Genomic DNA, 40910 nt, shown 5'->3' with positions numbered 1-40910 from the left:
GTTTTTTATAAAAATTGTCTGCACCACCCCCCCGCCCCGCTCCCCCACCTCTCATAAAAACCCGCCCCCCCCCCCCCCCCCCCCCCCGTGGGCCGCCCCCCGGACTGGTCGGTCATCGCACCGGTCCGAAAGTCGTGGTCGATTTTCGGCAAGCCCGGTGCGAAGATTTGGCGCCGGAGCGTGGCAATGCGTCCGCATGGACGTATGTCGCTCTGGCCGAAGCGGGGCGCCGATGCTGCGATACATCTTACGGCGGCTTCTGACCGCCATTCCGACGCTGTTCGTCATCGTGACCATGGCGTTCTTCCTGATACGCGTCGCACCGGGCGGCCCCTTCAATCAGGAGCGGGGCCTCAGTCCCGAGATCAGGGCCAATCTGGAAGCACAGTTCGGCCTCGACGATCCGCTCTGGCTGCAATATGCCCACTATCTCGGCAATCTTCTGCGCGGCAATTTCGGGCCGAGCTACAATTTGCCTGACTTCACCGTCACCGAACTGTTTGCCAAGGGGCTGCCGATATCGGTCCAGCTCGGCACCTCGGCGCTGATCCTGGCGCTGCTGCTTGGTTCGGTGCTCGGCACCATCGCCGCGCTCAACCAGAACAAGCTTGGCGACTATACGGTGATTGCGCTGGCGACCGCCGGCAGCACTATCCCCACCTTCGTCATCGCTCCTGTGATTCAGCTGGTGTTCGGATTGACCTGGAAGCTGTTGCCGATCGGCGGCTGGGGTGATGGCGCATTAATCAACAAGATCGGCCCGGTGCTGACGCTGGCCTTGCCGCAGATCGCCATCGTTGCCCGCCTGATGCGCGGGTCGATGATCGAGAGCTTGCGTTCGCATCATATCCGAACGGCGCGTGCGCTCGGCCTCTCCGACTGGTCGGTGGTGGTCAAGCACGCGCTGCGCGGCGCCATCCTGCCGATCGTTTCCTTCACCGGCCCCGCAGCCGCGGCGCTGCTCACCGGTTCGGTCATCGTCGAGACCATCTTCTCCATTCCCGGTGTCGGCCGCTATTTCGTCGATGCCGCGCTCAACCGCGACTACACGCTGGTGATGGGGACCGTGGTGGTGATCGCGCTCTTCACCATCGTCTTCAACCTGATCGTCGACGTCATGTACGCGGTCGTCGACCCGAGGGTACGCTATGACTGAGGGTGCGCTATGACTGACATCACAGCCGCCGCCGCTCCGCCGGCCGTCGTCGGCCGCTCGCTCTGGGGCGACGCATGGGCGCGCCTCAAAGCCAACCGCGCCGCCATGTTCAGCCTCTATTACCTGGCCTTCATTGGCGTCATCAGCATCTTCGGCCCCTGGTTCGTGCCGCTTCAGTACACCACCATCTATGCCGACTATGTGCGCACGCCGCCAAGCTTTTCAGCCTATCCGAAGCCCGACATGATCGAGACGGCGCTCAAGGATGCCATCAAGCGCATGCGCGTCGACATCAAGGAGTGGAAACTGGACGGCAGTCGCGTCACCGTCACCGTCACCTCGACCAAACCGATCGACGACCGCAACATCCGCTATCTTGACCGCTCCGATGCCTTCGACGATACCAAGATAGAGAGCAAATCGGCCGACGGGCTCGAATTGACTATGACTGCGTCGGTCAAACAGCAGTACTTCCTGTTCGGCACCGACAACACCGGTCGCGATCTTCTCTCGCGAACGCTGATGGCAGGGCGCATCTCGCTGGCCATCGGCCTGCTTGCCGGCATTGTCGCGGTGGTCATCGGCGTCCTCTACGGGGCGGCGGCCGGCTTTTCCGGCGGCAAGATCGACGAGGTGATGATGCGCATCGTCGACGTGCTCTATTCTTTGCCCTTCATTTTCTTTGTCATCATGCTGGTGGTGTTCTTCGGCCGCAACTTCGTGCTGATGTTCCTGGCGGTGGGAGCGGTGCTGTGGCTCGACATGGCGCGCATCGTGCGCGGCCAGGCGCTGTCGATCCGGCGGCAGGAGTATGTCCAGGCGGCCGAAGCCATGGGCGTCGGCCAGCGCGGCATCCTGCTGCGCCATGTCATCCCCAATCTGCTCGGACCAGTGGTGATCTACATGACGCTGCTGGTGCCGCAGGTCATCATCCTGGAAAGCTTTCTGTCCTTCCTCGGCCTTGGCGTGCAGGAACCGATGACCAGCTGGGGCGTGCTCATCTCCGTCGGCGCCAAGAACATCGGCACCGCCAACTGGCTGCTTTTGTTCCCCGCCTTCTTCCTCGTGTCGACGCTGTTTGCGCTGAACTTCGTCGGCGACGGCCTGCGCGATGCGCTCGATCCGAGAGACCGATAATATGGGGACCAAATAAAATGGGGACCGTTGCGATGGAAACGCCCGAAACGATCCTCAGCGTCAAGGACCTTCGCGTCCGCTTCCGCACGCTCGACGGCGCGGTCGAAGCGGTCAAGGGCATCAACATCCACGTCAAGGCAGGGGAAACCGTAGCCGTGGTCGGCGAATCCGGCTCCGGCAAGAGCCAGACCATGATGGCGGCGATGAGCCTGCTGGCGTCCAATGGCGAGGCGACGGGTCACGTCGATTATCGCGGCCGCAACCTTTTGACCATGAGCAAGCCCGACCTCAACAAGGTGCGCGGCGCCAAGATCAGCATGATCTTCCAGGAGCCGATGACCTCGCTCGATCCACTCTATTCGATCGGCAACCAGCTTATCGAACCGATTCGCAAGCACCGCGGGCTGAACGCAGCCGAGGCACGGAACGAGGCGCTCAAGCTGCTGCGGCTTGTGCATATTCCCGATCCCGAGCGGCGGATGAAATCCTATCCGCACGAAATGTCGGGTGGCCAGCGCCAGCGCGTCATGATCGCCATGGCATTGGCCAACGACCCCGACATCCTGATCGCCGACGAGCCGACGACGGCGCTCGACGTCACCATCCAGGCGCAGATCCTGGTGCTGCTCGCCGAACTGCAGCGCAAGCTCGGCATGGCCATCGTCTTTATCACCCACGATCTCGGCATCGTCCGGCGCTTTGCCGACCGCGTCTATGTCATGCGCTATGGCGAGGTGGTCGAGGAAGGCGAGGCGGAAGCACTTTTCGCCAACCCGCAGCATGCCTATACCAAAATGCTGCTGGCCGCCGAACCGACCGGCACCAAGGCGGCGCCGCCGTCCAGCGCTCCTGTGCTGCTGGAGGGCCGCAATGTCGAAGTGACCTTCAAGATCGGCGGCGGCTTCCTTGCCGGCGAACCGCTGCTGCTACGCGCCGTCGATCACATTTCGATCCGGCTGAAGCGCAACCAGACCATCGGTATAGTCGGCGAATCCGGTTCGGGAAAATCGACGCTCGGCCGCGCACTTCTGCGCCTGTTGCCCAGCGACGGTGTCATCCGCTTCGGCGACCGCGACATCTCCACCGCCGACCGCCAGGCGATGCGGCCGCTGCGGCGGGAGATGCAACTCGTCTTCCAGGATCCGTTCGGCTCGCTGTCGCCGCGCATGACCGTCGGCCAGATCATCACCGAAGGCCTTCTGGTGCATGAGCCGAACCTGTCAGGCAAGCAACGCGATCAGCGCGCCGTCGAGGCCTTGCTCGAGGTCGGCCTCGATCCCAACGCACGCAACCGCTACCCGCACGAATTCTCCGGCGGCCAGCGCCAGCGCATCGCCATCGCGCGTGCCGTGATCCTGAAGCCCAAACTGGTGGTGCTGGACGAGCCGACTTCGGCGCTCGACCGCTCGGTGCAGAAGCAGATCGTCGAATTGCTGCGCAAGCTGCAGGCCGACCACGAACTGTCCTACCTCTTCATCAGCCACGATCTCTCCGTGGTGCGCGCCATGGCCGACTACATCATCGTCATGAGGCAGGGCAAGATCGTCGAGGAAGGCCCGACGGAAGAGATCTTCAGCAACCCGCAGGCCGCCTACACCCAGACGCTGATGGCTGCGGCGATCGATGTCACGGGCTTCAGGCTGAGTGCTTAAGGCGTGACGTTCAGCAGATAGTCAGGGTAGGGCCAGTTCGCTTAGCCCGCTGACCTGGGGCATCTGTTGGCCATTGTCGCGACAATGGCCTCTTGCCGCTGCTTCAGCAGTTCGATTCTGGCCGTCTCACGCTTGGCCACTGCGCTCTTCACGCGCGTGCCGCCGAGCAGCCAGTTCGGCACGCTGGTGTTGGCGACCTTGCCGCGGGTGATGGCGGTCTGCGAGATTTCGCGCGAGGTATCGCCCACCGCATTGTTGAGCTCGGCGCATGTCATGCGGTCGTATTTCGCCGGGTTGACCGCGCTGCCCAGCGATGAGCAGCCTGCCATCAGGAAAAGAACAAGCATCGCTGACAGCCGGCCTGCACTTGAAATCAATAAATTCATCTTCCGCAAACCTCGTTCCGGCCGCTGTCTCGGCGGCATTCCTATTATCGAGGTAGCGCGGATGGTTGTCGCGTCAAAACACCATGCTGACAGCGAACGCCGACGCGGCCGGTTTGCACCAAGCTATCTTGTGGGGAGTCGGGAGAAACAAACACCTAAGTGTCTGTTTTTTCTGGTCGGAGTGGCAGGATTTGAACCTGCGACCCCCTCGTCCCGAACGAGGTGCGCTACCAGGCTGCGCTACACTCCGTGACCAGACCGCGGGCTTATAGCTGCCGCATACCGTTCCTGCAAGCGGCAATGGCAGCGCTTCTGTCGCATTTCGTTGGCTTTCGTTGGGCATTGCCGCAAAGCTTGGCTTTCCCTCCCGGGATAAACCCGGCTTAAAGCCTTGTGTGCTAAGTCGCAGCCTCGATAGATCGTGTTTTCGCCATCTGGAGCTTTGCTGCCTTGCCCCTGAAAATCGTAGGCGACGCCCGGCCCAACAGCTTCGAATTCGAAACCGAAGCGCTGATCAAGGCGTCCGGCTTTCGCGAATACGACGCGCGCTGGTGGTTTGGCCATGCCGGTTCGACGCAACCGCCGGACCTGAACCTGATCGGCGTCCAAGCGTTGGGCATGGGCCTGGGCACTTTGATCCGCCGTCTTGGCGCGGGTCCCGACATCGTCACCGGGCATGATTTCCGTTCCTATTCGCTTGCCATCAAGCTGGCGCTGGTTTCCGGCCTGATGGCTGCGGGCGCAAAGGTGAAAGACATTGGCCTGGCGCTGTCGCCCATGGCCTATTTCGCCCAGTTCGCGCTCGACGCACCATCCGTCGCCATGGTCACGGCGTCGCACAACGAGAATGGCTGGACCGGAGTCAAGATGGGTGCGGCGAGGCCGCTCACCTTCGGACCAGAGGAGATGAGCGCACTGAAACACATCGTGCTGTCGAGCGACTTCGATCTCGCCGGCGGCGGCTCCTACGAATTCGTCTCCGGTTTTCGCGAGACCTATCTCGACGATCTGGTGAGCGACAAGCGCATCGCGCGAAAGCTGAAAGTCGTGGCGGCTTGCGGCAACGGCACTGCCGGCGCCTTCGCGCCACAGGCGCTGGAGCGCATCGGCTGCGAGGTGATCCCGCTCGATGTCGAGCTCGACCACAGTTTTCCGCGCTATAACCCGAACCCGGAAGACATGCAGATGCTGCATGCCATCAGGGACAAAGTGCTGGAAACAGGTGCTGATATCGGGCTGGGCTTCGACGGCGACGGCGACCGTTGCGGCGTGGTCGACAATGAGGGCAACGAGATTTTTGCCGACAAGGTCGGCGTCATGCTGGCGCGGGACATATCAACCCAATATCCCGGCTCGACCTTCGTCGTCGATGTCAAGTCGACCGGCCTGTTCAACACCGACAGCGTCCTGCGCGCCAACGGCGCGAAGACAGATTACTGGAAGACCGGCCATTCCTACATCAAGCGCCGCGTCGCCGAGCTTGGCGCCGTCGCCGGCTTCGAGAAGTCGGGCCATTTCTTCTTCAATCCGCCGATCGGCCGCGGCTATGATGACGGTCTCATCACGGCAATAGCCATTTGTGAGATGCTCGTCCGCAACCCCACAAGTTCGATGGCCGATCTCTATCGCGCGCTGCCGCTGACCTTCGGCACGCCGACCATGTCGCCGCATTGCGCCGATGACGTGAAATACGGCGTGGCCGATCGGGTGGTGGCGGACTTCCAGGCGATGCAGCGCGCCGGCAAGGCTTTTGCCGGCCAGAAGATCGCCGAGCTGATCACCGTCAACGGCGTGCGCATCGTGGCCGAAGATGGCACCTGGGGCTTGGTACGGGCGTCGTCGAACAAGCCGGAGCTTGTCGTGGTTGTCGAAAGCCCGGTATCGTCCGACCGCCGCCGGCAGATGTTCGAGGCGGTCGACGCCGTGCTGCGCCGCAGCCCCGAAGTCGGCGCTTACAACCAGACGTTCTGATTGGACCTTTCATGACCGAGCGCATCGTCAGTTTTGTCATGAGCGGCGGTGTCGGTTCGCGGCTGTGGCCGCTGTCGCGCGAGGACAACCCGAAACAGTTCCACGATCTTTCCGGCGACGGCTCGATGCTGGCCAAGACACTGCGCCGGCTGACGGCGCGGCCGGAGGGCGAAACGCCGATCTTCCTGATCGCCGCCGAGCGCCATGCCGAGCGCGTGCATGCCGACCTTGCCGGCCTCGACCTCGCCGGCGGTGGCCCGCTGTTCGAGCCGACCGGGCGCAACACGGCTGCCGCCGTGGCGCTGGCCGCGTTGCGCACATTGTCGGAGTTCGGCGACAGCCTGGTGCTGGTGGTGCCGTCAGACCATGAAATCGCCACGCCCAAGCAGTTCTGGCAGAGCGTCGAGGCTGGCAGCCAGGCAGCCCTTTCCGGCCGTCTGGTGGTGTTCGGCATCAAGCCGACGCAGCCCGAGACCGGCTATGGGTATATCGAAGTCGCAGCCGAAAGCGGCGGCGTCTTCGACGTGTCGCGCTTCGTCGAAAAGCCCGACCTCGCCACCGCGCAGAGCTATCTCAGTGCGGGCACCTTCTACTGGAACACCGGCATTTTCCTGTTTCGCGCCAGCGCCATGCGCGATGCATTTGCGGCCTTCCAGCCCGACATCTGGCAGGCCACCCAAGCGGCCTACAAGGCAGCGACTTCGGATCTGTCCGGCCTCTATATGCCGCTCGACCTCTACGCCGCCATCCCGTCGAACTCGATCGACTACGCCATCATGGAACGGGCCAAGGACATCGCCATGGTGCCGGCCGGCTTCCGCTGGAACGACCTCGGCTCCTGGCAGTCGCTGCTCGATGTCGGCCCTGCTGATGCCAATGGCAATGTCGTCGTCGGCGATGTTGTCGCCATCGATTGCGAGAACTCCTACATCAGAAGCGACGGCCGGCTTTTGTCGGCGATCGGCATGAAGGACGTCGCGATCGTCTCGACGGCGGATGCCACCTTCGTCGCGCCGGTCAGTCACAGCCAGCACGTCAAGAAGATCGTCGAGCAGCTGGAAAAATCGGGCCGTCTGGAAACCAGGTTCACCCCGGCGCATGACCGCGTCATCGAAAGCGGTGCCTGGCGGCGGCGCGTGCATCACTGGCTGTTCGAGGAGACCTTGCCGCTGTGGTCGACTTCAGGCGTCGATGAGCGTCATGGCGGCTTCCACGAGGCGCTCGGCTTCGACGGCGAGGCGCTGTTGAAGCCCAAGCGCATGCGCACGACGGCGAGGCAAGTCTACGCCTTCGCCGTTGCCAAGGCCCGCGGCTGGGACGGTCCAGCCGATCGCCTGATCTCCCATGGCATCGCCTTCATGGCCGGCAAGGGCCGCACGGACCGGGGCGGCTGGGTGCGCACGCTCAATGTCGACGGCTCCGTCGCCGACCCAACCGAGGATGCCTACGACCATTCCTGCGTGCTGCTGGCGCTGGCGCATGCGCATATGTGCGGCAATCCGGATGCGCTGCGGCTGGGCCAGGAGACCTTCGTGTTCCTCGACGCGCATCTCGAGGACAGCCGCATGACCGGCTTCCTCGAGACGTCGGACGGCGAGGGCGAGCGGCGCTCCAACCCGCATATGCATCTGCTCGAGGCCTTCCTCGCCTGGTATGAGGCGACCGGCGACCGCACCTATCTGCGCCGCGCCGCGCGCATCATCGACCTTTTCCGCAGTCATTTCTTCGATGCCGAGAGCTGGACGCTGGGCGAATATTTCGACGCCGGGTGGAAGCCGACCGCCGGCGAGAAGGGCACATGGACCGAGCCCGGCCATCATTTCGAATGGGCCTCGCTGCTGACCGATTTCGTCGCCCACAGCGGTCAGGGCGAGTTGAGCAATTTTGCCCGCAAGCTCTACGCCTCGGCCATCGCCAACGGCCTCAACCGCGCCACCGGCCTTGCCTACGGCGCGGTCTCCAGACAGGGCCTGCCGCTCGACCTTGTGTCGCGGAGCTGGCCACAGGCCGAAGCGATCAAGGCGGCGATTGCGCTGGATGGCTCGGGTGGTCCCGACCTCAAGCCCGAAATCGAGGCGCGCGTCGGCCGGCTATTCCGCTGGCACATCGACCCGGCGCCGCTCGGCCTGTGGATCGACCGCATCGACGAACGCGGCCGCTCCTTGGCATCGGACGTGCCGGCCAGCATCTTCTATCATCTGGTCTGCGCGCTGACGCAGTATCTTGATGGGACAGCGCAGAAGGGGTGAGGTTGTTGAGAGGCCGGTGCGAGGCACCCCCCTCTGCCGTGCAGGGCAGAGGGGGGTGCCTCGCGCCAACCCCTCAGTACGGGCTCGCTACATCCCCGGTCTCGACATACACCGCCTTCAGCTGCGAATAGAGCGCTAAAGCCGCCAGCGAGTTCTCGCGCCCGATGCCGGATTGCTTCACCCCGCCAAACGGAATTTCCACCGGCGTCAGATTGTAGGCGTTTATCCAGCAGGTGCCGGCCTGCAGTTCGGCGATCACCCTATGAGCGCGCTGCAGGTCGCGGGTGAAGACGCCGGCGGCGAGGCCGAATTCGGTGTCGTTGGCGCGGTCGATCACCTCGTCCTCGCCGTCGAACTTCAGCACGCTCATCACCGGCCCGAAAATCTCCTCGCGCGCAATGCGCATCTTATCGGTGACACCGGTGAACACGGTTGGCTCTACAAAGAAGCCGCCATCGAACCCTTGCAGCGACGGCACGTTGCCACCGCAGGCGAGCGTTGCTCCATCCTGCCTGCCGGCCGCGATGTAGGAAACGACCTTCTCCTGCTGCGCCTTGTTGACCAGCGGCCCCATCTGCGTCTCAGGATCGAGCGGATCGCCGATGCGGATCTTTTTCGTCCGCTCGACCAGCCGGTCGACGAAGCGGTCATGGATGCCGCTTTGTACGAAAACACGCGTGCCGTTGGAGCAGATCTGCCCGCTCGAATAGAAATTGCCGAGCATGGCGCCGCCGATGGCGTTTTCGAGATCGGCATCGTCGAACACGATCAGCGGCGACTTGCCGCCGAGTTCCATCGTCGCATGCTTCATCTTCGAGCCGGCGAGCGACAGCACCTTGCGGCCGGTCGGCACCGAGCCGGTCACCGAAACCTTGGCAACGACATCATGGCCGACCAGGCCGGCGCCGACATCGCCATAGCCTTGCACGACGTTGAACAGCCCGTCGGGCAGGCCCGCCTCTGAGTAGATCTCGGCCAGCGCCAGCGCCGACAGCGGCGTGTTCTCCGAGGGCTTGAACACCATGGCGTTGCCCATGGCGAGCGCGGGGGCGGATTTCCAGCCGGCGATCTGGATCGGATAGTTCCAGGCGCCGATGCCGACGCACACACCGAGCGCCTCGCGGCGCGTATAGGCAAAAGGTCCACCAAGATCGATCGCATCGCCGTTGAAGGCGGCAACCGCGCCGCCGAAATATTCGAGGCAGTCGGCGGCCGATAGTGCATCCGCCACCAGCGTCTCCTGGATCGCTTTGCCGGTGTCAAGCGTCTCGATCCGCGCCAGATCGGCGTTGCGCGCGCGCAAAATGTCGGCGGCGCGGCGCAGGATGCGGCCACGCTCGACCGGCTTCATCCGCGCCCAGGCCGGTTGTGCGGCCCGCGCGGCTTCGATGGCGAGCTCCAGCACGTTCGGAGTCGCCGAATGCAAAGTGGCGATGACCTCACCGGTCGCCGGATAGATCACCGGCAGCGGCGCGCCGCCTTCGTCCTCGATGTAGCGGCCGTTGACATAGTGCGATGCCGTTGGCTGGGCGCGCATGCTGTTCTCCAGATGTATTCGCTATTGCGGAGCAGTCCGCCGGACAATGCCCTATCGATCCGCCACCTGCCAGCGCGGATTGATCCAGGGTTCCTGGTTGGACGGCGCCAGTGGCGTGCGGCCGAGAATGTGGTCGGAGGCCTTCTCGCCGGTCATGATCGACGGCGCGTTGAGGTTGCCGTTGGTCACCCGCGGGAAGATCGAGGAGTCGGCGACGCGCAGGCCGTCGACGCCGATGACCCGGCACTCCGGATCGACCACGCTCATGATGTCGTCGGCGCGGCCCATCTTGCAGGTGCCGCACGGGTGGTAGGCACTCTCGGCATGATCGCGGATGAAGGCGTCGAGATCCTCGTCCGACTGGACGTGCGAACCCGGCGAGATTTCCTTGCCGCGAAAGCCGTCAAAAGCCTTCTGGCCGAAGATCTCGCGGGTCAGCCGGATGCAGTGGCGGAACTCGGTCCAGTCGTCTGGATGCGACATGTAGTTGAAGCGGATGACCGGCGTCGCTTTCGGGTCGGGCGAGCGCAGCGTCACCGAACCGCGCGACTTCGACCGCATCGGCCCGACATGCGCCTGGAAGCCATGCGCCTTCGCCGCCGCCTTGCCGTCATAGCGCACCGCCGCCGGGATGAAGTGGTACTGGATATCGGGGTAGTCGACACCGGCCTGCGAGCGTACGAAGGCCGCGGCCTCGAAATGGTTGGTGGCGCCGAGGCCGGTCTTGAAGAACAGCCACTGCGCCCCGATCAGCGTCTTGGAGAATGGGTTGAGAACCGAATTCAGCGTGATCGGCTGGGTCGATTCCTGCTGGATGTAGAGCTCCATATGATCCTGCAGATTGCGGCCGACACCGGGCCGGTCGGCCACGACCTGGATGCCGTTCTCCGTGAGATGCGCGGCCGGGCCGATACCGGATAGCATCAGGATCTTGGGCGAATTGATCGACGATGCGGCGACGATCACCTCACGTCGTGCCTTAACGACCTGAATCTGTTTGTGAGCTTCCATCTCGACTCCGACGGCACGCTGATTCTCGATGATCACCCGGCGGGCGAAGCCTCTGATCACGCTGACATTTTGCCGCTTGAGCGCCGGCTTCAGATAGGCTGACGCCGCCGACCAGCGGCGGCCGCCGCGTATGGTCTGCTCCATCGGCCCGAAGCCTTCCTGCTTCGAACCATTGTAGTCGTCGGTCAGTTCGAACCCGGCTTGGCGGCCGGCCTCGACAAAGGCGCCGTAGAGCGGATTCTTGCGCGGGCCACGCTGGACGTGCAGCGGGCCGCCGTGGCCGCGCCAGCCGTCCTCGCCCCCGTCACTGTCCTCCATGCGCTTGAAATAGGGCAGCACGTCGGCGAAGCCCCAGCCGGCTGCCCCCTGTTCGGCCCAGTGGTCGAAGTCGCGTGCGTGGCCCCTGACATAGACCATGCCGTTGATCGAGGACGAGCCGCCGATCACCTTGCCGCGTGGCGTCGCCAGCACGCGGCCGCCGAGATGCGGCTCTGGTTCGCTGGCAAAGCCCCAGTCGTAAAGGCTCATATTGAGCGGGATCGACAGCGCCGACGGCATCTGGATCAGCGGCCCGATATCGGTACCGCCGAACTCGATGACGATCACCGAATGCTTGCCGTCTTCCGACAGTCGGTAGGCCATGGCCGAGCCGGCCGAGCCGGAGCCGATGATGACGAAGTCTGCTTCAAGCATGGTTCACATGCGCCCATCGTTCATATGCGAAATAAAATCGGCGAGCGAGACATTGCCGCCGGTAGCCATGACCAGGACCGTTTTACCCGTCACATCCACCTTGCCGCCGAGGAGCGCCGCCAGAGAGGCGGCGCCCGATGGCTCGAGCACCAGCTTCATCCGTTCGAAGGCGATCTTCATTGCCCGCCGCACGGAGGCATCATCGACGGTGATGCCGCGCACGCCGGCGGTCTTGACCGCCGCAAACGGCGCGTCGCCCGGCCGCCGCGACATCAGCCCGTCGCAAATCGATTTCGGCGCGATCGGCATGGTCTCGATGGCGCCATGCGCTAGCGATGCACCCATGCCGTTGAAGCCTTCCGGCTCGACGCCGATGATCTCGGTTGCCGGCGACAGATAGTGGAAGGCGAGCGACATGCCGCCGATCAGTCCGCCGCCGCCGACCGAGCAGAACAGAAGTTCGGCACTGGCGTCCTTTGCCTCGAATTGTTCGAGCGCTTCGAGCCCGGCGCCGGCCTGGCCGGCAACGATCTCCGGATCGTCGAATGGATGCAGCAACGCCAGCCCTTCGGTCTCGGCAATCTCGCGGGCCTTGGCGGCTGCGACCTCTTCACGGGCGCGCTCGCCATGATCGGTCAGCACGACGCGCGCGCCATAGCCTGCGGTCGCATCGCGCTTGGCGGCCGGCGCGTCGATCGGCATGACGATGGTGACGGGAATGCCGAGCGCCTGGCCGGCAGCCGCCAACCCTTGCGCGAAATTGCCGGAGGAGTAGGCGACGACGCCTTTTATGGCCTCATCCGGCGACAGCCGCTTCAACCGCCAATAGGCCCCGCGCACCTTGAACGATCCCGCCCATTGCAGCGATTCCGGTTTGATGAAGACGCGGGCCGCACCCGTCTCCTTGGCCAAGGCTGTCGATTCCAGCAAAGGCGTGATCTGCGTCGCCTTCGACGTCACGGCATAGGCCTGTCTGAGGTGCTCGAGGGAGGGGACAATTGTCATCATTCGCCTCGCGGAAAGCGTTTCTGTTCCTCGAGATTGTCGAGGTTCATGTGGTTGCGCATGTAGCGTTCCGACGCCTTCTGCAGCGGCTGGAACTCCCAGGGGTAATGCGTGCCGTTGCGCAGCGCGGGATAAACCACCCAGCGCCGCGCCTGGCTGACGCGCACCGCGGCATCGAATGCCGCCATGTCCCAGCGCGCTCGCACGGCTCCCGTGAAGGCCGCCACCAGATCGGCATGCGCCGGATCGGTGGCACGATTGGTGCGTTCTTGCGGATCGGCTTCGAGATCGAACAGAAGCGGCGGGTCGATCTCGCAATGGATGAATTTGTAGCGGCCGTCGCGGATCGCCACCAACGGCGCGTTGGAGCCCTCGGCGGCATATTCCATCAGCACCGGCGCGGTGCGCTGTCCGCCATCAAGCAACGGCAGCAGCGACTGCCCGTCGGTCCACGGTGCGATCGCGGAGATGTCGATGCCGGCGAGATCGCACAGCGTCGGCGTCACGTCGAGGTTGGAGACCGGCGCCTCGATCAGCCCTGCAGGAATGCCTTTGCCGGCGATCATCAAAGGTACTCGCGCCGAGCCCTCGAAAAAATTCATCTTGAACCACAGGCCGCGCTCGCCAAGCATGTCGCCATGGTCGGAGCAGAACAGGATGATGGTGTCGTCCAGCATGCGCGTTCGCTCCAGCACTGACATCAACTCGCCGACCTTGTCGTCGAGATAGGAGATGTTGGCGTAGTAGCCGCGCCGCGAGCGGCGGATCTGCTCCGGCGTGATGTTGAAACTGTCGTAGTCGCTGGCCCGGTAAAGCCGTTGCGAATGCGGGTCCTGATGGGCATAGGGGATGAATCCCACCTCCGGCTCAAGCGCCGGACAGTCTTCATAGAGATCCCAATATTGCCGCCGTGCGACATAGGGGTCGTGCGGGTGGGTGAAGGAAACCGTCAGGCACCAGGGCCGGCTGGCCTCGTCCTCGGAGGTGCGGGCAAGATCGTAGAGTTTTTGCACCGCGTGGAAGGCGACCTCGTCGTCATACTCCATCTGGTTGGTGATCTCGGCAACGCCGGCGCCGGTGACCGAGCCCAGATTGTGATACCACCAGTCGATGCGCTCGCCGGGCTTGCGGTAATCCGGCGTCCAGCCGAAATCGGCGGGATAGATGTCGGTGGTCAGCCGCTCCTCGAAACCGTGCAACTGGTCCGGCCCGACGAAATGCATCTTGCCCGACAGGCAGGTGTAGTAGCCGGCGCTGCGCAGATGATGCGCATAGGTCGGGATCGAGGAAGCGAATTCGGCGGCGTTGTCATAGACCTGGGTGCGCGACGGCAATTGCCCGCTCATGAAAGCGGCGCGGCCCGGCGCGCAAAGCGGCGAGGCCGTGTAGTTGTTGCCGAAGCGCGCCGAGCGTGCGGCCAGCGCCTTGAGATGCGGCACATGCAGGAAGTCCGCCGGCCCGTCCGCAAACAGCGTGCCGTTGAGCTGATCGACCATGACGATCAGGATGTTGGGTCGCCTTGATATCACTGAGGCTGTCACTGTGTCTGTCGCCCGCCGAGTTTGATTTCGAGATAATCTTCGACCAGCGCGATCGCGGTTTGAGCATCCGGCACGCCGTCCTTCAGCGCGCGCCTGATGTACAGCCCGTCGATCATCGCCGCGACCGCTTCCGCCGCGCGGTCGGCTTCGTTGCGCGGCAGTATGCCGATCAGTCCGCTCATCAGGTTGGAATGCAGCCGCCGCGCATAGACCCTGAGCAGCCGGCGCAGGGCCGATGATTTCTGTGCATCGACATAAAAGGCGAGCCAGGCCGCGATGGTTTCCGGCCGGAACTGGATGTCGGAGAAGTTGACGGCGACCACCGCCGAAACGCGTTCGCGCGGCGAGCCGGCGGATTGCAGCGCGCGCCGCATGTCGATCGTCAGCTCGGCCAGAATATGCCTCATCGTCGCCAGCAGCAGCTCATCCTTGGCGCCGAAATAGTGGTGAGCCAATGCTGACGACACACCGGCGCGCCCCGCTATCTCCGACATGGTCACGTCAAGCGAGCCGCGCTCGCCGATCGCCGAGATCGTCGCGTCGATGAGCGCCTTGCGGCGCAACGGTTCCATTCCGACTTTAGGCATGATGTTCCCGGCTTTTGCGGCGGAGATTATTTTTTATTGACGCGTCAATCAACAAAAAATTGATCCGATTGGAACCTGCACCAAGCGATTGTCGGCTTGCGGCCCTTTTCGATGCGGGCGGGATTGTTTATATTTGAACAATAAAGGCGAAGTGCGCCGTTTGCCCACATGTTAGGCTGGCGCCAAGGATGGAGACCGCCATGACCGCATGCATCGTTGGCTGGGCGCATTCGCGCTTCGGCAAGCTTGAAGCCGAGACGCTCGAGGGCCTGATCACAAAGGTCGCGGTCGACGCGCTCGACCATGCCGGCATTGGCCCGGACGAGGTCGACGAGATCGTGCTCGGCCATTTCAACGCCGGCTTCTCCCCTCAGGATTTTACCGCCAGCCTGGTGCTGCAGGCCGATGACCGGCTGCGCTTCAAGCCGGCGACGCGGGTGGAGAACGCCTGCGCCACGGGTTCGGCAGCGGTCCGCCAAGGCATCCGCGCCATCGACGCCAATGCCGCCCGCATCGTGCTGGTGGTCGGTGCCGAGCAGATGACGACGACCCCCGGCCCCGAGATCGGCAAGAACCTGCTCAAGGCTTCCTATCTGCCGGAGGAGGGCGACACGCCGGCCGGTTTCGCCGGCGTCTTCGGCAAGATCGCGCAGGCCTATTTCCAGCGTTATGGCGACCAGTCGGACGCGCTGGCGATGATCGCCGCCAAGAACCACAAGAACGGCGTCGACAATCCGTACGCGCAGATCCGCAAGGATTTCGGTTACGAATTCTGCCGCCAGGAAAGCGAGAAGAACCCCTTCGTCGCCGGTCCGCTGAAGCGCACCGATTGCTCCCTGGTTTCCGATGGCGCCGCCGCTCTTGTGCTCACCGACACCTCGACGGCGCTGAAGATGCGCCGCGCCGTCGCCTTCCGCGCCAACGAGCATGTCCAGGATTTCCTGCCGATGTCGAAGCGTGACATCCTGTCTTTCGAAGGCTGCGAGCAGGCCTGGAACCAGGCTTTGAAGAAGGCCGGCGTGACGCTCGACGACCTCTCCTTCGTCGAGACGCATGACTGCTTCACCATTGCCGAACTCATCGAATATGAGGCGATGGGCCTGGCCAAGCCGGGCGAGGGCGCCAGGCTGGCGCTGGACGGCACGACGGCAAAAGACGGCAGGCTCCCGGTCAATCCTTCGGGCGGGCTGAAGGCCAAGGGCCATCCGATCGGCGCCACCGGTGTGTCGATGCATGTGCTGACCGCCATGCAGTTGACCGGCGAAGCAGACGGCATCCAGGTGCCGGACGCAAAGCTTGGCGGCATCTTCAACATGGGTGGCGCTGCCGTCGCCAACTACGTTTCCATCCTCGACCGGATCAGGTAGAAGCGGCCCGTATATTTCGGGGTGGTGATGACAAATCCGGTTCTGGTCGAAGTCTTGCGCGGCGCGATCGTCGAGAGCGCCCATCGCGGCGCTGTCGCAATCTTCGACGGTGACGGCAAGCCTGTCCTGGAGATCGGCGATACGGCGCGGCCGGTGTTTCCTCGCTCGGCGGTCAAGGCGATCCAGGCGCTGCCGCTGGTTGAAACGGGTGCTGCCGATGCGTACGGCTTGGGCGACCGCGAACTGGCGCTGGCCTGCGCTTCGCATTCGGGCGAACCCGCGCATGTCGAACTGGCGCAGGCGATGCTGGCCAAGGCCGGGCTCGACAAGTCGGCGCTGGAATGCGGCGCGCATTGGCCGTCGAGCCACGACGCGACGATCGCACTGGCCCGCACAGGCGTCTCGCCGAACGCACTGCACAACAATTGCTCGGGCAAGCATTCCGGATTTCTCTGCACCTGCGTGCACTCAGGGATTGCCCACCAAGGCTACGTCAAGGCAGGCCATGGTTTGCAGGAGATGGTGCGCGACGCCATGCAGGCGGTGACCGGCGCTGCCCACGATGCGGATCACCGGGCAACCGATGGCTGCTCGATTCCCACCTATGCCGTGCCGCTGAAAAGTTTTGCCCTTGGCTTTGCCCGCATGGCGACGGGCAGGAGCTTTGGCCCTGAGCGCGCCAAGGCGGCCAAACGCCTGCTGTCTGCCTGTATGGCCGAGCCTTTCCTGGTCGCCGGCACCGGCAAAGTGGATGTGGCGCTGATGCAGGCCGCGCCCGGCCGCATATTCGTCAAGACGGGCGCCGAGGGTGTCTATTGCGCCGCCGTTCCGGAGCTTGGCCTCGGCATCGCGCTAAAATGCGATGACGGCGCCGGCCGCGCCGCCGAGGTGATGATTGCCACTGTGCTGGCAAAACTTCTCAGCGCCGACGGCGCACTGGCGGCGAACCTTCTGGAGCGGGCCAATCCTCCGATCGAAAGCCGCATCGGCGCCAAGGTCGGCTCGCTGCGGCCGACGACGACGCTCAGCTGACCCTGTTTCGCTCGACCGTCAGGTGCGCATAGCCGCTATCGCTCGACCGCGCGAGGTCGCCGGTCGCCGGTTCGGCCCAGCGCTGGCCGATGATGGCGCCGTTCTTGGCGCCGTCGATGACGTTGTCGGAAATGATGGCGTTTCCAGCGCCTTCTACCACAGTGACGGCGATGCCGGTTCCGGCCTGACGGATGATGTTTCCCGTCGCCACAACATTGCGCATATAAGCGCCCCAGCCGATCTGCATGCCGTAGAGCGGCGCGTTCTCGATGACATTGCCCGAGACGGTGGTGTCGGCCTCGACGCTGATACCGACGCCGAAGCCCGGCGCGTCGGCGGGGTAGGGGCCGGTGGTCGAGAGGTTGCGCATGATGTTGTTCGAGCAGACACCCATACGGCCGCCGTCGTTGAAATTGACGATCGAGATGCCGTTAGCGGCACCATCGACGATGTTGTTGCCGATGATGGCGCCTTCGAAGGAGAATTCGGAATAGAGCGCGGTTTCGCCCGACCGCGAGCAGGTGTTGCCGGTCATCTGCAGATTGCTGGAACTGTTGGCGCGGATCGCCGAGAAGGCGCAGTCCGAGACGATGTTGCCGGTGACGGAGACATTGCCGGCACGGAAGGCGTTGATGCCATTGCCGTTCTGCCCGGTGCCGCCGCCGCGCGCGCGCCGATCCGCTGCACGCGGTTGCCGCTGACGATCGTGCCGTCCTCGGCCTGCTGCCAGCGATGCACAAGAATGCCGCCATTGCCACAGTCGGATACGGTGTTGTCGGATATCGCCAGGCCAGCGGCCTCGACGGAGTAGATGCCGGCGTCCGCAGCCCCCGAAATCTCGGAGCGCTCGATGCGGCCCGACGCATGCTCCAGCGCCAGCCCATGCTTGCCGCTGCCGGTGATCGTGCAATTGTCGATGACGAGATGGGCGACGCGGCGCAGGTCGAGCAGGCCTTGGGCATCGTCGGCCAACTCGCCGTTGGCGCCGTCGAGGACCAATGCGGTGAACTCTATATGCTCGGCCTGTTCGGCCGTCAGCAAATGGCCATTGCCGCCATAGAGGATGCGCGAGGCGCCCGGCACGCCCGAAAGCCTGACGCGGGCGGGCAGGGTCAGGTTGGACACGACATAGGTGCCCGGCGGCAGGAACACCGGCGCGTTGCGGTCGCTGGCCTCGGCTAGCATCCTGGCGAAGGCCTTGCTCTGGTCGTCCGGTGCGTCCGGCTCCACGCCAAGCTCGGCGGCGTTGATCGAGCCGCGCACCGCCGTTTTCGCCAAGGCGTTGCCCACCGAAAGGCCGAGCACGGCAAAGCCGGCCGTCCCCTTCAGAAGCGTTCGTCTGTTCAACATCGGCACATCCCTTGCGATCATCCGGCTGATCGCAGGAATTGGGCCAGCCGCATCGGTCTCCGCTCGGCCATAGTCCGGCCAATGACCGGGTCCGGCAAGTGGCTTGTGCAGTCACGGAAGCGGGCCTAAGTTTATCCGATGAGCAGAGCTTTTACCCGCGAGGAAGACAGCGAAAACGCCATTGCCGGCATCGGCGAGCGGCCGATCAGCCAACACCGCAATCTGGTGACGGAGCGCGGCCTGGCGATGATCGAGGACAATCTGGCCGATCTGCGCGACATTTTGGCGAAAGCCGAGCGAAAAGCCGATCGCGAGCGCATTGCCGTTGTCTCGCGCGACCTGCGCTACTGGACAGCGCGCCGCGAAAGCGCCGAGCTTTCCGTGCCGGAACCGGGCAGCGACCAGGTGCGCTTCGGCATGGGTGTCACGCTGGAAGGCGATGACGGCAAGAGAGTGCACTGGAAGATAGTCGGCGAGGACGAGGCCGACCCCTCAAAGGGCAGCATCTCACACGTCTCGCCAATGGCCGTGGCGCTGTTCGGCAAGAAGGTCGGCGACGTCGCAAGCGTCAACGGCAAAGAATGGGAAATCCTCAAGCTGTCGGACGCCTGACGCCAGCTCACCCTATTTGCACAGCCAGCTTTCGCAACGCGGGCTCATACTTGGCCATGACATCGCGAGCAGCACGTATTTGCCGTTCGACGTCGTCACACGGCACCGGCCTTAGGATGATGCCGTCGTCGGTTTCGATGATCTGGAGTTCATCGCCCACTTGCAGGCTCAAGCTGTCGAGCGTTTCCCGCGGCAGGATTACAACGCCCGATCCGTCCTCAAGTCCGTGAATGATGGTGTTCATAGCTATACCATAGGTTGCGCCCGATATTGCAACGCAACTTTGATAAGCAGTGCAACTGTTTCAATCAGCCCGCCAGCAGCCGGTCCAGCAACCGATCCGCAGCCTCCGGGATAACCGTCCCTGGCGGGAAGATTTCCGCGGCACCCGCTTCCAGCACTGCGCCGTAATCCTGCGGCGGGATGACGCCGCCGGCGACGATCAGCATGTCGCTGCGGCCGAGCTTCTTCAGCGCGTCGCGTAGTTCGGGGATCAGCGTCAGGTGCCCCGCCGCCAGCGATGAGGCGCCGATGACATGGACGTCCTGCGCCACCGCCAGCCTGGCGATCTCGTCGGGTGTCTGGAACATCGCGCCGACCGTCACGTCGAAGCCGAGATCGGCGAAGGCCGTGGCGATCACCTTCTGGCCACGGTCGTGGCCGTCCTGTCCCATCTTTGCGACCAGGATGCGCGGCTTGCCGCCGGACTTCTTCTCGAAAGCTTCGAGCTTCTCCAGCAATCGGTCGACCGTCAGATTGTCGCCAAGCGCATTGCGATAAACGCCGGAGATCGTTTGCACCGAGGCGACGTGACGGCCAAAGACCTTTTCGAGCGCCAGCGAGATCTCGCCGACCGTGGCATTGGCGCGCGCGGCGCGGATGGCAAATTCCAGCAGGTTTTCGTTACCCTGCGCAGCGCGGGTCAGCGCATCGAGCGCGCTCTCGACCGCGCCGACATTGCGCGTGCCTTTCAGGTTCTGCAGCTTCGACAATTGCCGGGCCTTGACCTCGGCATTGTCGATCTTCAGCACGTCGACGTCGATTTCGTTCTCGGGGCGATGCGCGTTTACGCCAACCAGTATCTGCTCGCCGGAATCGATACGCGCCTGCGTGCGCGCCGCCGCTTCCTCGATGCGAAGTTTTGGAATGCCCTGTTCGGTTGCTGCCGCCATGCCGCCAAGCGCCTCGACCTCTTCGATATGGGCGAGCGCACGCGCCGCCAGATCGTGCGTCAGCCGTTCGATATAGGCCGAGCCGCCCCACGGATCGATGATGCAGGTGGTGCCGGATTCCTTCTGCAGGATCAACTGCGTGTTGCGGGCGATGCGCGCCGAGTGGTCGGTCGGCAGCGCCATCGCCTCGTCGAAGGAGTTGGTGTGCAGCGACTGGGTATGTCCCTGCGTCGCCGCCATCGCCTCGATCATGGTGCGGGTGATGTTGTTGTAGGGGTCCTGCGCCGTCAGCGACCAGCCGGAGGTCTGGCAATGGGTGCGCAGCGACAGCGAGCGTTCGTCGTTCGGTGCAAAATTCTTCTGCATCAGGGTCGCCCACAACAGGCGCGCCGCGCGGAGCTTGGCGATCTCCATGAAGAAGTTCATGCCGATCGCCCAGAAGAAGGAAAGCCGCGGGGCGAAACGGTCGATGTCGAGCCCGGCGGCGACGCCGGCGCGGGCATATTCGATGCCGTCGGCGATGGTGTAGGCGAGCTCCAGGTCCGCGGTCGCGCCGGCCTCCTGCATGTGATAGCCGGAGATCGAGATCGAATTGAACTTCGGCATGTGCTGGGAGGTATAGGAGAAGATGTCAGACACGATCCGCATCGAGGGCTTCGGCGGATAGATGTAGGTGTTGCGGACCATGAACTCCTTCAGAATGTCGTTCTGAATGGTGCCGGCGAGATCCTTCTGAGCAACGCCCTGTTCTTCGGCCGCGACGATATAGAGCGCCATGATCGGCAGCACCGCGCCGTTCATGGTCATCGACACCGTCATCTCGCCCAGCGGAATGCCGTCGAACAATTGCCGCATGTCGAGGATGGAATCGATGGCCACGCCCGCCATGCCGACATCGCCGGCAACGCGCGGATGGTCGCTGTCATAGCCGCGATGGGTGGGCAGATCGAAAGCGACCGAAAGGCCCTTTTGGCCGGCGGCGAGATTGCGCCGGTAGAAGGCGTTGGATTCCTCGGCCGTCGAGAAGCCGGCATATTGCCGGATCGTCCACGGCTGCTGGACATACATGGTCGGGTAGGGACCGCGCACGAAGGGCGGCATTCCCGGATAGGTGTCGAGATGCGGCAGCCCCTTGAGATCGCCCTGGCTGTAGAGATGCTTGACGGCAATACCTTCCGGCGTCAGCCGCTGGCCCTTGACCTCGACCGGCGCGCGCCGTGGCGCCGACCAGCCAATGTGGCTGAAATCCGGGATCACTGTGCGGCTCCGATTGCCTGGTCGATGCGGACCGGAAACAGCGCCTCGCACACCGCCACGCCCTCTGTGAAAGGCGGCCGCCGCTCAGCCGCCAGCGTCTCGACCGGGGCATCGTTTTTCAGCGGGTAAAGCGTGGTGCCGATGATTGCCCGTTCACCCGACCGGTAGGCCTCGGCGCGGCGCTCGGATGCTGCCTTGACGCGCTTCTGGATATGCCCTTGCTGCAGGCTTGCCAGAACGCCGCCTTCCGCTTCGATCCGCTGGAACTCTTCCCACGCCGCTTCGCACAGGCCCAGGGTCAGCGCCTCGACTGCGCCCGACCCAAATGCTGGGTCGGCGACATGGTCGATATGGCTTTCATTGGCCATGATCAACTGCGCATTGCGGGCGATGCGGCGGGCAAAGCCGGCCGGCAGCCCGAGGGCGACGGTGTGTGGCAGGATGGAGATCGAGTCCGCGCCGCCTGCTGCCGCTGCAAAGCTGGCGATGGTGGTGCGCAGGATGTTGGTTTCGGGATCCGCCGCCGTCATCATGCGGAACGACGTCTCGGCATGGATGTTGGCTGTCGATGCCGGGATGGAACAGGTTTCCTGGATGCGCGCCCACAGCCTGCGCAAGGCCCGGACCTTGGCCATCGACAGGAACTGGTCCTGGTCGACGCTCAGCGCAAAGCCGATATGGGGAGCGGCATAGACAAGCGGCTGGCGCGCATCCTCGAACATCCTGAGGTATGACACGGCGGAAGCGAGCATGGTGCCGAGTTCCTGCGCTTCCGTGGCGCCGGCATTGTGGAACACCCGCCCGTCGGCCTCCAGCAGCACACCCGGCACGCCCAGCGAGAAGAAATGCGCCAGCGATTGCGGCATCGATGCCTGCAACGCCTCGATCGACATGCGCAGCCGGCCGGTTCCGGCAAAGATTGCCGCCGGGTCGATGCCGAAGGAGAGGTTCAGCTTTGCCGGGTCGGAGCGGCGCTTGCTCAGGAACGCCACCAGCCAGTCGGCGACGGCACGGCTCCAGGGATGGGCGTCGATGCGGATCTGCGTGCGGTTGAGCGGTACGCCATCCAGCACCGTTTCCAGCGCCTGCGCCGTCCTTGGCAGGCCATAGCCGAACGCATTCGGAGCACCCTCGAAGACAAGCGACAATCCCGTCGCGCCTTGTGCCACATCGTCCAGGGCCTGCGCCTTGGCGCGGCCGATATCGGGATCGTCAATGCGCTGGCTGACGATCCAGGGCAATTTGGGGTTGGCGCGCACAAGCGGCTCGGCGCCGGCGGCGCGATCGTAGAGCGGTTCGATGCGAATCTGATCGTCGGTATGCGAGACCAGTTTTTCCTCGAAGGAGGCGCCGGCGAGCGCCTTTTCGGCCAAGGCCAGCCAACGCTGGCGCTCGACGTCAGCGGGTTCGATGCTCCTGGTCAAGGATCCGGCGCCCATCCATGTTCCTCGTTTTTATGCGGCCGCACCAGCGTCAGCCGTCCAGTCTACGGTTCCCTGCCAGATATCGCAATGCAATGCGCTTGCGCGGTTGGGATTCGCTTCCCTGACATAGGGCAGCCTGCGTGGACGAACCATGGAACGATTGCCAAACAGCGGCAAAATCCGCAAGTTCCAAAAACCGATTTGGAGGATTGGTTCAATTTAGACGATTGGCCCAATCTGGATGAATAGCCAACTGGATGGATAGCCCAATTGGAGAATAGCATTGTCGCTGCGCAATGGCCTGACTATACCCTGCGGCACGGCCACAGGCTTTTAACACATCAGTTTGCGGAGACATGGTCATATGGCTGACGACACCAGCATTTTCCTCGGCGCCAGCCGCAAGCCCGACGACAGCTATCAGCGCGCCGAACAGCTCTTGCTGCAATATGGGAACCGCCATGGCCTGATCACCGGCGCCACCGGCACCGGCAAGACAGTCAGCCTGCAGATCCTGGCCGAGGGGTTTTCCAATGCCGGCGTGCCTGTGTTCTGCGCCGATATCAAGGGCGACCTGTCCGGCATTGCCATGATGGGCAAGGCGCAGGATTTCCTGGTCAAGCGGGCCGAGCAGGTCAAGCTCGACCCTTACGACTTCCAGGAATTCCCGGTCATCTTCTGGGACCTGTTCGGCGAGCAGGGCCATCCGATCCGCGCCACCGTCTCGGAAATGGGGCCGCTGCTTCTGTCGCGGCTGATGAACCTCTCCGAAGCGCAGGAAGGCATCATGAACATCGCCTTCCGCATCGCCGATGAGGATGGCCTGCTGCTGCTCGACATGAAGGATCTGCAAGCACTGCTGGCCAACATCGCAGCGCGCGCCGACGAGATCAGCTCGCGCTACGGCAATGTCACCAAGCCGTCGGTCGGCGCAATCCAGCGCACGCTTCTGGTGCTGGAACAGCAGGGCGCGGCGCATTTCTTCGGCGAACCGGCTTTGCGCATCGCCGACATCATGCGCACCACCCGCGACGGCCGCGGCGCCATCAGCGTGCTCGCTGCCGACAGATTGATGATGAACCCCAGGCTCTACGCCACCTTCCTGCTCTGGCTGATGTCGGAGCTGTTCGAGGAATTGCCCGAGGTCGGCGATCCCGAAAGGCCGAAGCTGGTGTTCTTCTTCGACGAGGCGCATCTGCTTTTCGACGATGCGCCGAAGGTGCTGATCGACCGCGTCGAGCAGGTGGTTCGCTTGATCCGTTCGAAAGGCGTCGGTGTCTATTTCGTCACGCAGAACCCTTTGGACATCCCTGAAAAGGTTCTCGCCCAGCTCGGCAACCGTGTGCAGCACGCGCTGCGCGCCTATACGCCGCGTGAGCAGCAGGCGGTCAAGACCGCCGCCGACACCTTCCGGCCCAATCCCGATTTCGACTGCGCCACCGCCATCACCCAGCTCGGCACCGGCGAGGCGCTGGTCTCGACGCTGGAGGTCAAGGGCGTGCCGTCCATGGTGCAGCGGACATTGATCCGGCCGCCATCGTCTAGGCTTGGCCCGATCACAGCGGACGAGCGCCGCAAGCTGATCGACCAGAGCCCGGTCGCCGGCCAGTACGACCAGACCATCGACCGCGAATCGGCCTTCGAGATGCTGCAGAAGAAAGCCAGGGATGCGCAGGACGAGCAGGCGCAGCAGGCCGACAGCGGGCGCTCGCGCTGGACCATTCCGGGCTTCGGCAATGACGATCCGCCGCCGCAGCAATCAGGCGGTCGCCGCGCCCCTGCACCACGGCCGTCCAACCGCCAGACGGTGGCCGAAGCCGCGATCAAAGCGGTGGTGCGCTCGGTCGGCTCGTCGGTCGGCCGCGCGATCGTGCGCGGGATTCTGGGCAGCCTGTCCAGGGGGCGGTGAAAAGTGTCAGCCAGCCCGCCTCGGACATGATCAGCGGCCAAAATATCGCTATTGACGGCGGTTGGTAGGGATGGCCGGCCTCCTGGAACTGCGCGACGACCGCGCCCGTCTGGTCCTGGCGCCGCAAAAGGGCGCAGCGATCGCCCGCTTCGACGCACTGGTCTGCGGCGCAACGGTGTCGCTGCTCCGCCCCGACGATGGCACCGGCGCCTCCGGCTGCCAGCTTCTGGTTCCCTGGTCGAACCGCATCTCAGGCGGCGGTTTCGCCTTCGACGGCCGCTTCCATGCGATCGAGCCGAACGTGCCGGGGGAGGCCTTTCCAATCCATGGCGACGGCTTCCAGAGGGAGTGGCGGATTGCCAGCCACAGCGCCACCGAGGCAGAACTGGTCCTCGACGCCGGTGAAATCGGCCCCTACCGATATACGGCGCGGGTCGCCTATGCGCTGCATGACGGGGCCTTGGATGCCACGCTCACGGTGGAGAATCGCACCGGCATTCGCCTGCCTTACGGGCTCGGCTTTCATCCGTGGTTCCCGCGCAGCGCCGGAACGACGCTCGAGGCGAAGGCGGCGCGGGTCTGGCTGGAGGACAAGCATCATCTGCCGGTCGGCGTGGCGCCGGTGGCCGATTACCCCGCGTGGAATTTCTCGAACGCCTCCCTGTTGCCGCGAAGCTGGGTCAACAACGCCTTCGACGGCTGGGACCGCCGCGCCAGGATCACCCGGCCCGAGGACAGGATCGCCATCTCGCTCACCGCCTCGCCATTGCTCGACGTCTTCATCCTCTATTCGCCGTCGCAGGATGCCGATTTCTTCTGCTTCGAGCCGGTGTCGCATACCGTCGATGCGCATCACGGCAAAGGGCTGACCCCGCTTGAGCACGGCGCTACGCTGAGTGCAAACATGCGCCTCGATTGGCGTTCCGCTGCTTCGCTCTGATGCGTCATGTGCACACCCACTCGCGGATCTTGCATTTTTGTCCGTTCCGCTCGCACGCCTGCAGTGTCAGGTCTTCGGCATCCCGGCGTGTTTGCGCCGTCTCGGCGCCCCAACTGGTCAGCCGCCCTTCCGGCTTCTCGCCTACGGCGAGGGCGCCGCAATGCTTGTAGGGAAAGCCGGTATTGTCGTCATCGTCCCAATGGCGATGATTGCGGAATACGCTGACCACGGCGCAGCTGCCGCCGCCGGCGTTCTGGCAATGCTTCAGCGCGATGTCCATCGCCTCCTGCCGCTTGTCGGCGCCCCAAAAGAAGCCGTGCTTCTCGTCGGGGCTCGAATAGGCGATCGCCGCCCAGATGCCTCTCTCCTCCTGGGCCGGCGGCTCGGGCACGTCCGCCGCCGGGGCTAGGTCCGCCGCGCCCAGCCGCCCGGCGCAAAGCAACAGCATGCCGATCGCCGCAATGGCGGAATTCACCCTCATTGTACGCCTCCTTGTTTACCTGCTGCCGAGGCCACGGAAATGACGACGCAGCTGTTGCCGGTTGGCAGCAGCATCGCGTTGCCCCCTCCATTGGCCAGTTCATAGACGCTGATTTGTCCAAGATTGTTGGCGAGCTTGCTGTCTTTCGGAAGCAGGGCCGGAACATCGGCGCAATTGGCCGCGAATGGCGCCACCCTGACCATCGTACCTTCGCAAACGGATGCGGTGGGTGCCGCGAACACCAGACCTGCCGCCGGGCCGCTGTAGCCCTGTGTAGCGTAGTTCATGCCGACCAAGGCTTCCACGAGGTGTTTGTCGGGGGCCTCGTTGTTCCAGATCGACTGGACGCTGTACGTCGTGCCGGTCGTCAGCATCTGCCCAAGGGCTGGGAAAATGTTGGAACAAGACTGCAAGCCTGCCTCTTTGGCGTGTTGCAGAAATGGCGTCTCGGCCAGGGCCGGATTGGGCTGGTTGGTCTCCGCGACCGCCGGCTGCGGCAGTAAATTGTGGAGCAGGTCGTAGCGCATGGCCGCGAAGCCGGCCGTGGCGACGACGGCAATGGCGAGCAACGAGAAGACAGCGGTCCTCGCGCGGTTTCGTTGCGGTCTGCTCCGGTCTTCGATGCCGACCCGGACAGCATCCTTTCCCTGGTTGCGGGACATTATCCGGTCATGGATCGATTGCTGGTTCATCGCGATTGCCTCGTCAATTGATCGCCGCAACGGCCGCGGCCAAGCCCTTGAGGGTCGCGGTTACGTTGATCGTCCTGCCATCCGTGGTCGGGAAGGAGATGACGGATGCCGCGGCCTTCGAAATCTGTTCGCGCATGATCGGACCAACCGGCAGCATGCCGACGCAGACGGCCTGATTGCATCCGTCGAGTTGAATTTTTATCGGCTCCTTGCGCCCCTCGAATGTCAGCGAGACAGGAGCGTCGCTCTTGGCGATCGGCGGGGCGCGCAAGATCATGTAGGGGTTGCCTTCCTTGGTGGCGGCAAGCGACCAGCTGAACGCAACCTGTCCTGCCTGGTCCTCGATGATCTGGGTGACATTGCAGACCTTTTGGCGCGCCTTCAGGTTCTCGTCGCAGATCAGCGTCCAGTTCTCGAACGGACGGGTGGTCCGTTGATATTCGCCAAGCTTCGCATCCGCAGGGATCGCTACGTCGGAAGGTTTTACCCTGTAGCCGGAAGGGATTGCTTCCTGCCCGGCCGCTAACGGGCCGGACAGGAGCATTGACGTCATGGATATCGCGACAGCAAGGACTGCCTGCCTGATCATGGCCGGGCTCTAGTTCAGCGTAAGGCTGACGCCCGCGCCGACGCCCCAGTGCCCGCCTGCCGTTGTGCCGGACAGGTTCGCTCGAACACGTCCCTCCTCGCTCGTGTAGCCGGCGCCGAAGGCCAGGGCGCCTTCACCGCGCCAATAGCCTCCGCCGGCGGCCACGCTCAGCTTGCCGGGACGATCGTCGTAGCGCAGCGAGCCGGCCGCCAAGCCGATTGCCGCAGCCTGGCGCGCCTCGCCCCTGACCTCTCCCATGTCCATGTTGAGCTGGCTGAGTTTGGAGTCCGCATACGCATTGGCTTGCTGCAGCGTGGTGGCCGCCACCTGGTTGGTGTAGTTCTTCGAATTGTCTAGGTTGAGTGCTAACCCGCTGTTGAACTGCTGAACATTGACCGCATCGGTGTTGGCAACGCCCGGCCCGACATTGTGGATGACCACCGGCGTGTTCGGGTCGCCGCCGGCAAGGGTAATCGAGTTGGACTTGTTGCCGTTCCCGTCCTTGTCGTACTGGACGGCGAACTGATTCAGGTCGCCGACGCTACCCTGCATGGCTTCGACCGCCTGGTTGGTGGCGAAGAGCTGGCTGCCGTTGATGGCGTCGGTGGAGGTGCCGCTGATCCGGCCCGCCGCGACATTGGTGACGGTGCGCTCGTTGCCGACGGTGCCGACGCTGACCGTGCTGGTCGGAGCTGTTCCGGCGAAGGTATAGGCAACGCCGTTGATCGTGGTGCCGGTGGTGGCGACCGCCGCCGCCGTCGTCGAGCCCGCGCCGAGCGCGACGCTGCCCGGCTCGTTGGCCTTTGCGCCGGCGCCGAGCGCCACCGCCTGCGCTCCGTTGGTGGTCGCGTTGGTGCCGAGGGCGATGCTGTCGGCCTGGTTGACCGTCGAATTCTGGCCGATCGCGATGCCTCCCGGCGCCGTCTGCTGCACGATGGCGCCGTTGCCGATGCCGATGCCATTGTCGCCATTGACGGTGGTGCGCGGACCGACCGCAACCGAATCGACGCCGACCGCGAGCGAATCCGCTGCCGTCGAATTGGCATGGAAGTACAGGCTCCCCGTCACCGCGAACGAGCTCAGCGCGCCCTTCAACTGGCGAAGCGTGACCGCGTCCTGGTCCTGCGTGCCGTCGGCCACGTTGATGATCTGGCGATAGGAGGTGGAGGTGCCGACCGAGACGGCGCCGAGCAGGCTCATGTCCGCGGTGTTGTAGGGAATGAGGCCGGTGCCGGAGAGGATCGACCCCGATACGGGCGCGACCGCCCGATCCGAAACCGAGCCGGCGCCAAGCGCCACGCCGCCGATGACGCTGGCCTGGGTGTCGCGGCCGAGCGCCAGCGCATTGTCGGCGCTCGCGGTCGCCTGGTAGCCCAGGGCGGAAGAGCCGATCCCTTGCGCGAAGGAGTCCGCGACGGCAAGCGTCCTGTCGTTGGTGCGCACATAGCGGATGCCGTCGCCATTGGCGTCGGTGTAGGCCAGCGAGGTGTCGCCGGCAATATTGCTGATCGAATTGCCGAGATTGGTGATGTCAGCAGTATTGGCGGCGATATCGGTGGTGTTCTGCGTCACCTGCTGGTTGGTCGCAAACAGCTGCGAGCCGTTGACCGCATCGGTCGAGGAGTTGCTCAACTGCCCGGCCGCGACGTTCTGGATCTGGCGTTCGGCGCCCACCGAGCCGACCGAGAATGCACCCGCGGGCGTCGCGCCGGCGAAGGTGTAGGCAACGCCGCCGATCGTGGTGCCGCCGACCGCCGTGGTCACGGTCGACACCGCATTCGCGCCGATCGCAACGTCGCCGGCATTGTTGGCCACGGCATTCGGGCCGACCGCAACGGAATCCGTCCCCAGGGCCTGGGAATCCGCCAGCGTCGAATTGGCATGGAAATACTTGATGCCGCCGCCGGTGCTGATGCTGTTGATTGTGTTGCCGAGATTGGTGATGTCGGCGGTGTTGGCGGCGATGTCGGTCGTATTCTGCGTCACCTGCTGGTTGGTGGCGAAGAGCTGCGAGCCGTTGATCGCGTCGGTCGACGAATTGCTGAGCCGGCCCGCCGCGACATTGGTGATGGTGCGTTCCGCGCCGACCGCGCCGACGCTGACGGTGCTTGCCGGCGTCGTGCCGGCGAAGTTGTAGGCGACGCCGCCGATCGTCGTGCCGGCGGTGCCGACCGCCGCGGCGGTTACCGAGCCCGAGCCGAGCGCCACGTCGCCGGCGTTGCTGGCGTTGGCGAGGGCGCCCAGCGCGATTGCATTCTGGGCGCCGGCATTCGCTCCTACGCCGAGAGCGGTCGCTTGAAAGGCGGTTGCAAACGCGTTCTGGCCGATCGCGGTGCTGGACGTGGCTGTGGCATTGGCGTTGGCACCGACGGCGGTGCTGTATTGGCCCGAGGCCTTGGAGATGTATCCCATCGCCGTTGCGTCAAGCGCCGATGCGACGGCGCCGCTGCCGAAGGCCGAGGCGTTGGCGTCGGAGGCGCTCGAATTGGTGCCGGCCGCGATGGCGTTTGTCCCCGTCGCGGTCGCGGCTGGTCCGATAGCAACGGAGTCCGTGCCCGTTGCGGACGAGTCCGCCGCCGTCGAATTGGCGTGGAAATACTTGATGCCGCCACCGGTGCTGATGCTGTTGATCGTGTTGCCGAGATTGGTGATGTCGGCGGTGTTGGCGGCGATGGCCGTCGTGTTCTGCGTCACCTGCTGGTTGGTGGCGAAGAGCTGCGAGCCATTGATGGCGTCGGTCGACGAATTGCTGAGCCGGCCCGCCGCGACATTGGTGATGGTCCGCTCCGCGCCGAGCGCGCCGACGCTGACAGTGCTCGTCGGCGTCGTGCCGGCGAAGCTGTAGGCCGTGCCGCCGATCGTCGCGCCGCTGGTGCCGACCGCCGTCGCGGTCACCGAGCCCGAACCGAGCGCTACGTCGCCGGAGCTTGCCGTCGCCGTCGCGCCGTTGCCCAGCGCGACATTGCCGGCAAGGCCGGCTGCACCCGCCGTCGAGCCATTGCCCAGCGCCACGGAGCCTTGCCCGACGGCCTTGTTGTTGTTGCCGATGGCAACCGCGCCTGCGGCCTGGTTTGCGGCTGTGGCGGTTGCCGTGCCGTCGCTGTTGGCGATGTTGTTGGCGCCGCCGGTGAAGGCGCCGGTGCCGCTGGCATAGCTCGGATCGCCGATGGAGACCGCGCCGTTGCCAAAGGCTGTGTTGCCGGCGCCGATGGCGACAGCCTTGCCGCCCGTCGCCGTTGCATTCGTGCCCACTGCAACAGCGTCGGCGGAATTGGCGACCGCCGCATTACCGATCGCCACGGCGTTGGTGGCGCTGGCCTTGGAGCCGATGCCGAGCGCGGTGCTGGCAATCCCGCTGGCGGCGGCGCTGACACCGGCGGCAAGAGAATTGTCTCCCGTCGCATTCGCGCCGGAACCGAACGAGGAGGCGTTTGCGCCGCTGGCAACGGCGGTGTTGCCAATAGCAGTGCTGGCGGAGCCACTCGCAACCGAGGTAGCGCCCATCGCGGTGGCGAAAGCGCCCGAAGACAGCGAATTGGTGCCGATGGCGATGCTGTTGGGCAGGGCAGTGTTGGCCTGAACGCCTGCCTGCGCGCCGACGCCGAATGCGATGGATTGGTTGCCCCATGCACTGGCGGTGTTGCCCATCGCCGTTGCGCCCGTTCCGGTCGCTTTGGTCAGGACGCCGATGGAGACCGTGTTCTGTTGAGATGCCAGCACATCCGTACCAAGGGCGATGGCGCCCTGCGACAGCGCGCCTGTTCCCACGACGGTGCGCCCGCCAATGTTGATGGAGTTGATGCTAGTCGCGGTCGCCTGGAAACCGATGGCGACGGCATTCTGGTTGCTGGCGACGGCGCTGTTACCTTGCGCAATCGAATCCACGCCGGATGCTGTTGCCCCAAACCCGAGCGCGGTGGCGCGCAGCCCGGTCGCCCGGGTAACATAGCCGATCGCCGTCGAGTTCAGTCCGTCGGCACGCGCATTCAGGCCAAAGGCGGCCGCGCCTGTGGTTGCAACCGAATTGACGCCAATCGCGCTTGCTGCGTCCCCGTTGGCCTTGGCGTTCCCGCCCACGGCGAGGGCATTGACGCCGGTTGCGCCTGCGAAGACACCTATGCCTATGGCATTGAGGCCATTGACACCCATCGCATAGCCGATGGCGATCGTGCCGTCGCCCGTTGCACTGTTGGAACTGCCCAACGCCACGCTGTTGTTGCCATTCGTCGCGGTGCCGTTACCGATGGCGACGGCGTTGCCGCCGGTCGCCGAACCACCGCCAGCCTGGTATTGTGCCTGGGCCGGTGTGGCGATGCCGATCGCGGCGATTGCGGCCAAGCCTCCGATCATGCTGGCCGGGCTCACGCCGCAGGCCAATGCCGAACGCACGCTGGCGCCGACGCCCAACGTCCCCAACCCCAAACCCTTGCGGCGCATTCCAAGCGTACGATGCGCCATGCGCAGGACGGCCATCAGGCGGCGACGAACCGAGCGACTGTCGGCCGCACCCGCGATCCAGTTTCCGACAAATCCAGGAAGAAATTCGATCCTTGCTTGCCCCTCGACGCGTCTGGTCATGCTAGTTTTTCCTCGCAATTGCCGAGGCGCCCTGATGTGCCGCACCATTCGCCTCGGTGGCCAAAAAATCTTCGAAATTGCGCGTCTTCTCCCGTAACGAGAGACCAACCTTCGCGCCTTGTTTTTCAATCAGCTGATAGGCGCTCGCGACCCATGGCTGCGTCGGTTCTGGAACCGTATGCAGTGCAGCCTCCGTCCGTTCCGGCGGCAGGCTTACCGCCACCAGCGCGCGGCAGAGATCGAAATGAAATCCCGGATCGCCTTCACCACAAGCCGGAGAGGTCAGTCCAAGCACGAAACAGGCCAGGAGATGGTCGAGTTCCGCAGCGCTGATCCGGCTGGCGTATTGGCGTTGCAGTGCAGCCCAGGCCGCTTCGGCCTTAGGCGCGAAGACCTCGATTTCCGCGAATTGAATGTCCATGGGACAATCCGACATGCTGTATCATCTGGTTGCTCCCCCGCCCCAAATGACTTCCATCGCGACCATGAGCACATTCGCGGTGCAGGTATTTTGGAATAATCCGGAATCTTTGTAGGAAAATCCGGTATTTGGTCCCTGCGCGACAACTGTGACTGCTCTGCCACACAACCTTCGACTATACTGAAGATCAATCGAGGTATCGCCGCGGACAATCATGCGCGCCGCAACAGTCGTTAACGTTGCAGCTTGACCTGCCTGGGGGTTCTGTTCCGGTATCTGGACATGGTGACTGTCAAGTGGCTCTGGTCCGAGAATCCACTGAGATGAGCGACTTCCGCAATCGACAGGTCGCTCTCGATGAGAAGTTTTTCGGCGAAATCGAGACGCAGCCGCAGCAGGTATTTGTGCGGCGGCTCGCCAAAGGTCTTGGTGAATGCCAGGATGAAATGGCTCGGCGAAAGGCCACAGAGTGCGGCCAGCTCGGCCACCGCGATCTTGCTGGAAAAATTTACCTCCAGGAATTCGCGCACCCGCCGGGCGCTGCGGTTCGACAGACCGCCCTTTGGGGCTTGTGGCAACTTTCGCGCTCCTGCGTAGTTCCGAAGCAAATGGACGCCGAACATGGTGACCAACGAATCGACATAGAACTCGTTTGGAGTTTCCCGATCCGTCAGTTCCGCCTTCAGCAACTGCGCGAGTTGCAGCGCCTGGAAGTCGACGGTCCCGAACGGCGGCGGTTGAAGCTCGGCATGGCCGGTGTCGAATTCACGCGTTGCCAGCTCGAAGAGACTCTCGGGGGTGAGCGCCACGATTGCGCTTTCCGTGGTGGATGACCGGGTCACCTTGCCGCCGAGATCGGCTGGGACGATCATGATCATACCGACGTCGCCGTCGTATTCGTGGACTTTGTCGCTGCCCAGCGATGCCGCAATCCCTGGTGAGGGTGTAAGCAGAACCGAAGCGAAATGTTCCGCCGCTTTGAATGTGTGTGATCCCGGCCCATGAACGACATGAGCCGCGCCGCCTCGAAACGTGACCAGGTAGCGCCCCGCGCTTTCCGGCATTCCGTCGAAGATGCGACGATCCGCGCGCCGCCGCTCTGTCCCGGCGCTTTCCTGGACGTTGCCTCTATGTTGCATCTTCGTCTCTGCCACTGCTGCGCCGATCAATCCAATCCTGTGCTGTATCGAGGCGCCCAGAATTCACGTTTGCTCCTGGGCGTTCCTTCGAATCCTACAGATGCTGCTATATATTGCAAAGAAGAATTTGAGCTCATATGAAAATTTTACCAGGATTTTGACTATAAATTTACAGGTTTGAATTTTAGCCAAGGCTACCTGACTATTTTCCGACCTTATCTTACCATTTTTGCCTAGTTATTGTGCATAGTGTGCCGTCACAATCCAGAGTTGTATTCCGAATATAGATCGCGCGGCCATTGACAGAGCTGGTCGACTATCTGTCATTGCCACGGACGATCCAGCAGCAGTTATCGCCCGAACCATGGCTTCTTTCCCTTGTGCTTCTTCATGGCGGTGGCCAAATGGCCTTGATCCGAAAATCCCGCGAGGTAAGCGACTTCGGCGATGGCGACCCTCCGGGAGCGATCCAGGGCTGCGGACAGAGCATATCCCGCTCCCCCGCATGGTTGCTCTTCTGGGATTGGCATTTTCGGGGATTGTGCCGAGGGCGTGCCGATCGACCCGATCGGCGCCTGCGCTGCGTTCCTGAACCTCGCCCGCATTTTTCATTCAGCCTTGCCTCAGCCGCTTTGCCAGCCCATCGAAATTCCGTGCCGTGCAAACAGCCAACCCGGAAATCCGGACGGTAATTTGTATCCCCCATAGTCCTGCCCAAAGGCAGCGTAGCGCATCCCGCGGATAGAAAAACATTGTAAGTGAAGAAAAAAGTTCGCGCGAGAAAAACATGGCCTGGCTTGGCCGGCGCTACGGAATTATCCGGCTCACGCAGGCCTGCTAAAGATTGCCTCGGCGTTTCTCGTACAGATCCCAGGACAGCTCGACCATGGCCAGAAGAACGTCTTCCTGGCTCCACCCGGCGGCAACCGCCGCCTCGACAATTCCGCGGACGAGCGGCAGCAATTGGCGCTCGCATTCGGCCGACAGGTTGGCCTCGGCGCCGTCGGCAGGCGGACTATCGAAATCAAATCCCACCATCGGCGTACCCCCGCCATCAATGATCTAATGAAATGTATGTCTCTGCAATCATACTCCCGTCTAATATACATCAATGGTAACGAAACACAGCAGCGTCGAGATTGACAGGGCATGGCCGCCCCGATTGCAGCGGCTCCGTGGTTTGTCTGGACGTCTTTTTTGGCCTCCTGTTGCCGGCATTGCATATCTTGGATGCGAACCCCAGGCATTCGCGTGAAGCTATCGGGATCCTGACGAGCTTTGCCGCATGGAGCGGAACCTGCCGCTTCATGGCATAGATGAAGTCGATCAGGTCACCGGGCCGAGCAGGACCGAGCCATCCGGCACCCCGCCATCGATCGGGATGGCTCTGCGGTTTGCGCTCGCCGCCATCGGCTGGCCGATGTCGGACGTCACGATGACCGGGCTCTTCGACGGCACGCGGTCGTAGAGGTCGATGATGTCCTGATTTATCAGGCGCACGCAGCCTGACGAGACGGATTTGCCGATCGAGTTCCATTCCGGCGAGCCATGCAGGCGGTAGAGCGTGTCGACGTTGTCGTGGAACAGGTAGAGCGCGCGGGCGCCGAGCGGGTTCTTGAGGCCGCCGGGCATGCCGCCGTTCTTGGCGCTGTATTCTTCCAGTTCAGGCTGGCGGGCGACCATCTCATCGGGCGGCGTCCATTTCGGCCATTTCTGCTTCCACTGGACGACGGCGTCTCCCGACCATTCGAAGCCGGCGCGACCGAGGCCGACGCCGTAACGGATCGCTTGGCCGCCTTCGCGCACCAGATAGAGGAAATGGTTGGTCGTATCGACGATGATGGTGCCTGGCCGCTGGCCGGTCGGATCGGGAACGATCTGGCGTAGGAACTGCGGGTCCATCTTCTTGATCGGGATCGCTGGGAGCTCGAACCCGCTGTCGGAAATCGGGCCGTACATCGTCGCATAGTCGCCGAGCGGCGGCTCGTCATAGGTCGGCGGTGGCGGTTCGACCGGCGCCGGTGCCGGTCCGGTGGTGGTGCAGGCGGAGACCGCAATCGAGGCGGCACCAAGGGCTGCGGCATTCAGAAAGCCGCGACGGCTCAGGCGATAGGGGTCGATTTCGGTCTTCAACATGGTTGCCTTTTTAAGTCTCGAATCGCAAGAAAGCGTGAATGCCCTCAAGCGGCGCAGTGGTCGGCCTCTCCCAATGCCTGACGCGATAGGCGGTTCCGATTCTGGCCTGAGGGTGGACAAACAAAGGCGAAGCTGTGACCGCTCTGCCACTGTTGCTCGAAGGCAACAGAGTGATCAGCCGCCGGTCAGCAGGCCGTCAAGCGACGGCAGGATCAGCGCCGGCGGGAAATCCCGGTATTCCTCGGGCTGGTTGGCGCGGTTGATCCACACGGTGCGAAAGCCGAATTTGGTGGCGCCGGCGATGTCCCAGCGGTTGGACGACTGGAACGAGACGGCGCCCGGATAGAGCCGCCAGCCCGTCGCCACCATGTCGTAGGTCGACGGGTCGGTCTTGAAGCGCCTGACGGCGTCGACCGAAAAGATATCGTCCAGCACCTGGTCGAGGGCGGCCGACTTGACCGCCGCTTCCAGCATCTCGGGCGAGCCGTTGGACAGGATCGCGAGCTTGGCGCCGGATGCTTTCAGCGCCTTGAGCACGGCCGGCACTTCCGGATAGCAGTCGAGCCGCCAATAGGCTTCGAGCAGCTTGGCCTTCAGTCCCTTGTCGGCGGAGGGAACCTTGCGCAGGGCGAAATCGAGCGCCTGTTCGGTGAGCTGCCAGAAATCGGCATAGCCGCCCATCAGCGTGCGCACCCAGGAATATTCCAGCTGCTTGGCGCGCCAGATTTCCGAAAGCAGCGGGCCGTCGGGGCCGATCTCGCCGTCGTGACGGCGCACGGCGGCGTGCACGTCGAACAACGTGCCATAGGCGTCGAAAACGTAAGCCGCGTAATGCATGGCGACAGTTTTGAGGGCAGGCGGCGCAAGGTGCAAGCATCGATTGTAGTCTTGATCGCTTTCTTGGGGCGCTCTGGCCTCAACAAAAACCGCTCCATGCCGGTTGACGGCGCCGGTCAAAGCATCTTCCAATGCTTGGCACAGGCAGCTTTGAAGCGGAACCGAACAATGACACTGGCGACTGCGGCGCTATCGGCGACATGGACCTTCGTCGACGGCGACTGGTACGAAGGCAACGTCGCCATTCTGGGTCCGCGCAGCCACGCCATGTGGCTCGGCACCAGCGTCTTCGACGGCGCCCGCTGGTTCGAAGGCGTCGCCCCCGATCTCGAGCTGCATGCCGCTAGGGTGAACGCATCGGCGACCGCGCTCGGCCTCGCGCCGTCGATGAGCGCCGATGAGATTGTTGGACTGACCTGGGACGGGCTGAAGAAGTTCGACGGCAAGACAGCGGTCTACATCAGGCCGATGTACTGGGCCGAGCATGGCGGCTACATGGGCGTGCCGGCCGATCCGGCCTCGACCCGTTTCTGCCTCTGCCTCTACGAATCGCCGATGATCTCGCCGACCGGCTTTTCGATCACCGTGTCGCCGTTCCGGCGGCCGACCATCGAGACCATGCCGACCAATGCCAAGGCCGGCTGCCTCTATCCCAACAATGGCCGCGCCATCCTCGAAGCGAAGGGACGCGGCTTCGACAATGCGCTGGTGCTGGACATGCTGGGCAATGTCGCCGAGACCGGAACCTCGAACATCTTCCTGGTCAAGGACAGCCACGTGTTGACGCCGGCGCCCAACGGCACCTTCCTGTCCGGCATCACCCGCTCGCGCACCATGACGCTGCTTGGCGATTACGGCTTCAAGACCACGGAGAAGATGCTGTCGGTGCGCGACTTTCTCGAAGCCGATGAGATCTTTTCGACCGGAAATCATTCCAAGGTCGTGCCGATCACCCGCATCGAGGACCGCGATCTGCAGCCCGGGCCGGTGGCCAAGAAAGCGCGCGACCTTTATTGGGAATGGGCGCATTCGACTTCCGCCGGTTGAGCCGCTAAAAGGCAATTGGCGCTTCATTCCGGAGTTGTTCCAGATCAATGCAGCCCTATCTTAATCCGGTATCCGCACCGGATTTTTCCATGAGGAGTATGACCGATGGCTTTTGAATTGCCCGCCTTGCCCTACGACTACGAGGCCTTGCAGCCTTACATGTCGAAGGAGACGCTGGAGTATCACCACGACAAGCACCACAAGGCTTATGTCGACAACGGCAACAAGCTGGCCGCCGAAGCGGGCCTTGGCGATCTGTCGGTCGAAGAGGTGGTCAAGCAGTCGTTCGGCAAGAATGCCGGCCTCTTCAACAACGCAGCCCAGCACTACAACCACATCCATTTCTGGAAGTGGATGAAGAAGGGCGGCGGCGGCAACAAGCTTCCGGGCGCCCTGCAGAAGGCTTTCGACGCCGACCTCGGCGGCTACGACAAGTTCAAGGCCGACTTCATCGCCGCCGGCACCACGCAGTTCGGTTCGGGCTGGGCCTGGGTCTCGGTCAAGGACGGCAAGCTGGCGATATCCAAGACGCCGAACGGCGAGAACCCGCTCGTCCAAGGCGCATCGCCGATCCTCGGCGTCGATGTCTGGGAACATTCCTATTACATCGACTACCGCAACGCGCGGCCGAAATATCTCGAGGCCTTCGTCGACAGCCTCATCAACTGGGACCATGTCCTTGAAATGTACGAAGAGGCGAAAGCCTGATCGACCCAGAGAAGCCCCGGTACTCCGGGGCTTTTCTTTCTCAGCTGAAGCAGCAGGCACACAAAATTCGGCAGAATCCGGCCGGCGGACAGGGAATAATCCCGGCCCGCCCTCCGTTAACGTTAGGTCGCGACCCCTCATCATCCTGGAGCCAATTGAATGAGAAAGCTTGTTATCGCCATCTCTATGCTCAGCCTCGCCGCCTCGGCGGCTTTTGCCGACCCGATCCTCGACCGACAGGGACTGATGAAGGAACGAGGCAAGATCGTCGGCGGCCTGTCAAAAATCGCCAAGGGCGAGGCAGACTTCGATGCCGCCGCCGTGCTGACGGCGCTGCAGGCGCTGCAAGTCAATGCCGAGAAGTTCGATGTCGACACGCTGTTCCCGGCCGGCAGCGACAGCGGTGATACCACCGCCTCGCCCAAAATCTGGAAAGACATGGCGGGCTTCAAATCGACCGAAGACAAGTACCTCGCCGACGTCAAGGCCGCAGTCGCCGCCGCGCCCGCCGATGTCGATGCGCTGAAGGCGCAGATCGATACGCTCGGCAGTGATTGCGGCACCTGCCACAAGACCTATCGGGTGAAGAAGAGCTGATCCCGGGCAATGCCCTTGTGGAAAAAATTTGTCGGCGTCGCCCTTGCCCTGGGCGTCGTCGGTGCGGGCGCCGGCTGGCTGTTGTCGGCGCCGGTCAAGCTCGACACTGGCACCCTGGCGCAACTCGGCCCCGGCGACGCCGCCAGGGGCAAGCGCATTTTCAATGCCGGCGGCTGCACCTCCTGTCACGCCAAGTCGGGCTCGCAAGGCGACGCCCGTTTGCAACTGGTCGGCGGCCTCGAGCTCAAGACGCCGTTCGGCACCTTCGTGCCGCCCAACATCTCGCAGGATCCCAAGGACGGCATCGGCGCCTGGACGGTCGAGGACCTTGCCAACGCCATGCTGAAGGGCGTGTCGCCGTCGGGCGAACATCTCTATCCGGGCTTTCCCTACGCATCCTACGCCCGCATGAAGCCGGCTGATATTGCCGATCTCTATGCGTTCCTGAAGACGCTGCCGGCGGTCGCCGGCAAGGCGCCCGACAATTCGCTGAGTTTCCCCTTCAACATCCGCCGCGGCCTCGGCCTGTGGAAGCGGCTCTATCTCAGCAAGGAGCCGGTGATTGCCTTTGCCGATGGCACGCCTGATCCGGTACTGGCCGGCCGCTATCTGGTCGAGGGACCCGGCCATTGCGGCGAATGCCACACGCCGCGCGACGTCACCGGCGGCATCAGGAAGAGCCAGTGGCTGGCTGGCGCGGCGGCCGCCGAAGGCAGCGGCATCGTGCCGAACATCACATCGGGCGAGGGCGGGCTCGGTGACTGGTCGGAAGCCGACATCGCCAACTATCTCGAAACCGGTTTTACCCCCGATTTCGACTCGGTAGGCGGCGCCATGGTCGACGTGCAGCGCAACATGGCCGAACTGCCGCCGGGAGATCGCGCGGCAATAGCCGCCTATCTCAAGGCGGTGCCGCCGCATCCCAACGGCTACCCGGTGCGCAGCAAGCCGGCCAAGTGATCCCGGCTACAGGTGGCCATCTACAGGTGGCGATCGCCGAGGAAGTCGAAGCCCGTCTCGAAGAAATGGCTGTAATTGCAGGTCAGTTCCTCGCCGGGTGCGATGTCGCGCAAGGCATAGGTTTCCTCGGGCGAGGAGACATCGCAATTCGGTTCGTCGTCATGGTTCATGTAGCGGGCGTCGTCGGCTTCGAAGACGATGTAGTTCGGATCCCGGCGGTCTGGATAGGAATAACGGTCGAGATAGTTCTTCACCGGGCCGCTCTCGCCTTCATAGGTCTCGACGTCGATGATCCGGTCGAATCTGGGGTCGAGCTTCCAGACCAGCGTGCCCTTGGCAATGTGGTTCCTGGCGAAAACCCCGATGCCCTGGATCGGTGATTTCTCGAGATAGGTGTCGACGAGCAACATAGTGGCCCCTTTGCGTATGTCATGGTCTGGAAGGTGGCGCGCATGGGTAGCGCGCAGCCATTGCAAATGCGAGTGAAAATGAGCAGCCCGGAATTCAAAAAGTGACGACCGGCGCGCCTCGACGGGCGCGCTTTTCGCTTCGACATCAGCGCTGCTGCAAGGCCAGACGAACGCCTAACGCGCAGTAGATGCCGCCAACCACCTTGCCTTGCCATTTCACCACCGACGGATTGCGGCGCAGGAACGTGCCGAGCCGGCCCGCACTCACGGCAAAGACGACTGTGCTGAAAAGGCCGAGCAGAACAAAGATTATGCCCAGCGTCATCA

The 40910-nt window shown here is 63.6% G+C and carries 34 protein-coding genes, 1 tRNA gene and 1 pseudogene (1 of these 36 cut by a window edge); 14 read left to right on the top strand and 22 right to left on the bottom strand.

The genetic code is table 11. The features are described 5' to 3' along the window. The first annotated feature begins 232 nt into the window (after nucleotides 1–232). From NKI15_RS10830 to NKI15_RS10820, 3 genes are read left to right on the top strand one after another with little or no spacing between them, the layout of a single operon-like run. On the top strand, nucleotides 233–1156 hold the full coding sequence (locus tag NKI15_RS10830) for an ABC transporter permease subunit (RefSeq protein ID WP_023684574.1): 924 nt from the start codon (nucleotides 233–235) through the stop codon (nucleotides 1154–1156). A gap of 9 nt (nucleotides 1157–1165) precedes the next feature. Next, entirely contained in the window at nucleotides 1166–2293 is a 1128-nt protein-coding gene (locus NKI15_RS10825) for an ABC transporter permease (protein ID WP_352886087.1), read from the top strand. Nucleotides 2294–2325: 32 nt separating this feature from the next. Beyond that, entirely contained in the window at nucleotides 2326–3945 is a 1620-nt protein-coding gene (locus NKI15_RS10820) for an ABC transporter ATP-binding protein (protein ID WP_352514140.1), read from the top strand. 41 nt (nucleotides 3946–3986) lie between these two features. Here the strand turns inward: NKI15_RS10820 and NKI15_RS10815 are convergent, their stop codons facing one another. Then, entirely contained in the window at nucleotides 3987–4292 is a 306-nt protein-coding gene (locus tag NKI15_RS10815) for a hypothetical protein (protein WP_352514141.1), read from the bottom strand. Between the two features lie 212 nt (nucleotides 4293–4504). Further along, nucleotides 4505–4581, bottom strand: a tRNA-Pro gene (locus NKI15_RS10810). Between the two features lie 200 nt (nucleotides 4582–4781). On the opposite strand from NKI15_RS10810, the gene NKI15_RS10805 reads away from it, so the two are divergent. Together NKI15_RS10805 and NKI15_RS10800 are read left to right on the top strand one after the other, a co-directional pair. Continuing rightward, complete coding sequence (locus NKI15_RS10805; RefSeq protein WP_023715690.1) at nucleotides 4782–6302, top strand: phosphomannomutase/phosphoglucomutase; 1521 nt, start codon at nucleotides 4782–4784, stop codon at nucleotides 6300–6302. Nucleotides 6303–6313: 11 nt separating this feature from the next. Then, nucleotides 6314–8551 (top strand): mannose-1-phosphate guanylyltransferase/mannose-6-phosphate isomerase, encoded by a 2238-nt coding sequence (locus NKI15_RS10800; RefSeq protein ID WP_023715689.1) that lies wholly within the window; start codon nucleotides 6314–6316, stop codon nucleotides 8549–8551. Nucleotides 8552–8624: 73 nt separating this feature from the next. Here the strand turns inward: NKI15_RS10800 and betB are convergent, their stop codons facing one another. The 5 genes from betB to betI are packed head-to-tail and all read right to left on the bottom strand — an operon-like array spanning nucleotide 8625 to nucleotide 14925. Then, complete coding sequence (gene betB, locus NKI15_RS10795; protein WP_023715688.1) at nucleotides 8625–10088, bottom strand: betaine-aldehyde dehydrogenase; 1464 nt, start codon at nucleotides 10086–10088, stop codon at nucleotides 8625–8627. Between the two features lie 51 nt (nucleotides 10089–10139). Further along, a complete protein-coding gene (betA, locus tag NKI15_RS10790) occupies nucleotides 10140–11792 on the bottom strand; it encodes a choline dehydrogenase (RefSeq protein WP_023715687.1) in 1653 nt (550 codons plus the stop codon). A 3-nt stretch (nucleotides 11793–11795) separates the two neighbouring features. Next, complete coding sequence (locus NKI15_RS10785; protein ID WP_023670743.1) at nucleotides 11796–12800, bottom strand: threonine/serine dehydratase family protein; 1005 nt, start codon at nucleotides 12798–12800, stop codon at nucleotides 11796–11798. Further along, nucleotides 12797–14326 carry a choline-sulfatase gene (gene betC, locus NKI15_RS10780; protein WP_023670744.1) on the bottom strand — a complete coding sequence of 510 codons (1530 nt, stop codon included), beginning with the start codon at nucleotides 14324–14326 and terminating at the stop codon, nucleotides 12797–12799. The genes NKI15_RS10785 and betC overlap by 4 nt, the downstream gene beginning before the upstream one ends. 8 nt (nucleotides 14327–14334) lie before the next feature. Continuing rightward, nucleotides 14335–14925 carry a choline-binding transcriptional repressor BetI gene (betI, locus tag NKI15_RS10775; protein ID WP_031251629.1) on the bottom strand — a complete coding sequence of 197 codons (591 nt, stop codon included), beginning with the start codon at nucleotides 14923–14925 and terminating at the stop codon, nucleotides 14335–14337. 200 nt (nucleotides 14926–15125) lie between these two features. Between betI and NKI15_RS10770 the strand changes: the two genes are divergently transcribed. Both NKI15_RS10770 and NKI15_RS10765 read left to right on the top strand, forming a co-directional pair. Continuing rightward, a complete protein-coding gene (locus tag NKI15_RS10770; protein ID WP_352514196.1) occupies nucleotides 15126–16292 on the top strand; it encodes an acetyl-CoA acetyltransferase in 1167 nt (388 codons plus the stop codon). A 27-nt stretch (nucleotides 16293–16319) separates the two neighbouring features. After that, nucleotides 16320–17324 (top strand): asparaginase, encoded by a 1005-nt coding sequence (locus NKI15_RS10765; protein ID WP_023826770.1) that lies wholly within the window; start codon nucleotides 16320–16322, stop codon nucleotides 17322–17324. Here the strand turns inward: NKI15_RS10765 and NKI15_RS10760 are convergent. Beyond that, nucleotides 17317–18674: pseudogene (locus NKI15_RS10760) on the bottom strand (TIGR03808 family TAT-translocated repetitive protein). The gene NKI15_RS10765 and the pseudogene NKI15_RS10760 sit on opposite strands and share 8 nt — an antisense overlap. A 138-nt stretch (nucleotides 18675–18812) precedes the next feature. Here NKI15_RS10760 and greA point away from each other — a divergent pair. After that, nucleotides 18813–19286 (top strand): transcription elongation factor GreA, encoded by a 474-nt coding sequence (gene greA / locus NKI15_RS10755; RefSeq protein ID WP_023702220.1) that lies wholly within the window; start codon nucleotides 18813–18815, stop codon nucleotides 19284–19286. 7 nt (nucleotides 19287–19293) lie between these two features. Here the strand turns inward: greA and NKI15_RS10750 are convergent, their stop codons facing one another. The 3 genes from NKI15_RS10750 to NKI15_RS10740 form a co-directional block, all read right to left on the bottom strand. Continuing rightward, nucleotides 19294–19530, bottom strand: coding sequence for an AbrB/MazE/SpoVT family DNA-binding domain-containing protein (locus NKI15_RS10750; protein WP_023702219.1), 237 nt, complete (start codon nucleotides 19528–19530; stop codon nucleotides 19294–19296). Nucleotides 19531–19594: 64 nt separating this feature from the next. Then, complete coding sequence (gene scpA, locus NKI15_RS10745; protein ID WP_023684565.1) at nucleotides 19595–21715, bottom strand: methylmalonyl-CoA mutase; 2121 nt, start codon at nucleotides 21713–21715, stop codon at nucleotides 19595–19597. Next, the gene (locus NKI15_RS10740) at nucleotides 21712–23154 is read right to left on the bottom strand and encodes a methylmalonyl-CoA mutase subunit beta (RefSeq protein WP_352514197.1); all 1443 of its coding nucleotides are present in this window, start codon (nucleotides 23152–23154) and stop codon (nucleotides 21712–21714) included. The genes scpA and NKI15_RS10740 overlap by 4 nt, the downstream gene beginning before the upstream one ends. 349 nt (nucleotides 23155–23503) lie before the next feature. Here NKI15_RS10740 and NKI15_RS10735 point away from each other — a divergent pair, with 349 nt between their 5' ends. Together NKI15_RS10735 and NKI15_RS10730 are read left to right on the top strand one after the other, a co-directional pair. Next, nucleotides 23504–25048, top strand: coding sequence for a helicase HerA-like C-terminal domain-containing protein (locus NKI15_RS10735; protein WP_023702217.1), 1545 nt, complete (start codon nucleotides 23504–23506; stop codon nucleotides 25046–25048). A gap of 70 nt (nucleotides 25049–25118) precedes the next feature. Continuing rightward, the gene (locus NKI15_RS10730) at nucleotides 25119–25988 is read left to right on the top strand and encodes an aldose 1-epimerase (protein WP_352514198.1); all 870 of its coding nucleotides are present in this window, start codon (nucleotides 25119–25121) and stop codon (nucleotides 25986–25988) included. A gap of 4 nt (nucleotides 25989–25992) precedes the next feature. On the opposite strand, the gene NKI15_RS10725 is transcribed toward NKI15_RS10730, so the two are convergent. The 9 genes from NKI15_RS10725 to NKI15_RS10685 all read right to left on the bottom strand — a co-directional run bounded on the left by NKI15_RS10725 (nucleotide 25993) and on the right by NKI15_RS10685 (nucleotide 36861). Then, complete coding sequence (locus NKI15_RS10725) at nucleotides 25993–26469, bottom strand: DUF4189 domain-containing protein (RefSeq protein WP_023687219.1); 477 nt, start codon at nucleotides 26467–26469, stop codon at nucleotides 25993–25995. Beyond that, nucleotides 26466–27161 carry a hypothetical protein gene (locus NKI15_RS10720; RefSeq protein WP_023727661.1) on the bottom strand — a complete coding sequence of 232 codons (696 nt, stop codon included), beginning with the start codon at nucleotides 27159–27161 and terminating at the stop codon, nucleotides 26466–26468. Before NKI15_RS10720 ends, NKI15_RS10725 begins: the two co-directional genes overlap by 4 nt. Before the next feature lie 13 nt (nucleotides 27162–27174). Continuing rightward, the gene (locus NKI15_RS10715; protein ID WP_023670757.1) at nucleotides 27175–27750 is read right to left on the bottom strand and encodes an invasion associated locus B family protein; all 576 of its coding nucleotides are present in this window, start codon (nucleotides 27748–27750) and stop codon (nucleotides 27175–27177) included. A 9-nt stretch (nucleotides 27751–27759) separates the two neighbouring features. Beyond that, nucleotides 27760–32328 (bottom strand): YadA-like family protein, encoded by a 4569-nt coding sequence (locus NKI15_RS10710; protein ID WP_352886084.1) that lies wholly within the window; start codon nucleotides 32326–32328, stop codon nucleotides 27760–27762. Between the two features lies 1 nt (nucleotide 32329). Continuing rightward, entirely contained in the window at nucleotides 32330–32749 is a 420-nt protein-coding gene (locus tag NKI15_RS10705; protein ID WP_023684558.1) for a hypothetical protein, read from the bottom strand. A 233-nt stretch (nucleotides 32750–32982) separates the two neighbouring features. Beyond that, entirely contained in the window at nucleotides 32983–33918 is a 936-nt protein-coding gene (locus NKI15_RS10700; protein WP_348528042.1) for a helix-turn-helix domain-containing protein, read from the bottom strand. Between the two features lie 807 nt (nucleotides 33919–34725). Then, complete coding sequence (locus NKI15_RS10695) at nucleotides 34726–34926, bottom strand: hypothetical protein (protein WP_023705449.1); 201 nt, start codon at nucleotides 34924–34926, stop codon at nucleotides 34726–34728. A 288-nt stretch (nucleotides 34927–35214) separates the two neighbouring features. Next, nucleotides 35215–36024 (bottom strand): L,D-transpeptidase, encoded by an 810-nt coding sequence (locus tag NKI15_RS10690; RefSeq protein WP_023692792.1) that lies wholly within the window; start codon nucleotides 36022–36024, stop codon nucleotides 35215–35217. A gap of 174 nt (nucleotides 36025–36198) precedes the next feature. After that, nucleotides 36199–36861: a haloacid dehalogenase type II gene (locus tag NKI15_RS10685; protein ID WP_023684554.1), complete on the bottom strand. Its 663-nt coding sequence runs from the start codon at nucleotides 36859–36861 to the stop codon at nucleotides 36199–36201. Nucleotides 36862–37029: 168 nt separating this feature from the next. Here NKI15_RS10685 and NKI15_RS10680 point away from each other — a divergent pair, with 168 nt between their 5' ends. The 4 genes from NKI15_RS10680 to NKI15_RS10665 all read left to right on the top strand — a co-directional run bounded on the left by NKI15_RS10680 (nucleotide 37030) and on the right by NKI15_RS10665 (nucleotide 40173). Continuing rightward, complete coding sequence (locus NKI15_RS10680) at nucleotides 37030–37908, top strand: branched-chain amino acid aminotransferase (RefSeq protein ID WP_023673688.1); 879 nt, start codon at nucleotides 37030–37032, stop codon at nucleotides 37906–37908. 105 nt (nucleotides 37909–38013) lie between these two features. Next, nucleotides 38014–38616 carry a superoxide dismutase gene (locus tag NKI15_RS10675; RefSeq protein ID WP_023742667.1) on the top strand — a complete coding sequence of 201 codons (603 nt, stop codon included), beginning with the start codon at nucleotides 38014–38016 and terminating at the stop codon, nucleotides 38614–38616. Between the two features lie 159 nt (nucleotides 38617–38775). Next, a complete protein-coding gene (locus NKI15_RS10670) occupies nucleotides 38776–39213 on the top strand; it encodes a c-type cytochrome (RefSeq protein ID WP_023684552.1) in 438 nt (145 codons plus the stop codon). Nucleotides 39214–39222: 9 nt separating this feature from the next. Continuing rightward, nucleotides 39223–40173 carry a cytochrome c gene (locus tag NKI15_RS10665; protein ID WP_352514200.1) on the top strand — a complete coding sequence of 317 codons (951 nt, stop codon included), beginning with the start codon at nucleotides 39223–39225 and terminating at the stop codon, nucleotides 40171–40173. Between the two features lie 20 nt (nucleotides 40174–40193). Here the strand turns inward: NKI15_RS10665 and NKI15_RS10660 are convergent, their stop codons facing one another. Next, nucleotides 40194–40583: an SET domain-containing protein gene (locus tag NKI15_RS10660; RefSeq protein ID WP_023673684.1), complete on the bottom strand. Its 390-nt coding sequence runs from the start codon at nucleotides 40581–40583 to the stop codon at nucleotides 40194–40196. A 145-nt stretch (nucleotides 40584–40728) separates the two neighbouring features. Further along, nucleotides 40729–40910 carry the 3' portion of a LysE family translocator gene (locus NKI15_RS10655; RefSeq protein ID WP_023692796.1) on the bottom strand. 445 nt of this gene lie beyond the right edge of the window, so the window shows 182 of its 627 coding nt (coding positions 446–627); its start codon lies off the right edge, out of view; its stop codon occupies nucleotides 40729–40731.

It is taken from the genome of Mesorhizobium sp. M0862 (assembly GCF_040319795.1).
In the GTDB taxonomy this organism is placed as follows: domain Bacteria; phylum Pseudomonadota; class Alphaproteobacteria; order Rhizobiales; family Rhizobiaceae; genus Mesorhizobium.
The sequence above is the reverse complement of the archived record's forward strand: the minus strand, read 5'-3'. Positions and strand labels throughout refer to the sequence as shown.

Excerpts from the sequence above, each read along its gene's own strand:
- NKI15_RS10830 (WP_023684574.1), top strand. The coding sequence starts at position 233 with ATGCTGCGATACATCTTACGGCGGCTTCTGACCGCCATTCCGACGCTG.
- NKI15_RS10825 (WP_352886087.1), top strand. The coding sequence starts at position 1,166 with ATGACTGACATCACAGCCGCCGCCGCTCCGCCGGCCGTCGTCGGCCGC.
- NKI15_RS10820 (WP_352514140.1), top strand. The coding sequence starts at position 2,326 with ATGGAAACGCCCGAAACGATCCTCAGCGTCAAGGACCTTCGCGTCCGC.
- NKI15_RS10815 (WP_352514141.1), bottom strand. The coding sequence starts at position 4,292 with ATGCTTGTTCTTTTCCTGATGGCAGGCTGCTCATCGCTGGGCAGCGCG.
- NKI15_RS10800 (WP_023715689.1), top strand. The coding sequence starts at position 6,314 with ATGACCGAGCGCATCGTCAGTTTTGTCATGAGCGGCGGTGTCGGTTCG.
- betB (WP_023715688.1), bottom strand. The coding sequence starts at position 10,088 with ATGCGCGCCCAGCCAACGGCATCGCACTATGTCAACGGCCGCTACATC.
- betA (WP_023715687.1), bottom strand. The coding sequence starts at position 11,792 with ATGCTTGAAGCAGACTTCGTCATCATCGGCTCCGGCTCGGCCGGCTCG.
- NKI15_RS10785 (WP_023670743.1), bottom strand. The coding sequence starts at position 12,800 with ATGATGACAATTGTCCCCTCCCTCGAGCACCTCAGACAGGCCTATGCC.
- betI (WP_031251629.1), bottom strand. The coding sequence starts at position 14,925 with ATGCCTAAAGTCGGAATGGAACCGTTGCGCCGCAAGGCGCTCATCGAC.
- NKI15_RS10770 (WP_352514196.1), top strand. The coding sequence starts at position 15,126 with ATGACCGCATGCATCGTTGGCTGGGCGCATTCGCGCTTCGGCAAGCTT.
- NKI15_RS10765 (WP_023826770.1), top strand. The coding sequence starts at position 16,320 with ATGACAAATCCGGTTCTGGTCGAAGTCTTGCGCGGCGCGATCGTCGAG.
- greA (WP_023702220.1), top strand. The coding sequence starts at position 18,813 with ATGAGCAGAGCTTTTACCCGCGAGGAAGACAGCGAAAACGCCATTGCC.
- NKI15_RS10750 (WP_023702219.1), bottom strand. The coding sequence starts at position 19,530 with ATGAACACCATCATTCACGGACTTGAGGACGGATCGGGCGTTGTAATC.
- NKI15_RS10740 (WP_352514197.1), bottom strand. The coding sequence starts at position 23,154 with ATGGGCGCCGGATCCTTGACCAGGAGCATCGAACCCGCTGACGTCGAG.
- NKI15_RS10735 (WP_023702217.1), top strand. The coding sequence starts at position 23,504 with ATGGCTGACGACACCAGCATTTTCCTCGGCGCCAGCCGCAAGCCCGAC.
- NKI15_RS10730 (WP_352514198.1), top strand. The coding sequence starts at position 25,119 with ATGGCCGGCCTCCTGGAACTGCGCGACGACCGCGCCCGTCTGGTCCTG.
- NKI15_RS10725 (WP_023687219.1), bottom strand. The coding sequence starts at position 26,469 with ATGAGGGTGAATTCCGCCATTGCGGCGATCGGCATGCTGTTGCTTTGC.
- NKI15_RS10720 (WP_023727661.1), bottom strand. The coding sequence starts at position 27,161 with ATGAACCAGCAATCGATCCATGACCGGATAATGTCCCGCAACCAGGGA.
- NKI15_RS10715 (WP_023670757.1), bottom strand. The coding sequence starts at position 27,750 with ATGATCAGGCAGGCAGTCCTTGCTGTCGCGATATCCATGACGTCAATG.
- NKI15_RS10710 (WP_352886084.1), bottom strand. The coding sequence starts at position 32,328 with ATGACCAGACGCGTCGAGGGGCAAGCAAGGATCGAATTTCTTCCTGGA.
- NKI15_RS10705 (WP_023684558.1), bottom strand. The coding sequence starts at position 32,749 with ATGGACATTCAATTCGCGGAAATCGAGGTCTTCGCGCCTAAGGCCGAA.
- NKI15_RS10695 (WP_023705449.1), bottom strand. The coding sequence starts at position 34,926 with ATGGTGGGATTTGATTTCGATAGTCCGCCTGCCGACGGCGCCGAGGCC.
- NKI15_RS10690 (WP_023692792.1), bottom strand. The coding sequence starts at position 36,024 with ATGTTGAAGACCGAAATCGACCCCTATCGCCTGAGCCGTCGCGGCTTT.
- NKI15_RS10685 (WP_023684554.1), bottom strand. The coding sequence starts at position 36,861 with ATGCATTACGCGGCTTACGTTTTCGACGCCTATGGCACGTTGTTCGAC.
- NKI15_RS10680 (WP_023673688.1), top strand. The coding sequence starts at position 37,030 with ATGACACTGGCGACTGCGGCGCTATCGGCGACATGGACCTTCGTCGAC.
- NKI15_RS10675 (WP_023742667.1), top strand. The coding sequence starts at position 38,014 with ATGGCTTTTGAATTGCCCGCCTTGCCCTACGACTACGAGGCCTTGCAG.
- NKI15_RS10670 (WP_023684552.1), top strand. The coding sequence starts at position 38,776 with ATGAGAAAGCTTGTTATCGCCATCTCTATGCTCAGCCTCGCCGCCTCG.
- NKI15_RS10665 (WP_352514200.1), top strand. The coding sequence starts at position 39,223 with ATGCCCTTGTGGAAAAAATTTGTCGGCGTCGCCCTTGCCCTGGGCGTC.
- NKI15_RS10660 (WP_023673684.1), bottom strand. The coding sequence starts at position 40,583 with ATGTTGCTCGTCGACACCTATCTCGAGAAATCACCGATCCAGGGCATC.